The 57,671-nt window shown below is 54.0% G+C and carries 53 protein-coding genes and 1 pseudogene (2 of these 54 running past the window's edge); 22 read left to right on the top strand and 32 right to left on the bottom strand.

Annotated elements, in window-relative coordinates; genetic code table 11:
• The 15 genes from F1E05_RS01310 to F1E05_RS01240 all read right to left on the bottom strand — a co-directional run.
• Positions 1-380 carry the 5' portion of a glutathione S-transferase N-terminal domain-containing protein gene (locus F1E05_RS01310; protein WP_197737401.1) on the bottom strand. The gene continues 223 nt to the left of window position 1, outside the view, so 380 of the gene's 603 nt are visible here — the first part of the coding sequence; it begins with the start codon at positions 378-380; the stop codon falls past the left edge of the window.
• A 169-nt stretch (positions 381-549) separates the two neighbouring features.
• A complete protein-coding gene (locus tag F1E05_RS01305; RefSeq protein WP_150046191.1) occupies positions 550-1,272 on the bottom strand; it encodes a cytochrome c1 in 723 nt (240 codons plus the stop codon).
• A gap of 3 nt (positions 1,273-1,275) precedes the next feature.
• Positions 1,276-2,673 carry a cytochrome b gene (locus F1E05_RS01300; RefSeq protein WP_150046190.1) on the bottom strand — a complete coding sequence of 466 codons (1,398 nt, stop codon included), beginning with the start codon at positions 2,671-2,673 and terminating at the stop codon, positions 1,276-1,278.
• Positions 2,670-3,269 carry a ubiquinol-cytochrome c reductase iron-sulfur subunit gene (petA, locus tag F1E05_RS01295; protein WP_150046189.1) on the bottom strand — a complete coding sequence of 200 codons (600 nt, stop codon included), beginning with the start codon at positions 3,267-3,269 and terminating at the stop codon, positions 2,670-2,672. The genes F1E05_RS01300 and petA overlap by 4 nt, the downstream gene beginning before the upstream one ends.
• A 159-nt stretch (positions 3,270-3,428) precedes the next feature.
• Entirely contained in the window at positions 3,429-4,508 is a 1,080-nt protein-coding gene (gene hisC, locus F1E05_RS01290; RefSeq protein WP_150046188.1) for a histidinol-phosphate transaminase, read from the bottom strand.
• 452 nt (positions 4,509-4,960) lie between these two features.
• Positions 4,961-6,184, bottom strand: coding sequence for a VOC family protein (locus F1E05_RS01285; protein ID WP_150046187.1), 1,224 nt, complete (start codon positions 6,182-6,184; stop codon positions 4,961-4,963).
• 116 nt (positions 6,185-6,300) lie between these two features.
• Positions 6,301-9,585 carry a transglutaminase family protein gene (locus F1E05_RS01280; protein ID WP_150046186.1) on the bottom strand — a complete coding sequence of 1,095 codons (3,285 nt, stop codon included), beginning with the start codon at positions 9,583-9,585 and terminating at the stop codon, positions 6,301-6,303.
• 154 nt (positions 9,586-9,739) lie between these two features.
• Positions 9,740-10,507, bottom strand: a complete 768-nt coding sequence (locus F1E05_RS01275; protein WP_150046185.1) for a proteasome-type protease — start codon at positions 10,505-10,507, stop codon at positions 9,740-9,742.
• A 31-nt stretch (positions 10,508-10,538) separates the two neighbouring features.
• The gene (locus F1E05_RS01270; RefSeq protein ID WP_150046184.1) at positions 10,539-11,528 is read right to left on the bottom strand and encodes an alpha-E domain-containing protein; all 990 of its coding nucleotides are present in this window, start codon (positions 11,526-11,528) and stop codon (positions 10,539-10,541) included.
• A 3-nt stretch (positions 11,529-11,531) separates the two neighbouring features.
• Positions 11,532-12,959, bottom strand: coding sequence for a circularly permuted type 2 ATP-grasp protein (locus tag F1E05_RS01265; protein WP_150046183.1), 1,428 nt, complete (start codon positions 12,957-12,959; stop codon positions 11,532-11,534).
• Between the two features lie 230 nt (positions 12,960-13,189).
• A complete protein-coding gene (locus F1E05_RS01260; RefSeq protein WP_190303218.1) occupies positions 13,190-13,501 on the bottom strand; it encodes a helix-turn-helix domain-containing protein in 312 nt (103 codons plus the stop codon).
• A gap of 796 nt (positions 13,502-14,297) precedes the next feature.
• On the bottom strand, positions 14,298-14,567 hold the full coding sequence (locus F1E05_RS01255; protein ID WP_150046181.1) for a hypothetical protein: 270 nt from the start codon (positions 14,565-14,567) through the stop codon (positions 14,298-14,300).
• A 6-nt stretch (positions 14,568-14,573) separates the two neighbouring features.
• Positions 14,574-14,909 carry a hypothetical protein gene (locus tag F1E05_RS01250; RefSeq protein ID WP_150046180.1) on the bottom strand — a complete coding sequence of 112 codons (336 nt, stop codon included), beginning with the start codon at positions 14,907-14,909 and terminating at the stop codon, positions 14,574-14,576.
• 220 nt (positions 14,910-15,129) lie between these two features.
• Entirely contained in the window at positions 15,130-15,885 is a 756-nt protein-coding gene (locus F1E05_RS01245; protein WP_150046179.1) for a peptidase, read from the bottom strand.
• A gap of 103 nt (positions 15,886-15,988) precedes the next feature.
• Positions 15,989-16,990: a hypothetical protein gene (locus F1E05_RS01240; RefSeq protein ID WP_150046178.1), complete on the bottom strand. Its 1,002-nt coding sequence runs from the start codon at positions 16,988-16,990 to the stop codon at positions 15,989-15,991.
• A gap of 292 nt (positions 16,991-17,282) precedes the next feature.
• On the opposite strand from F1E05_RS01240, the gene zwf reads away from it, so the two are divergent.
• Positions 17,283-18,779, top strand: coding sequence for a glucose-6-phosphate dehydrogenase (zwf, locus tag F1E05_RS01235; RefSeq protein WP_150046177.1), 1,497 nt, complete (start codon positions 17,283-17,285; stop codon positions 18,777-18,779).
• 63 nt (positions 18,780-18,842) lie between these two features.
• Here the strand turns inward: zwf and F1E05_RS01230 are convergent, their stop codons facing one another.
• A complete protein-coding gene (locus tag F1E05_RS01230) occupies positions 18,843-19,376 on the bottom strand; it encodes a hypothetical protein (RefSeq protein ID WP_150046176.1) in 534 nt (177 codons plus the stop codon).
• 68 nt (positions 19,377-19,444) lie between these two features.
• A complete protein-coding gene (gene yihA, locus F1E05_RS01225) occupies positions 19,445-20,053 on the bottom strand; it encodes a ribosome biogenesis GTP-binding protein YihA/YsxC (RefSeq protein WP_150046175.1) in 609 nt (202 codons plus the stop codon).
• 319 nt (positions 20,054-20,372) lie between these two features.
• Between yihA and F1E05_RS01220 the strand changes: the two genes are divergently transcribed.
• Positions 20,373-20,567, top strand: a complete 195-nt coding sequence (locus F1E05_RS01220) for a hypothetical protein (RefSeq protein WP_150046174.1) — start codon at positions 20,373-20,375, stop codon at positions 20,565-20,567.
• A 210-nt stretch (positions 20,568-20,777) separates the two neighbouring features.
• Here the strand turns inward: F1E05_RS01220 and F1E05_RS01215 are convergent, their stop codons facing one another.
• The gene (locus F1E05_RS01215; RefSeq protein WP_150046173.1) at positions 20,778-21,851 is read right to left on the bottom strand and encodes a class I SAM-dependent methyltransferase; all 1,074 of its coding nucleotides are present in this window, start codon (positions 21,849-21,851) and stop codon (positions 20,778-20,780) included.
• Between the two features lie 137 nt (positions 21,852-21,988).
• Between F1E05_RS01215 and F1E05_RS01210 the strand changes: the two genes are divergently transcribed.
• The 3 genes from F1E05_RS01210 (at position 21,989) to nirJ (ending at position 24,930) form a co-directional block, all read left to right on the top strand.
• Complete coding sequence (locus F1E05_RS01210; RefSeq protein ID WP_197737400.1) at positions 21,989-23,005, top strand: GlxA family transcriptional regulator; 1,017 nt, start codon at positions 21,989-21,991, stop codon at positions 23,003-23,005.
• Between the two features lie 290 nt (positions 23,006-23,295).
• On the top strand, positions 23,296-23,775 hold the full coding sequence (ahbB, locus tag F1E05_RS01205) for a siroheme decarboxylase subunit beta (RefSeq protein WP_150046171.1): 480 nt from the start codon (positions 23,296-23,298) through the stop codon (positions 23,773-23,775).
• Between the two features lie 3 nt (positions 23,776-23,778).
• Positions 23,779-24,930: a heme d1 biosynthesis radical SAM protein NirJ gene (gene nirJ / locus F1E05_RS01200; RefSeq protein ID WP_150046170.1), complete on the top strand. Its 1,152-nt coding sequence runs from the start codon at positions 23,779-23,781 to the stop codon at positions 24,928-24,930.
• Between the two features lie 9 nt (positions 24,931-24,939).
• On the opposite strand, the gene F1E05_RS01195 is transcribed toward nirJ, so the two are convergent.
• Positions 24,940-25,596 carry a class I SAM-dependent methyltransferase gene (locus tag F1E05_RS01195; protein ID WP_150046169.1) on the bottom strand — a complete coding sequence of 219 codons (657 nt, stop codon included), beginning with the start codon at positions 25,594-25,596 and terminating at the stop codon, positions 24,940-24,942.
• Complete coding sequence (locus tag F1E05_RS01190; RefSeq protein WP_150046168.1) at positions 25,560-26,504, bottom strand: Tim44 domain-containing protein; 945 nt, start codon at positions 26,502-26,504, stop codon at positions 25,560-25,562. Before F1E05_RS01190 ends, F1E05_RS01195 begins: the two co-directional genes overlap by 37 nt.
• Before the next feature lie 371 nt (positions 26,505-26,875).
• Between F1E05_RS01190 and F1E05_RS01185 the strand changes: the two genes are divergently transcribed.
• The 7 genes from F1E05_RS01185 to F1E05_RS01155 all read left to right on the top strand — a co-directional run bounded on the left by F1E05_RS01185 (position 26,876) and on the right by F1E05_RS01155 (position 34,503).
• Complete coding sequence (locus F1E05_RS01185) at positions 26,876-27,265, top strand: hypothetical protein (RefSeq protein WP_150046167.1); 390 nt, start codon at positions 26,876-26,878, stop codon at positions 27,263-27,265.
• Positions 27,266-27,365: 100 nt separating this feature from the next.
• Positions 27,366-28,646 (top strand): TolC family protein, encoded by a 1,281-nt coding sequence (locus F1E05_RS01180; RefSeq protein ID WP_150046166.1) that lies wholly within the window; start codon positions 27,366-27,368, stop codon positions 28,644-28,646.
• Positions 28,643-29,737 carry an efflux RND transporter periplasmic adaptor subunit gene (locus F1E05_RS01175; protein WP_150046165.1) on the top strand — a complete coding sequence of 365 codons (1,095 nt, stop codon included), beginning with the start codon at positions 28,643-28,645 and terminating at the stop codon, positions 29,735-29,737. Before F1E05_RS01180 ends, F1E05_RS01175 begins: the two co-directional genes overlap by 4 nt.
• The gene (locus tag F1E05_RS01170; protein WP_150046164.1) at positions 29,737-32,799 is read left to right on the top strand and encodes an efflux RND transporter permease subunit; all 3,063 of its coding nucleotides are present in this window, start codon (positions 29,737-29,739) and stop codon (positions 32,797-32,799) included. The genes F1E05_RS01175 and F1E05_RS01170 overlap by 1 nt, the downstream gene beginning before the upstream one ends.
• Positions 32,796-33,101 carry a DUF3240 family protein gene (locus F1E05_RS01165; RefSeq protein WP_150046163.1) on the top strand — a complete coding sequence of 102 codons (306 nt, stop codon included), beginning with the start codon at positions 32,796-32,798 and terminating at the stop codon, positions 33,099-33,101. Before F1E05_RS01170 ends, F1E05_RS01165 begins: the two co-directional genes overlap by 4 nt.
• A gap of 341 nt (positions 33,102-33,442) precedes the next feature.
• Positions 33,443-34,048 (top strand): DUF3240 family protein, encoded by a 606-nt coding sequence (locus tag F1E05_RS01160; protein ID WP_232056738.1) that lies wholly within the window; start codon positions 33,443-33,445, stop codon positions 34,046-34,048.
• A 53-nt stretch (positions 34,049-34,101) separates the two neighbouring features.
• On the top strand, positions 34,102-34,503 hold the full coding sequence (locus tag F1E05_RS01155) for an RNA-binding protein (RefSeq protein ID WP_150046161.1): 402 nt from the start codon (positions 34,102-34,104) through the stop codon (positions 34,501-34,503).
• An 82-nt stretch (positions 34,504-34,585) separates the two neighbouring features.
• Here F1E05_RS01155 and fdxA read toward each other — a convergent pair whose 3' ends face one another.
• The 6 genes from fdxA to F1E05_RS01125 all read right to left on the bottom strand — a co-directional run bounded on the left by fdxA (position 34,586) and on the right by F1E05_RS01125 (position 40,318).
• A complete protein-coding gene (gene fdxA / locus F1E05_RS01150) occupies positions 34,586-34,909 on the bottom strand; it encodes a ferredoxin FdxA (protein WP_150046160.1) in 324 nt (107 codons plus the stop codon).
• A 151-nt stretch (positions 34,910-35,060) separates the two neighbouring features.
• Entirely contained in the window at positions 35,061-37,166 is a 2,106-nt protein-coding gene (gene fusA / locus F1E05_RS01145; protein WP_150046159.1) for an elongation factor G, read from the bottom strand.
• A gap of 142 nt (positions 37,167-37,308) precedes the next feature.
• On the bottom strand, positions 37,309-38,241 hold the full coding sequence (locus F1E05_RS01140; protein WP_150046158.1) for a ketopantoate reductase family protein: 933 nt from the start codon (positions 38,239-38,241) through the stop codon (positions 37,309-37,311).
• A complete protein-coding gene (hda, locus tag F1E05_RS01135; RefSeq protein ID WP_150046157.1) occupies positions 38,238-38,936 on the bottom strand; it encodes a DnaA regulatory inactivator Hda in 699 nt (232 codons plus the stop codon). Before hda ends, F1E05_RS01140 begins: the two co-directional genes overlap by 4 nt.
• Before the next feature lie 5 nt (positions 38,937-38,941).
• Positions 38,942-39,286, bottom strand: a complete 345-nt coding sequence (locus F1E05_RS01130) for a DUF2069 domain-containing protein (RefSeq protein WP_150046156.1) — start codon at positions 39,284-39,286, stop codon at positions 38,942-38,944.
• 186 nt (positions 39,287-39,472) lie between these two features.
• Positions 39,473-40,318 carry an HDOD domain-containing protein gene (locus F1E05_RS01125; RefSeq protein WP_150046155.1) on the bottom strand — a complete coding sequence of 282 codons (846 nt, stop codon included), beginning with the start codon at positions 40,316-40,318 and terminating at the stop codon, positions 39,473-39,475.
• A gap of 181 nt (positions 40,319-40,499) precedes the next feature.
• Between F1E05_RS01125 and F1E05_RS01120 the strand changes: the two genes are divergently transcribed.
• Both F1E05_RS01120 and F1E05_RS01115 read left to right on the top strand, forming a co-directional pair.
• Positions 40,500-42,368 (top strand): GGDEF and EAL domain-containing protein, encoded by a 1,869-nt coding sequence (locus F1E05_RS01120; protein WP_150046154.1) that lies wholly within the window; start codon positions 40,500-40,502, stop codon positions 42,366-42,368.
• Between the two features lie 139 nt (positions 42,369-42,507).
• Entirely contained in the window at positions 42,508-43,011 is a 504-nt protein-coding gene (locus tag F1E05_RS01115; protein WP_150046153.1) for a hypothetical protein, read from the top strand.
• A 7-nt stretch (positions 43,012-43,018) separates the two neighbouring features.
• Here the strand turns inward: F1E05_RS01115 and F1E05_RS01110 are convergent, their stop codons facing one another.
• Positions 43,019-44,371 (bottom strand): sigma-54-dependent transcriptional regulator, encoded by a 1,353-nt coding sequence (locus F1E05_RS01110; protein ID WP_150046152.1) that lies wholly within the window; start codon positions 44,369-44,371, stop codon positions 43,019-43,021.
• Positions 44,368-45,993: a sensor histidine kinase gene (locus F1E05_RS01105; RefSeq protein ID WP_150046151.1), complete on the bottom strand. Its 1,626-nt coding sequence runs from the start codon at positions 45,991-45,993 to the stop codon at positions 44,368-44,370. The genes F1E05_RS01110 and F1E05_RS01105 overlap by 4 nt, the downstream gene beginning before the upstream one ends.
• Before the next feature lie 413 nt (positions 45,994-46,406).
• Here F1E05_RS01105 and sucC point away from each other — a divergent pair, with 413 nt between their 5' ends.
• Genes sucC through F1E05_RS01085 form a run of 4 tightly spaced genes read left to right on the top strand, consistent with a single transcriptional unit; the run spans position 46,407 to position 51,162 of the window.
• Positions 46,407-47,576 (top strand): ADP-forming succinate--CoA ligase subunit beta, encoded by a 1,170-nt coding sequence (gene sucC, locus F1E05_RS01100; RefSeq protein WP_150046150.1) that lies wholly within the window; start codon positions 46,407-46,409, stop codon positions 47,574-47,576.
• Positions 47,576-48,448 (top strand): succinate--CoA ligase subunit alpha, encoded by an 873-nt coding sequence (sucD, locus tag F1E05_RS01095; protein ID WP_150046149.1) that lies wholly within the window; start codon positions 47,576-47,578, stop codon positions 48,446-48,448. The genes sucC and sucD overlap by 1 nt, the downstream gene beginning before the upstream one ends.
• A 3-nt stretch (positions 48,449-48,451) precedes the next feature.
• A complete protein-coding gene (locus tag F1E05_RS01090) occupies positions 48,452-50,083 on the top strand; it encodes an NAD+ synthase (protein ID WP_150046148.1) in 1,632 nt (543 codons plus the stop codon).
• Entirely contained in the window at positions 50,080-51,162 is a 1,083-nt protein-coding gene (locus F1E05_RS01085) for a hypothetical protein (RefSeq protein ID WP_150046147.1), read from the top strand. Before F1E05_RS01090 ends, F1E05_RS01085 begins: the two co-directional genes overlap by 4 nt.
• A 23-nt stretch (positions 51,163-51,185) precedes the next feature.
• Here the strand turns inward: F1E05_RS01085 and F1E05_RS01080 are convergent, their stop codons facing one another.
• Positions 51,186-52,118, bottom strand: a complete 933-nt coding sequence (locus F1E05_RS01080) for a hypothetical protein (RefSeq protein ID WP_232056737.1) — start codon at positions 52,116-52,118, stop codon at positions 51,186-51,188.
• Positions 52,119-52,287: 169 nt separating this feature from the next.
• Positions 52,288-53,199 (bottom strand): DMT family transporter, encoded by a 912-nt coding sequence (locus F1E05_RS01075; RefSeq protein ID WP_232056736.1) that lies wholly within the window; start codon positions 53,197-53,199, stop codon positions 52,288-52,290.
• 72 nt (positions 53,200-53,271) lie between these two features.
• On the opposite strand from F1E05_RS01075, the gene F1E05_RS01070 reads away from it, so the two are divergent.
• From F1E05_RS01070 to F1E05_RS01060, 3 genes are all read left to right on the top strand, one after another.
• Complete coding sequence (locus F1E05_RS01070) at positions 53,272-54,477, top strand: ABC transporter permease (protein WP_150046146.1); 1,206 nt, start codon at positions 53,272-53,274, stop codon at positions 54,475-54,477.
• Between the two features lie 2 nt (positions 54,478-54,479).
• The gene (locus tag F1E05_RS01065) at positions 54,480-55,679 is read left to right on the top strand and encodes an ABC transporter permease (RefSeq protein ID WP_150051716.1); all 1,200 of its coding nucleotides are present in this window, start codon (positions 54,480-54,482) and stop codon (positions 55,677-55,679) included.
• A 225-nt stretch (positions 55,680-55,904) separates the two neighbouring features.
• Positions 55,905-56,192, top strand: coding sequence for a hypothetical protein (locus F1E05_RS01060; RefSeq protein ID WP_150046145.1), 288 nt, complete (start codon positions 55,905-55,907; stop codon positions 56,190-56,192).
• Between the two features lie 89 nt (positions 56,193-56,281).
• Here the strand turns inward: F1E05_RS01060 and F1E05_RS01055 are convergent, their stop codons facing one another.
• Positions 56,282-57,256, bottom strand: a complete 975-nt coding sequence (locus F1E05_RS01055; RefSeq protein WP_190303217.1) for a tyrosine-type recombinase/integrase — start codon at positions 57,254-57,256, stop codon at positions 56,282-56,284.
• A 150-nt stretch (positions 57,257-57,406) separates the two neighbouring features.
• On the opposite strand from F1E05_RS01055, the pseudogene F1E05_RS20815 reads away from it, so the two are divergent.
• Positions 57,407-57,517: pseudogene (locus F1E05_RS20815) on the top strand (UPF0175 family protein); the annotation flags it as partial.
• Positions 57,518-57,615: 98 nt separating this feature from the next.
• Here F1E05_RS20815 and F1E05_RS20495 read toward each other — a convergent pair.
• On the bottom strand, positions 57,616-57,671 hold the final stretch of the coding sequence (locus tag F1E05_RS20495; RefSeq protein ID WP_190303216.1) for a hypothetical protein. Its footprint extends 88 nt past the window's final position; 56 of the gene's 144 nt are visible here — the last part of the coding sequence; the start codon falls outside the window, past its right edge — the gene reads right to left on this strand; its stop codon occupies positions 57,616-57,618.

Raw genomic sequence — 57,671 nt, 5'->3', positions numbered from 1 at the left:
ATCAAACTTTCCTTCAACATTTTTCTGGCTTTACCGCCTTTTTTATCGCCGTGAACCTGCATCTCTTCCAGTAACGGATACCACTCCTGGTCTATGCGCTTGATCAGCATGCGGGTGTTGGCGCGCGATACCGGGTCCATTTGATGCAAAGCCGGATGCGGAAAGCGTTCGTCCAAATATTCCATGATGATGCGGGCGTCGTACAGCACAAGGTCGCGCTCTACGAAAGTGGGGGAAGTCCCGTTGGGATTGAGCTCCAGGAGGTCTTCGGGCGGTTCGTTGGGATCGAAGTATTCTATATCGGCCGGTACGCCTTTCTCGTGAACCACCAGGCGGGCGCAATGGCTCATGATACAGTTCGACGACGTGAACAAAACCATTGCAGATTTTCGGCTAGAAATGTTTGCCACGAAAAAAACCTCTATGCGGAGCGGGGTTAAAAACGGGGCGGATTGTACCATGGTTGCACATGGATTTGGGGGCTGCCAAGCGGGCCTAACCCCGCTTGGCAGCAGGCGGGACGCCGAATCGGCACCCCGTAGTTGCGGCCTAGTGGACGTCTTTCCAATACTCTTTTTTGAGTAAATAAGCCAAGGCGATAAACATCAACAGAAAGAACAAAACGAATTTACCCATTGCCTGACGCTCCAACTGGACCGGCTCGCCGACGTAAACCAGAAAATTCACCAAATCGTTCACCAACTTATCGAATTCCTGCGGCGACAGCTGCCCCGGTTCTTCCAACTTGAGAGCGGTCACCACATCCTGCCCGTCGACTTTTTCGACAACCGCCGCTTGGGTACCTTGCAGCTGCCAAAACACGTTAGGCATCGCGACGTCTTTGAAAACCGTATTGTTCACGCCGGTGGGCTTGCCGGGTTCGCTGTAAAAGCCCTTCAAATAGCTGTACAGCCAATCGGCTCCGCGCGACCTGGCAATCAACGACAGGTCGGGAGGCGTCGTGCCGAACCACTTTTCTGCATCATGACCGTTCATCGCCGAATGCATTTGATCGTAAATACCGGCGCCTAGCGGGGCGACATTTTTGAGGATTTCGCCCTCGTCCAAATGCAAGTCGAGTGCAATACGTTTGTAACGAATGTGCTTAGCCGAATGGCATCCCAAACAGTAGGTTACATAATATTTTGCACCGCGTTCCAACGAAGCGCTATCGCTCAAATCGATGTCCGCCGATTCCAATTCGACACCGCCGCCGCTGGCATGGACGGCAATCGGCAATAAAAACAATAAAATAAAGAGAATTTTTTTCATGACTCAATCCAGGCTCTTCTTCAAATGGATGGCGAAACGGATCAATACGCTTTTGACACCGACCCAATTCGGTTTTCGCTTGACGATGGTGGCCCCCATCATGCCTGGAGAAGTTTCAACGCTAACGACTTCGTCTACCAATGCTTTTAATGCCGGGATGTGATCCTCTAAGGTCGGCTGTTCCGAAAGACGCTCCGGAACAGGCTTGGTTTTTTCCCAACGCGTATACAACGGCATCAGCAAGAAAAATCCGAAGTAAATGGCCGTAAATACACGTGCTATGGATGTGGCAACCGGCGTCGCGGGTTGGGTGCCTAAATACCCCAAGCCGACGAAAGCGATGACGAACAACAACAAAGCTTTTTTGAAAATGCCGCCGCGGTAGCGGATGGATTTAACCGGGCTTCGATCCAGCCAGGGCAGCATGAACAACACCACGATGGCGCCGCCCATCGCGATGACCCCGGCGAATTTATCCGGCACGGCGCGCAATATCGCGTAGAACGGGGTGAAGTACCAGACCGGGGCAATGTGCTCCGGCGTTTTCAAAGGATCGGCCGGAATGAAGTTGGCATGCTCCAAAAAGTAACCGCCCATTTCCGGCATGTAGAAAATCACTACGGCGAAGAAAAACATGAAGACGCCGACCCCGACGATGTCTTTTACCGTGTAATAAGGATGAAACGGTATACCGTCCACCGGTTTGCCCTGCCAGTTGACGGTTTCCTTAATTTCGACGCCGTCAGGATTATTGGAACCGACTTCGTGCAAGGCGACGATATGCAAAAACACCAAAATCAACAATACCAAAGGCACTGCGATGACGTGGAAGGCGAAAAAGCGGTTCAAGGTTGCATCGGATACCACATAGTCGCCGCGTATCCATAACGACAATTCGTCGCCTATGACCGGAATCGCACTGAACAGCGAGATAATAACCTGGGCGCCCCAGTAGGACATTTGCCCCCACGGCAACAGATAGCCCATAAAGGCTTCGGCCATCAGGCAAACGAAGATCAGCATGCCGAAGATCCAGATCAGCTCGCGCGGCTGCTTGAACGAGCCGTACATCAAGCCGCGGAACATATGCAAATACACGACGATGAAAAACGCCGACGCGCCGGTCGAATGCATATAGCGCACCAACCAACCCCAGTTGACGTCGCGCATGATGTACTCGACCGAATCGAATGCCAGTTTGGCGTCCGGCTTGTAGTTCATGGTCAACAAAATGCCGGTCACAAACTGGTTGACCAAGACGAATAAGGCTAACGAGCCGAAAAAATACCAAATGTTGAAATTCTTGGGCGCATAGTAGTGCGCCATGTGTTCGTTCCACAAATCGGAGATAGGGAAACGCTCCAGCAGCCATGAGCTGCAACGATTTAATCTTTGTTTCATGCCGGTTTCGCCTCGTTATCTTCGCCAATGATGATCAATGTGTCCTTTACATAGCGGTAAGGAGGCACTTCCAAATTACTGGGCGCCGGCACCCCGCGGAACACGCGTCCGGCCAAATCGAACCACGAACCGTGACACGGGCAGAAAAAACCGCCTTTCCAATCGTTACCCAAGTCGCTGGGCGCGATTTCCGGCCTGAAAGTCGGCGAACACCCCAAATGAGTACACAAACCGATGGCAACAAAAATTTCCGGCTTGATGGATCGGAACGCGTTTTTAGCGTAATCCGGCTGATGAGATTCGTTGGACAAGGGATCGGCAAGTTTGCTGTCCAAGGTCCCCAAGGTGGTGAGCACGTCGGGGGTACGGTTTAACACCCATACCGGCTTGCCGCGCCACGCCACCCTAAGCAATTGACCGGGCTCCATTTTGGTCACATCGACTTCTACCGGCGCACCGGCTGCCATCGCTTTGGCGCTAGGCTGCATTTGCGAAAGAAACGGAACAGCCAGATAACCGGCCCCCACGGCCCCAACCACCGATAACGCGGAAGTGAGGAACTGGCGCTTTGAAGTATCTACGCCTTCATGGTTCATAAATAACACTCCTGATTGAGATGATGCGCATATACCACATCAATTATTATAATTTTTGCCGCAAATATACCACTGCTCGGCCGGTTTAAAGCAAAAAAGCGTTCGACAGGAACGTTTCCCGGCTTTGCCCAAGCAGCCAACGAGAGCAAAACCGTCCCATTAAGCCAAAGCCTGCGTTAAGGCCCGAATAAATACTTGATTTTCATCGGGTTTACCCACCGTAACCCTTAGGCAGTTTTGCAACATTCCACCTTGAGGCGACAAATTTTTGATCAACACGCCTTGTTGTTTCAAGGACTCGAACACGCCGTCGGCCGAACCGTGCAACAACCGCAGCATAATGAAGTTTGCCGCACTGGGATACACCTGCAGTTTGGCCAGCCCGCTTAATTCGCCCGCCAAAAATGTCCGTTGTTGGCGAATCGCCTGAGTCTGCTCCAATAAAAATCCCGAATGCTTTAAGGCAAACCGAGCGGTCGCTTGAGTCAAGCAATTGATGTTGTACGGTAACCGTACTTTATTCAGCTCCGCCAACAATTCCGGCGCACCGGCCATAAACCCCAAGCGCAAGCCGGCCAAACCCAATTTCGACAAGGTCCGCATGACCAGGAGATTTTTATACCTCGGCAACAAACCGATAAAGCTGGCGTCAGCGAAAGGCGCATAAGCTTCATCGACCACGACCAATCCCGTGCTCACTCGCAACAACTCTTCCATCGCCTCGGCATCGAACAAATTCCCGGTCGGGTTGTTCGGATATGCCAAAAAGATCACCGCCGGTTGCTCGTTACGGATCGCTTCCAGCATGGCCGGCATATCCAATGCGAAACTTTCCGCCATTAACGGTACGCCGCAATAACGTAATCCCAAACTGCGGGCAATCTGCTTGTACATGACAAAACCCGGTTCCGGCGCCATAACGCTCGCAGTGCTAGGCAGCGCCATCAGCAAAATTTGGATGATTTCGTCGGAACCGTTGCCCAATAAAATGTCCGCACACCCGGGAATTTGATTGCTATCGCGTAACGTCTCGGCCAAGAAGCGAGCTTCAGGGTCCGGATAGCGATTGATAGGGCAAGCCTTTAGCTCGTCCCACCATGCTTGCTGCACCTCTTCCGGCCAAGTATAGGGATTTTCCATGGCGTCCAGTTTAATGTAACGACTGGCGTCCGCTACGTGATAAGCGGACATTGCCAAAACTTCGGGGCGAAATAAGGCTGTCAACGGTTGCTTAGGCATATGGGTAAAACGACGGAATCGGAATGAGCAGCGCAGGTAAAATTCAGTCCCATCGACGCGCTGCGAAGGGAAATACCCGCAGATTTTAACAAAGCGGAGGACGAAAGCATAACCTTGACCAGCTACCCTGCGTCCGCATTGACGCGAATCGCACGCTACGGTGCGCGCGAAACGGTGGGGAATTTTATCATCGGCCCATTCGCACGGTAAAGGTTTAGCAAGCTTGGCATGTAGCCGGAAATAACTTGTCGGATAATGGGACGCGATAGAGCACTTTTAAACGCCGGCCGGCGCATGAATGCGCTTCTGTCATCGAATAAGGCGCTTGTTTGTTACCGGCGCCTTACATGGACCGCTACGGTTGCTGCAACGATTGTTTTGTATCGCTAGCTGACGACGAGTGCATGCCCAACCGGCAACAGTCGCCGCGCCGGTTTAGCTAGCGGTAAACCTTAGGAAATTTTGCCCTTCACACCCTCTTCCTGACCGGCGGCGTAGGTCAATAGCGCGACGTTTTCCCGGGTGAAAAAGCCTTGAAAATCGCCAAAGCGCTGTACGTATTCGATAATCAACGATGAAAAATCGGAAGCCGACGAGAAAATTTGCTTCAAACCTTCCTCGCGCGACCCTACCGTTTCCAATAAAAATCCTTTTCCTTGCGCGGCTATCGCCTCCACAATGAAATCGATGTTTTCCTTGCCTTGCGTCTGACCGTCTTTGACTTCTACCGCAATATGGTGCAATCGCGGTCCGTAATTGCGAACGAAACTTTCGGTGGGACTCGGCAGATTGTCCAAATGACCGACGCAATAGGGAAAATTATTGGCGGTAAAAACTTTGGCCGGACTCATGGATTCGGGCTGTTCCCGGATGTTCTTGGTCACATTGGTAGACGAGTTCTGGTCTTTGATGTCGTAACTTCCCCAGTAGTAATAGCTGGACAAGGCCAGATATTCCAGTATTGCGACCTCGCGATTTTGGCTATACACCCGGGTCGCCAGATGATCGATAGGCAGGATTAAATCGGTTATCCCCAAGCGCTGCTGCATCTCTTTGCCCCTGTCGTTGGCTGCTTGAGCCGCGGACAAGATAACGCATTCTCCATGATGGTAAACCCTGATCCCGTCTATCGGCCTTTCCATATAGCCGACCAGATTCTGGGTATAAGGGGAGGGCTTGGACAAACTGACGTTTAACGGCAAGTCCAGATCGGCCAGTTCGCCTACCGAGAAAAACCGAAATTGACGCTGTTGCTGCTCGGCAACCACCGCGTGCCTGTCGCTCGCCAACAAAATTTCGCCCAGATAACGGCTGTGGGGGCGAATCGCCCCCACCGGATACAAATCGTTCAAGCTGCGAAAAATATCGAAGCGGTCCGGCCCTTTCACTTCTCGCAACAAAATGTCCGGCGAATTCATGTCTATGCGCAGCACGTGTGTCATGTGCTTGTCGCCGTCCAGCGTGACCAAATATTGGTACGGCGTCATCAAGGCCAATTCGGCGATGTATTCCACCGAGTTGCCCGGCTCGACGCTGATCATCAAGGCTTCGATGCCGCCTATCATTTCGGTCAATCCGCTACGGTCGCGCTGCTCCAACAAGCGCTGCAGATACTCTTCGAAAAACGGCGAATTCTGTTTATCGCCAAAGCGCGGCATTTTGGTTGAGCACAACATAGTCGGTACCTACCTCACGACATTAGGGCACCGCATTTACGCGGCAAACAGTGCGGCTAACAAGCAGCGATTTTGCAACCTGACGTTCTCGCGGCTCCAATTTAGGCAAATCGTCTTCAACGCGGTTGCCATCTGAAATCCAAGGTCATCGGAAAACGCGGATTGAGCGGCTCGTCGCGCAAATGCATGGGCCCCGGACTATGTCCGTGTTCCCAAAACCGCGCCCGGCGCCGCGCTTCAGCTTCGTTGGCATTGACCGGAAACACTTCATAATTTCGCCCGCCGGGGTGACCGACATGGTACGTACAACCGCCCAACGAACGATTATTCCAACTATCGACGATGTCGAACACCAACGGCGCGTGCGAGCCGATAGTCGGGTGCAGTGCGGAAACCGGCGACCACGCCTTGAATCGCACGCCGGCTACGTATTCGCCCGGAATCCCGGTCGGATGCAGAGGAACCTTGCGGCCGTTGCAGGCTACTTCGTGGCGGCTGCCTATCATACCTCTGACCTTGACCTGCAAGCGCTCGACCGAGGAATCGACATAGCGCGCGGTACCGGCCCCGGTTACTTCTTCGCCCAGCACGTGCCAGGGCTCTATCGCTTGACGCAACTCCAGCTGTACACCTTCGTAAACCACGCTGCCGTAGTGGGGAAATCTGAATTCGAAAAACGGCGCAAACCAATTGTCGTCGAATTCGTAACCCACGCTGCGCATATCCCGGCAGATGTCGCGCATGTCTTGTTCCACGAAATGCGGCAACATGCAGCGGTCGTGCAAGGACGTATCCCAGTACACCAATTTGCCTGGATACGGCGTTTTCCAAAACCGTGCCACCAACGCGCGCAGCAACAGCGATTGCACCAAGCTCATGCGGTAATGCGGGGGCATTTCGAAGGCGCGTAATTCCAGCAATCCCAGCCGCCCGGTTGCGCTGTCGGGCGAATACAGTTTATCGATGCAAAACTCCGCCCTATGGGTATTACCGGTCAAATCGATCAACAGATTGCGGAATAACCGGTCCACCAGCCACGGCCTGGCATTTTCTTGGCCGACCAGCAGAACCTGCTCCATCTGCTGAAAAGCGATTTCCAGCTCGTACAAATTATCGTCTCTCGCCTCGTCGACCCGCGGCGCTTGACTGGTCGGTCCGATAAACTGCCCGGAGAACAGATACGACAAGGCCGGATGCTGCTGCCAATACACCACCAAACTGCGCAATAAGTCGGGCCGCCTGAGAAAGGGACTATCCGCCGCAGTCGCACCGCCCAGGGTGATGTGGTTGCCGCCGCCGGTGCCGGTATGCCGTCCGTCCAGCATGAACTTTTCCGTCGCCAAGCGGGTTTGCCGGGCATCTTCGTAGAGCGACTCGGTACGGCTTTCCAGCACGTCCCAATTCTCGGCCGGATGAATGTTAACCTCGATAACGCCGGGATCCGGGGTCACCGACAGTGTCAGCAAGCGCGGATCGTGCGGCGGCGGATAGCCTTCCAGGCGGATGGGCTGCTGCAATTTTTCCGAGCAATCTTCGATTGCAGCGACCAATTCCAGCCAGGATTCCAGTGTACTCATCGGCGGCAGAAAAAGGTACAAAAACCCGTCGCGCTCTTCCAACGCCAAAGCCGTATGTATCACGTCCTTGGCAATCGGCTCTATGGACACGGGCCGCGGTCTTTTCAGGATGCGGTCACGCGGGTAGCTGGCTAAATCCCTGCGGGCTACGAACGGGTCGGTAGGGGTTTCCACTTCCTTTTCGCGCTGCGCAACCCACGGCAAGCTGCCCAAAGGCAGGCGCAAGCCCATCGGCGAATCGCCCGGCAACAGATACAAACGCTCGTGCTTGAGCGGCCAGACGCTGGATTGCCAGGAAATGGTATGGCCGTCGCCGACCGCTTTCAAAGGCAGTACAAAACCTTTTACCGCCGCTAAGCCCGCCCGCAATTGCTTGGCCAGCGCACTACGAATTTCGGCTTTTTCCAAATCGGTTTCGTGCGGATCGATATTGGGCGGCAAACGGCTTTCTTCGTCCAAAGCGTGCCAAGGATCCTCGTAGGCCGGAATCAGGTAGCTGGAATTCAACTCCAATCTCAAAGCCAAGGCCTCACCGAACGCTTGCACCGCCGGAGTTTGCAGATCGTCCGGAGTATCGGCGACCAAGGCTTTGTTATGCCATACGGGTTCGCCGTCTTTACGCCAAAACACGTTCAGCGCCCAACGCGGCAAGGGTTCGCCGGGGTACCATTTACCTTGTCCGAAATGAGTTACGCCGCCCGGCGCGAAACGGGCCTGCAAGCGGCTTAGCAAATCGTTGGCCAGCTGCCATTTCTGTTCGCCCAGCGCAGCTACGTTCCATTCGGCGCCGTCCATGTTGTCGGCCGATACGAAAGTCGGCTCGCCGCCTTGGGTCAGCCGGACGTCGCCGGCTTGCAATTCTCTATCGATGCGCTGGCCCAGCGCCCTGATGGCTTGCCATTGTTGCTCGGTATAAGGCTTGGTCACCCGCGGATCTTCATGGATGCGGGCGACCTGCATTTCCACCTTCAGTTCGGCTTCGCAAATGCTGGTCATGCCGGTAACCGGCGCGGCGGAAGCCGGTGCGGCGCTGACCGCCAACGGAATGTGGCCTTCGCCGGCCAAGAGGCCGGAGGTCGCGTCCAATCCTACCCAGCCCGCTCCCGGAATATACGCTTCGCACCATGCGTGCAAATCGGTGAAATCCGCCTCCGGCCCGGCCGGACCGTCCAGAGGCTTTCGATCCGCCACCAACTGAATTAAATAACCGGATACAAAACGCGCGGCAATGCCTTTGCTGCGCAGAATTTGCACCAGCAACCAAGCACTGTCGCGGCAAGAACCGGATTTTTTCACCAAAGTCTCCTCGCCTGTTTGCACGCCGGGTTCGAGACGGATGGTATAGGCGATGTCGTTGTGCAGCCGCTGGTTGATCATCACCAAATAGCTGGTGGTGGTGATTTCTTTCGGCGTGTCAGCATCCAATTGCCGCAGCCACGCTTGTTGCAGCGGGCCCATAGGCGTTACCTCCAAATACGGCGCCAATTCCGTCTGCAACGCCGGCGGGTATTTAAACGGAAAATATTCCGCCCATTCCTCTACGAAAAAATCGAAGGGATTGATCACCGTCATGTCGGCTAGAAGATCGACCGTGACGTCGATTTCCCGCGTCGGCTCGGGAAAGGTTATCCGCGCCACGAAGTTGCCGTAAGCATCCTGCAGCCAGTGTATGAAATGTTTCTCCGGCTTGATTTTCAAAGAATATCCGGTGATAGGCGTACGGCTGTGCGCGGCCGGACGCAAGCGGATTTCGTGCGGAGAAGCGACGACCGCTCGGTCGAAAATGTAATGGGACTTATGATGTAAGGCAACGCGGATGGTCATAATGGTTCCGTGTGTAATGTCATCGAAGCCGTAGCGGCTCGTTAACAGTGGTTCAAATACATACTGCGGTTTAGCGAATGCTATGCACTTCTCCTGCCAACCGCCATTTATCCCGAAACCGCAAAAACCGGCCGTTCGAATGTCAGACGCTCATTCAATCGTTGTTCGATAAATGGCTGTTGAAGTCTATGTCCACCAGCCATTCGGGATTGGGCAACGAGGCGAACACGCCTTTTAATCCGTCGCTCCAACGCCGGCTGATTTGGGAAAAATACGGGTCGTCTTGGGTAATGTGTTGCTCCAAGTCCAAGCGTAAGCTGGCTTTGGTGTAACAGGCCACGTCTATCGGCAGACCCACCGACAAATTGCTGCGCATCGTCGAATCGAAGGACACCAACACGCACTTCACCGCTTCACTGAGCGGAATGTCGGGCGTAATGACGCGGTCGATGATAGGCTTGCCGTATTTGGTCTCGCCGATTTGGAAATAGGGCGTTTCTTGGCCGGCTTCGATGAAATTACCCTCGGCGTAGACCATAAACAGGCGCATGTCTTCGTCCTTCACTTGGCCGCCGACGATGAAATTGGCGCTGGAATCGACATTACTCTGCGCCAGAAAAGCACCGTCGTGCTGGCGAACTTCCCTAAGCGCCTCGCCCAGCAATTGGGCGACGTCGAACATCGATTCTACATTCCAAATGTTACGCCTCTCCGGATGCCGGCCGTGCTGTTCCAACAGATTGGTCGCGTTTTGGGTAATCGACAGATTGCCCGAACTGAGTATTACTATCGTTCTATCGCCCGGCTCGACAAAGCTGCGCATTTTTTTGAAGCAGGCAATTTGATCGATGCCTGCATTGGTACGCGAGTCTGAAGCAAATACCATCCCCGCATTTAGTTTCAAAGCTACACAATAAGTCATGGAAAATTTCTTTGAGTCGATAAGCGCGTGCTTATTGCATTTGCATGCCATTCCAGCGTGACTGTACCGGTTCGAATTGATCGCGCCGAGAGAGATAGGCGGCGCGGATGTCTTGCCCCAACAAGGCGATTTGATCCAGGAATTCGGTCAAATACTCGTGCAGACCTTGGGCAACCACGTCTTCGATCGAACCGAAATGCAAAGCCGCATGCTGTCTGCCGGCACGCCGGCGCGCTTCGCGCCCGGAGTTACCGTTGATATCGATCAAAGCCATTTCGACTTCGTTCATACATGCATGCAAAGAGCGCGGCATGTCGTCGCGCAATATCAACAATTCCGCGACCCGCAGCGGCGAAATCACATCGCGATAAATCTTGCGGTAGGCCTCGAACGCACTCACGGAGCGCAACAACGAACCCCATTGATAATAATCCGCCGAACCGCCGACGTCGTTCACGCTGGGCAACAGGATATGGTATTTCACGTCCAGTATCCTGGCGGTATTATCCGCCCGTTCCAAAAAAGTGCCTAACTTGACGAAACTCAAGGCAATATCTTTGATGATCGTCCCTAGCGTTACCCCGCGGAACATGTGGGACCGGTCTTTTACCCAATCGAAAAAATCCGGAAATTTGTCGATATCCATATTCCAGGTCATGCGGTTCAGTTCCAGCCAGGTGGAATTGATGACCTCCCACATTTCCGAGGTAATCGCGCCGCGCACCGCCCGGGCGTTTTCCCTAGCCAGCTTTAAGCAACTATAGATACTGGAAGGATTATCCGGATCCAACCCCATATAACGGGTGACGTCGTCGCCGCGCGCCAGACCGTATTTAACTTCGTAACTGGCTGCACAGCCGGTAATGTTAAGCGGGGCATACCACAGATACGCCTCCGCACCCTCAATATCCAACGGCAACAGCGCCGAGCGATGGGCCACGTCCAAAATCCTGGCGGTATTTTCGGCACGCTCGATATGGCGCGCCATCCAAAACAAGTTGTCGGCAGTACGTGCCAGCATGAATCACTCCTCCAATACCCAGGTATCCTTGGTACCGCCGCCTTGCGACGAATTGACGATTAACGACCCCTCCCTTAGCGCGACCCGGGTCAAACCACCCGGCACCAAGCGGATTTCTTTGCCGGACAATACAAACGGCCGCAAGTCCACATGACGCGGCGCGACGCCCGACTCCACCATGGTCGGACAGGTGGAAAGCGCCAAAGTCGGCTGGGCGATAAAACTGGCCGGCTCCGCCAAAATCCGTTGTTTGTAGGCTGCGATTTCCTCTTTACTGCTGGTCGGGCCAACCAACATGCCGTAGCCGCCGGAGCCTTGAACTTCTTTAACCACCAGCTCCGGCAAATGCGCCAGCACGTAACGCAAATCGTCCGCCTCGCTTAAGCGCCAGGTCGGCACGTTAGACAACAACGGCGCTTCGCCCAGATAAAAACGGATCATTTCCGGCACGTACAGATAGGTGGCCTTATCGTCCGCCACGCCTGTGCCGACGCCGTTGGCCAAGGTCACGTTGCCGCTACGGTAGGCTTCGAACAAACCGGGCACGCCCAACGCCGAATCCGGCCGGAACGCCATGGGATCGAGAAAGTCGTCGTCGACCCGCCGATAAATCACGTGCACCTGCTGCGGCCCTTCCGTGGTGTACATATACACCTTATTTTGGTGCACGAACATATCCTGACCTTCCACCAGTTCCACGCCCATTTGGCTGGCCAGAAAAGCATGTTCGAAATAAGCGCTATTGTAGGAACCCGGCGTCATGACCACGATGGTCGGGTCGGAAACATTCGCCGGCGCGGATTCCCGCAACGTATCCAACAACATTTGCGGGTAATGCTCGACCGGCTCCACCGTATGACTGGCGAACAATTCCGGAAACAAACGCATCATGGTGTTGCGGTTTTCCAGCATGTACGAGACGCCGGACGGCGTGCGCAGGTTATCCTCCAGCACGTAAAAATCGTTTTCCGCCACCCGCACCAAATCGATGCCGGCAATGTTGGCGTACACCTTATTCGGCAAATCGATGCCCTGCATTTCCTTGCGGAACAGCACGTTACCCAGGATCTGCCGTTCGCTGACCACGCCGGCCTTGATGATTTCCTGATCGTGGTAGATGTCGTGCAGGAAGGCGTTTAGCGCCTGAACCCGTTGCTTGAGGCCTTTTTCCAGCCTGCGCCATTCCTCGGCACCGAAAATGCGCGGCACGATATCGAACGGAATCAGCCGCTCGGAACCGGCCGCTTCGCCGTAAACCGCAAAAGTGATGCCTAAGCGCCTGAACAACAATTCCGCTTCCGCACTCTTTCGCTCCAGGGTGCCGTCCGGAAGTTGCTCAAGCCAACGTTGATAATTGCCGTAAATATCGCGAACGACGTTTTCGCCGTTCCGCATCTCGTCAAAGTAGGTAGGGGTATTTTGTGTGCTCATATCTAGCGTCCAGCAAGAGCTATGCCATTGGGCTCAAACTATAAGTGATGTAGATTGCTTCTGTACAGCATTGTTTGACTGGTACGAGGACATTGGCTGCGCGCCGGTCTTTGCACCAAAATTGAACGCCGAATTGGTGCGCAATCGCCCGCCCGCTCATGCGCCGGCAGGAACACGTGGTAATCCGGCCAAATTTGCGCGCACTGACAAGCGAAACAACCGGACGCGCGTCAATTCAATTGTGTGCCGTCGTCTCTAAAACCACCATACGAAATCAGCCTGGGCAATATTTCATCCCGATTACGCACCCCGAGTTTGGTGTAAATGGCATGCACGTGATCTTTCACGGTACTGGCTTTGATGTGTTGTTTGCAGCCAATTTGCTCAAAGCTAAAGCCCTGTGCCAACCACTGCGCGATTTGCCGCTGAGCTGCCGATAACGGAAACGGTTTTAAAGCCCTCAGGATCAGCAAAGTCAACGGGGCTTGATATTCAATGGTCACACCGATCAACGACGTTTCGTCGCCCGCCGCCGAATTCAACCAATGCGTGCGAAAGCTAAACCTACCGTTTGTCCCCTCGTATAAAAAGCTCGGAAGGGCCGTATCACCCCCCGGCTGATTTCGGCCAAACGTCGGCACAAGTCGGCAAGCTTCAGCATAATCCTGTCTTGTTGGCGCAAATCCACTAAAACCCGCGGATGCCTAGCAAGGCGTAGTAAACGATCCGCTTCCGGGCTTAAAAACCGCAACTTCCCGGATCGGTCCATGATCAACAGGCCCGAGTCGCACCGCCCCGCAAATTCCGACTTTTCTCCACCACCGTTACTACTAAAAAAATCATCGTCGGAGCAACGCCTTCGTCGCGAAGAGCCTTTCGAATCGCGGCGAAGGCGTTGCTTCTACTATCAATACTTTTCATCGGCCGGAGTGATTGCCGGGCCTGCATGATCATTACGATGGGCATGCGCAGGATATGGCAACAACTGCCACAGCATCGTTAAGTGCAATCTTTCAAAAAAGATTATGCACACAGCTCAGAGTTTGATTCATTGTTGATGGGCTGCATTTTTGCATAGCCGTAAAAAATGCAACGTGCCGAAGCCAAATAATCTTGTCAGGTAGATAGTAACGGTATGAGTGATAGAATGAACCTGAATCCGTGACTTCAAATATTGTCAGCCCTTTTATTCGGAAACTATTACAAAAGTGGCTGAATTTAAAATTACATTCCTTGCAATCGACTTTAGACACAGCACTGGCCGCGCCGCGCCAGCTTGACCTAAAGACGAAGGGGCCGCGTAGCGATGGACCCGCGTATTTTCGTGAGACCAACTGGTCAAGGCGACAATCGAGAGGCGCCGCGCTGTTCTGGGACGCTGAATTTTTGCGACTTCGGGTCAAAACCGTCGCAAAAGGCAAGTCCTGTAAATTCAATCCGCAACCCTTGCCCGACTAGACCCGCCGTCAAGGGATGCCCTTCGCGCCAGGGCGCAATTTCACGTGGCGGGAAGGTCTCGTCGACGGCCAAAGCCAACAACTGTGCCAGCGTCCAAGCGGTGGAGCGAATTTGCATCCAGGTTTCCAGCACGGTGGCGACTGTTGCCACAGATTGCTAATGCCCCAGCAGCGTTTCAGATGATGAAACAAGGGATCGATGCCCCAACGGCGAGCAATACAGTTCGAGAATGGCCGAGGCCGATAACGCCGTTTCGGTGGCCAGCAGCAGGCGGGGCTTCGCCCAAGTCTGTTTCCGGTCGTCGTAAAACTCGCACCAGACGGCCCGCACCGGCGCGTCTTTCAGAAAGCGGGCCAAGACCACTGCCGACCGTAGCCGCAGCTTTTGGGGTTTGCCGTGCAGCGTTAACGACCGCTCGCACAACGGCAAGCCGGCAATCGCTTCGGCCGTCAGGCGTTGACCGTATTTGTGCGGCCGCCCGATACGGGGCAAGTCCGGTCGTATCGGGCGGCAAAAACAACGGGTAGGTTTCCGATAAATCAAACGCCAAAAAAGGTACGCAGTGCGTATCTACATGGCTGCCATTTTGCCAAGCCAGGCAATTACGGTTTCCCCAATTGATAATCAAAAAGGAGGTTCAGTTGCTTACGAAGAAATCGTTCGCAATCAAATGACGGCGCCCCGGCAAAAACGAGGCGGAGCTAAGCTGAGGCTAGCTCAGCGAGGGGAAGTTTTTAGGCGATAGCGAGGTCTCCAGCGAAGGCATCGCCGCCAAGCCTTCGCTGAGTTTCTCTTGCCAGATCCGGCGCATTTGGATGATGTATTCATCATCCTCTTGAAAATTATAATATTTGTCGAAGGCTAACCCGTCTTTACGGTAAATCATTAAATCGACCGGCGGGCCGACACTGGCGTTGCTGCGCATGGTGGAATCCATCGAAATCAGGCAGCATCTGGCCGCATCTTCCAGCGAGGTCTCGACGTTCAGAAAGCGGTCTAAGACCGGCTTGCCGTATTTGATTTCGCCGATCTGCAAATAGGGGGTTTGCAGGGAAGTGGTGATGTAATTTCCCTCCGGGTACACCAAATAGGCACCGTGCGGGTCCTGGCCGATTTGGCCGGCCAATAAAAAGGTTGCGGCCGGAAAGAAACTGTTTTGCCCCGCGTTGCCTAACCGGTTTTGTTTTTCCAGGCTGACCTGGCCTAGATACTCCGCCGCTTCCGAAAGATAGTGCACCGTGTTCATATTGACGGCGCAACATTCTTTGATGTCGCGCCGCAGCTGATCCAACACCGCTTGGGTCGTCGCAAGATTGCCGGCACTCAGCAAGACAATCTTGCGATCCTCGAAAGTCGGCACCACGTGCATTTTGCAATGCACGCTGACGTTGTCGATACCTGCATTAGTCCTGGAATCCGATGTGACAACCAAGCCATCCCTGACCGACACAGCAATACAGTAGGTCATGCTTTTTTGAATCGTGAAAAAATCGATTGGGCAGTTTACTAAACTTGGCCGGCGAACACTATGCCCGCGCGAACAGCGAAATCCGATCCGAGCCAGCGATTGATCATGCCGATAAACGCTTGCTAAGCTCTGCGTTCAGTAAAGCTTCATGGTGCCGGCGCAACACCGAATCGCTGGGAATAGGCGGCAATTCCGCTTCGATTTGATATTTAAGCTGCGAGATGAAATGCCTTCTGAGCACCGAATCCTGCGGTATCCTTACTGTTTTGATTTCTTCTGCGCCCGGTTGTTGAGCTGCGACTGCTGCCGGAGCGACAACCTCCGCCGCATCGTTAACTACGGCGCTGCTTGCCGGTTCCGACGCTAATTTATGCGCCGCATCGAAATGCCGGCGCAGCACCGAATCGGTCGGATAAGGGTTGATTTGCACTTCGCGTTTTGCGGCCTGCTCGGCTTCGTAATGACGATGCAAAATCGAATCTTCCGGCACCGCGGCAGGCGTTTCAGCCGCTGGAGCCACTTCGGATGAGTCACTACTCGGTGCCGGCTCGGCAAAGGCTTGCGCTACCGCTTTCTCGATCAACGTTGCCGGGGGTTCGACTGCCGGCTCGGTTACTACAGCTTCAACAACAGGGGCAGGGGCAGGGGCAGGATCCGGCACCAATTTGTGCGCGCTATCGTAATGCCGGCGCAATACCGAATCGGTCGGATAGGGGTTGGTTTGCGCGTCGTGTTTTGCCGTTTGTTCGGCCTCGTAATGCCGATGCAACACCGAGTCTTCCGGCTCTGTCGCAACGGTCTCGGCCCGGGCTGGCGAGGTAGTCAGCTCGGCTTGCGGTTCGGCCTCCACTGTGCTTGCCAACGAAATTTCCGGCACGGATGCAGGCTCGACAGCCGGCGTGCTGACTGCCGGCACGGGCGCAATTTCAGGTTGTGCAGTCGGTTCCGGCGCAGCTCTTAGCTCAGTCCGGCCGGCGTCTTTTTTCTTTAAGGCGTATACGACCGCCGCGATCAGCACCGCCAGCGCCACTGCGACCATCAGCATAATTTCGTTCGTTCCCCAAGCCGCTGCAGATTCGGCCATATTGTCTTGTGCAGGTTCCATGATGCCCTCCTAATCGTAATTTTGTTGTAGTTATCTGCGGATCATAGATGCGCCTTAGCGAATTCTTAAAACCGAACCCGGCTAAGCCGCTTGTATTTACTACAAATACGGCCGTAATGAAACTTTTTTTGCAAAAACCTTGGTCAGCTAACTCGTCCGATTTAAAAATCGTGCACTCAGCCGCCGGTATTTTGCGGGGAATGGAGCGGCGGTTTCGTAGTAAAGTTAAACCGTAGCGCCGGCAGTAGTCGCGGCGCTTCACCGCCCCCACTCGACCTTAGGAGTTCCGCCTATGTCTTACGAAGCCTGCACTTATGTAATTTTCGGCGCCACCGGCAATTTGGCCCGCATCAAACTCATGCCCGGTTTTTATCATTTGGAAATGGAAAATAAATTGCCCGAGGGTACGCGTATTCTCGCCGTAGGCCGCAGGCCCTGGGATAGAGACAAATGGCTGCAGGAAACCCGGCAGATGCTGGAGGAAAAAGAGGGCACCAAACTCAACCAAGCGGTATTCGAACGTTTCAGCTCTCGTCTGTTTTACCACCGCGGCAATTTGGACGATGAGGCCTGTTACGCCGAATTAGCGGCTGCACTGAACGACGACGCCGAACAGTTTCCGAAAAACGTCGCGTTTTACTTGGCGATCGGGCCGGACGATTTCGGCCACGTGATCGAATCCTTAAGCAAAGTGGAGATGCTGAGCGAAGAATACGGCTGGCGCCGCGTGGTGATCGAAAAACCCTTCGGCTACGATCTGGAAAGCGCACAAGCCTTGCAAAAACGCCTGCAACGCTATCTGACCGAAGAACAAATCTACCGTATCGACCACTATCTGGGCAAAGGCATGGTGCAAAACGTGCTGGTATTCCGCTTCGCAAACGTCATGCTGGAACCCTTGTGGAACCGCAATTACATCGACCACGTACAAATCACCCACGCCGAAGACATCGGCATCAGCACCCGCGGCGAATATTACGACAGCGCCGGGGCTCTGCGCGACATGCTGCAAAGCCATTTGCTGCAATTATTGACCTTGGTCGCGATGGAACCGCCGGTCGCAATGGACGCCGAAGCGTTACGCGACGAAAAAGTCAAAGTGTTGAAATCGATCCGCCCTATCCCTAAAACAGCCGTGCACGCTCACGCCTTTCGCGGCCAATACAGTAAAGGCAGCATAGCCGGGCAAAAAGTCCCCGGCTATTTGGAAGAAGCCGGCATTCCGGCCGACAGCACCACCGAAACCTACGCGGCCATGAAATTGCTGATCGACAACTGGCGTTGGCGCGGCGTGCCGTTTTATCTGCGCACCGGCAAACGCATGGTCGCCAGCCAATCCAGCATTTCGATTTGCTTCCGCCACCCGCCGCTGCATTTCTTCCACGGCACCCACGTCAGTTGCATGAATCCCAACTGGGTGCTGATGGGCATACAACCGGAAGAATGCATACGCATCGAAATGACCGTCAAGCAGCCGGGCTTGGAGATGCGCACCCACACCACCAGCCTGGACGCCAGTTTTCGCCAGCCCGACCAACGCCACATCGACGCTTACGAAGACTTGCTGCTGGACGTCATCCACGGCGACCGCTCGTTGTTTTTGCGCTTCGACGAAGTCGAGTACGCCTGGCGCATCGTCGACCCGATCCTGCAAACCTGGGTGACCGAACGCGACTACATCCCCACTTATCCGGCCGGCAGCTGGGGCCCGCCCGAAAGCCGCCGCCTGTTTACCAAAGAAGGCCATTACTGGCGCAGTTCGCTGGAGCCGGAGTGCGGCGAGACTTGATTTAATTTAACCCGGCGCGGGCAACTCCGGTTTAGACCGGCAATCGCTAGGGCTCTGCCGAGATCAATGCCAACCGCCGTACTGGGTGGTCGGATCGCCGCGGAAGCCGGCGGTGGTTTTATTGGCCGCAGGTACGGTGCCGGATTCTTCCGCCGCCCGCACCAGATTTTTGTGGGTATAGCCGCCCAAGGCTTTGGCTTGTTTGGCGATGCGGGTACTCAAGGTATTGATGTCGAACTTGCTCGCCGCCGCGTGCACCACCACGGAAATCATGCCTTGTTTTTCGCCCGCCTCGGCGCTCGGATAATAGGCCAGCACGATAGGCAACTCAGTGCCGGCCGGAATATCGATCGCGTAGTGCGGACCGTCTTCCAGCCGGGTTTCCGCCAAAACCTTGCCTTGTTCGCTCAAGGCCTTGACGATGCCGGTTTTCGCCGGCCCCTCGTCCAAGGTCACCAAGCCTTGCAAGGTTTTGACGGTTTGATAGTTCTCCGCCCGCGGCTTTTCGGTCACGGCCGCACTCGGCTTGGAATCGCAACCGGAGAGCATAGCCCCGGCTACCAGCGCGCCACCCAGCCAGAACAAGGTTGTTTTCATAGCTTCCCCCTCGAATATATGATTGTTTTACCGGCTTTACCTTACCCGAGCCGGTTGCACCGCGCAATTTACGACGGCGCATCCAGCTTGAACCATTCGTCCAGAATTTGATGGGCGTCGTCGACTCCGGTTTTGGCCAGCGCGGAAAACAGCTGCAAACTGATCTCCACCTGCGCCTGCCCCAAGTCATTTTGTACCGCGAGCAAGGCATTTTTAGCCGCCCCGTAATTCAACTTATCCGCCTTGGTCAACAAGATGTGCAAAGGCAAGCGACTGTGCTCGCACCAGCGCACCATCTGCCAATCGAACTCGGTCAGAGGATGGCGAATGTCCATGACTAACACGATGCCGCACAAGGCTTGCCGTTGCTGCAGATAACGCTCCATCATTTTCAACCAATCGCGTTTAACCGCTTCCGGCACTTTGGCATACCCGTAGCCCGGTAAATCCACCAGCCGGCGCTGCTCGTCCACCTCGAAAAAATTCAGCAACTGGGTACGGCCCGGGGTTTTGCTGACCCGCGCCAAGGCGTTTTGCCTGACGATGGTATTGATGGCGCTGGACTTGCCGGCGTTGGAGCGTCCGGCAAACGCGATTTCCATGCCCTGGTCGGCGGGAGCCGACTCCAGCTTGGGCGCACTGCAGACAAAACGAGCCTGATAATAAAGGGGATTCATCGTCTATAGGTAAAAGCTCTTGGCTAATTCGATAAAAGCCTCGATTGTACCCTGTCCGCGCGCGGGCGACGTTTCGGGTTTTCCCCACTCCGCCAAACCGTTCTCCGACAAGCCGGTGCCGGGGTTTTGCGGATTCATCGGCCAGGCGGGCTTTTGCCTGAGCCACCGGGCTGGTGGTTTACCGTCAAAAACACCTAATACAAGGGCGCGTAGCACTCCGACAAGCCTATGCCCTATGGTCGGGCAGGCTTTACGGATAAACCGGCAAGCATGATTGAGCGGTCTTTCTGACGACCGATAGGACCTGTCACCGGCTTAAATGCTGGAACTGTATTCGATGCGCCGGGCCATTGAAGTGTATTTGAAAAAAAACCGCTATGCCGCCTATATTGCGTCCATCCATTTGGCGGCTATCCGGTTTTGCCTGTTGGGGACGGCCAAACAGACGCAAGGTTTCGGCAACAGCACGGACATCAGCTTTGCCGGCAAACTGTGGCACGTTTTTGCGCCGTGATCACCGGGGCTTTGGACAGCCTGAAAGCCGTATCCTGTATTACGATCAAAGGTTAGTGGGGGGTACCTTTATCGTCCGATCGACAAATTCGGCAACAATCCGGATTTCAAGGCGTCCCGGTATCGAGACAAACCGACGAAATGCCTAAAGCGGCGGTAAACCGGACCACAAGGTGCTGCCGGTTAGCCGGGGCGTCAGGTGCGCGAATTTTTATATTCCGGCTTCCAGAATCAAATTGAACGGCGTTTCCGCCGCCCGGCGCAGGTTGTTGAAACCGGCTTCTCGGAATATCTCGGCCCAGCGCGCTTCGCCGGCTTGTGCGCCCAGGGCCAGGCCGACGTGCTCGGACAACGAATGCGCGCAGCAAATCGTCGTGGAGGCGGCATAAAACAGCCGGCCGACGGTGTTCAGATTGTCCTCGACCCGGTCGTTGGCGTAGGGCTCCACTAGCATCACCGTACCGCCCGGAGTCAAGGCTTCGGCGGCATATTTTGCCGCGCCCAGCGGATCGCCCATATCGTGCAAGCAATCAAAGAAGCAAATCAGATCGAAACCGGCTTTTGGGTATTCCTGGGCATGCCCAAGGTCGAAACGGACCTGCTTCGCCAGCCCTTGTTGCTCGGCATGCCGCCGCGCGGCCTCGATTGAACCAGGATGGATATCGAAGCCCCAAAACCGCGAGTTGGGATAAGCGGCGGCCATTTGCAGCGTGGAGTGGCCGTGGCCGCAACCCACGTCGGCCACGCGGGCGCCGGCCCGCAGGCGCTGTTCGACGCCGTCCAGGGCCGGCAGCCACTGCGATACCAGGTGCGCTTTGTAATAGTTGCGGTAAAAAGCCGAGACCCCGCAGTACAGCCTATCGTGGTGCTCGCCCCAGCCGACGCCATCGCCCGACTTGAAGGCGTGCAGGGTTTTTTCCTCGTCCAGCCACATCGATGCGGCGACGTCCCAGGCGGCGGCCATGAAAAACGGGCTGTCCTCATCGGCTAATACCATGGCCTGTTCCGGCGTCAGTTCGTAGCACTGGCCGGCCGGGTGGTATTGCACATAGCCGGCGGCGGCTTGGCTGTTGAGCCATTCGCGGACGTAGCGCTCGGCACAGCCGACTCGCCGGGCGAGTTGTTGCGGGCTCAAAGGTCCGGCTTGGGCCATGGCTTGATACAGACCCAGCCTGCGGCCGAGGCTGACCATCACGCCACCGTAGGAGGCTGCCAGATCCCCTACTACTCGGTCCAGGAAGTGTTGCAATTGTTGCTGATCGGCGGGTTGTGCGGTAGCGGTCATCTGTTCCTCCGGTTTTTTTGGGTTAAATCAGGTCGTAGTCATAGTTTGCGGCTTTAAACTTCAGCGGGCGAGTGTCAGAATGGCCAGGTTCGGTTCATTTATGCCAGGGAATGAGCCACAGACCCGAGGTCTTAACCATGGCCAAGATTCATGTCAGTATCGTTGCAATTCCCGATGCGATGTTTTCGACCCTTAGCGGGATTTACGACGTGTTAAACGCCTTTACGCTGTTGAGCGGTTACGACAATGTGATCCCGGAAAGCTCGCCGTTTCAGGTCGACATCGTCGGCCCTTCCCGCGAGTCCTTTCGAACTGCCAGCGGTTTGGCCTTGCAACCGCAGCGTACGTTCGACGATCTTCAAACCAGCGATGTGGTGATTGTTCCGTCGGTTGCGGTGCAGAATGCGATTTGGGAGACGGGGCGCTATCCGGTCATTGTGCAGTGGCTGCAAACCGTGCATGCCGGGGGGGCGATCTTGTGTTCGGCCTGCTCCGGCGTATTATTGTTGGCTGAAACCGGTTTGTTGGACGGCAAAGCGGCGACGGTGCATTGGGCTTTTGCAGGGACTTTCCGGCAAAACTTTCCGCAAGTGTTGCTACGCCTGGAGAAAATGCTGGTCATCGCCGGAGAGCGCGAGCAGTTCGTCATGTCGGGCGCTTCCGCGTCCTGGCACGATTTGGTGCTTTATCTGGTTGCGCGCTTCGTCGGGCCGGCTGCCGCGCAAGCTTTCTGCAAATTTTTTGCGCTGGAATGGCACCGAGACGGTCAAACCCCGTACTTGGTGTTCGAGCAACCGGTCGATCATCAGGACGCCGTGGTGAAAGACGCGCAAACTTGGTTGGCATGCCATTTTGCGGCGGCCGCTCCGGTCGCAGAACTGGTCAAGCGATCAGGAATTCCGGAACGCAGTTTCAAGCGCCGCTTCAGCCAGGCCACCGGTTATTCGCCGATCCAATATGTGCAGCATTTGCGCATCGAAGCTGCCAAACGCCGTCTGGAACGGAGCGGAGCGTCGGTCGAGCAGATTAGCTGGCAGGTTGGTTACCAAGATTCGGCTTCGTTCCGCCGTTTGTTTAAACGTATCGTCGGCGTTTCGCCTGGAGATTACCGCAGAAAATTTAGCTTGCCCCGCTTCGGACAGGACGACGAATAATCGGCACCGGCTCGGGTTGGCTCTACCTTAGAACAAGGTAGTTAGTGAGTTTGGTCATCAACATCCAGTCATGCATATCGGCCGAGTGCATTTCCGGGCGTGGTTTAGCCAACCGGCAAAGCAACCCAGCCGGTATTCTCTGTTGGATCAGGCATTGCGCAATGCCAACGGGACGTAAGCGCGCTCGTCTGCCTGTGTTTTGTGGTTTTATTCTGTGAGGCAACTCTGGTCGGTTTCTGCCATCATATGCGCCATAACATAAAATTTCGAATCGATATTATAATGACGCCATGCTTATAGACGCCGTAGATCGCCGAATCATCCTTGCCACTCAGGCCGGCCTGCCTTTGGTGTCAGAGCCTTACCGTGCCGTAGCCGAGCAACTGCAACTTTCCGAGCAGGAGCTGATGCAACGCCTGACGATAATGCAAGAAACCGGCATCATCCGCCGGATTGCCGCGGTGCCGAATCACTTCAAGTTAGGCTATCGGTATAACGGCATGACGGTGTGGGACGTGGAGGACGATTGTGTCGACCGATTAGGTGCTGATGTGGCGGCTTTGCCCTTTGTCAGCCATTGTTACCGGCGGCCGCGGCATTTGCCGGAATGGCCGTACAATCTGTTCGCGATGATACACGGCAAAACCGAAGCCGAGGCGCAAGCCTTGGTCGTCCAAGTGGCCGAGGTTCTGGGTAGCCACGCCCGTGCGCACGACGTGCTGTACAGCAGTAAAATCCTGAAAAAAACCGGCCTGAGAATCGCGGAGTAAGCCATGTTCAGACTCAGTCAATACGTCCGAGAACTTCTGCACCCCAGCCCGTTAACGCCGCCGCGCAAGCCTTCCGGCCCGGTGGTGATCTGGAATTTGATTCGCCGCTGCAACTTGACTTGCAAGCATTGCTATACCACCTCCGCCGACATCGATTTTCCGGGCGAACTGAGCACGCCGGAGATTTATGCGGTCATGGACGACTTGAAACGATTCAAAGTACCGGTATTGATATTGTCCGGCGGCGAGCCCTTGCTGCATCCGGATATTTTTGCCATTTCGCAACGGGCGCGAGATTTGGGTTTTTATGTGGCCTTGTCCAGCAACGGCACCTGTATAAGCCCAGCGAATATCGAGCAAATCGCCGCCATCGATTATCAATACATCGGCGTCAGTTTGGACGGCATGCGGGACGCTCACGACCAATTCAGGCAGAAACCGGGTTCATTCGACGCTTCATTGGCCGGCATCCGCTTATGCCGCCAACACGGCATCAAAGCCGGCGTGCGTTTTACCCTGACCCGGGACAACGCCCACGACTTCGACGCCTTGCTGCGCTTGATGGACGACGAGGATATAGACAAATTTTACCTGTCGCACTTGAATTACGGCGGCCGCGGCAATAAAAACCGCAAAGACGATGCCGAGTTTCAATTAACCCGTAAGGTGATGGACCGCTTGTTCGAACAAGCCTTGGCGTGGGAAATTGCCGGCACGCATAGGGAAGTGGTTACCGGCAACAACGACGCCGACGCAGTGTATTTTCTGCATTGGGTCCGGCGGCGTTTTCCCGAGCGGGCGGAACACATTCAAGCCAAATTGCAGCAATGGGGCGGCAACGCGTCCGGGGTCAACGTCGCCAACATCGATAATTTGGGCAACGTGCACCCGGATACGTTCTGGTGGCATTACGGCTTGGGCAACGTCAGGCAGCGGCCGTTTTCGGAAATTTGGCAAGACGTGTCCGATCCGTTGATGGCGGGCTTAAAAGCTTCGCCGCGGCCGTTGCAAGGGCGTTGCGAACGCTGCGATTTTCAAAACATTTGCAACGGCAACACTCGGGTGCGGGCCCAGCAACTCACCGGTAATTTTTGGGCCGAAGATCCGGGTTGTTATTTGCTGGACGAAGAAATTCTGGACAGTTGTTACGCCTAACGAAACGACTTATTTGGTGGCCCGGATCAGTTTGATCATGTCGGTACTGGCCGGATCGACATAAATTTGCCGAAAAGGGCAGGCTTGCAGGTTTTTTACGGTTTGCCGGTTGATATTGGCACCGAATAGGCGCACGACCATGGGATTGATCGCGTTCATCAGCCATGCCAAGGCCCGGTTGGAGCTCAACACGTGTTCCAACAGCAATAATTGCCCGCCGGGTTTTAGTACCCGGTGCAGTTCCTTGAGACCTTTGCGCGGCTTGGGTACCGAGCAAAATACGAAACTGGCTATCACGGTATCGAAGCAATTGTCGGCATAGGCCAAGCTTTGCACGTCCATTAAATCCAAATGCACGTCCAGATTGTTACGCATTTTTTTGCGTTGCGCCTGTGCCAGCATTTTCGGGCTGAAATCTATGGCAGTCATCCGGGCGTCGGCCGGGTAAAACGCGAAATTTTTACCCGTGCCCACCCCGACTTCCAGCACATGCTCGCCGCGCACTTGGTCCCACAGTCTTTTACGAAAGCGGCGGAAGATCAAGCCTTCCACCAAACCTTCCAGGCTGTCGAACCAAGGCGCCAAGCGGTCGTAGCGCTGGCGAATCTCCTCGCCCCGCTGGCCGACATTTAAATTTCCAGCTGCTGAATGCCGTCTAAAAACCATTTGGTTTGTTTGCTGCTCACCGGCTTGACGAAATGCCACACCTCGCGCACTTGCTCGGTGTCGCCGTCGTCTTCGCGCATGATGCTGTCGAACAATACGCTGGCTTCCAGATAGGCGTCTATTTCCCTGACTTCCAACAATTCAGCGCTGACTTTCAACACTTCGGTTTTATTTTGTGCGTCGGAAGCGCGTAATTGCGCTTGAATCTCGGCAAATACCTTGTCGGTGCTTAAGCCGCGTATCGCCGCCAAGTCGCGGTTATCCCACGCCGATTGCAGATAACGAAACGCGCTTTCCGCACCGGCCAGAAAGGCTTTTTGGTCGAAATCCGCCGGAACGTTGGGCGCTTGCGAATGGTTTTCCCGCTGACCATCTTTGCCGAACATCACGTCGGTGTCGAAACCCGACGAACTGCCGCCGTACTGGCCTTGATTGCCGTACTGATTGCCGACGGCATCGTGGTTGTCGTTGCGGCCGTACACGCTGCTGGGCGTGGGTTGGCGGGCGCCGGACCTGGCCGCGAACAGGCGGAACAGTAAATAAGCGATGCCGGCAAATATCAGCATATCCATCAAATTAAGATGCTCGAACGCACCGCCGAAAAACAGGGAACCCAACAAACCTCCTAAAGCCAATCCGCCCAAAAGGCCCATCAGACCGCCGCGATTCGCCCAACTTTGCCGAGCCGCCTGATTTTGGCTTGCAGCTTGTTGCTGGTTTGGCGTGCGGCTGGCTTGAGCGGCCGGAGACGACGGGCTGGTCGAACGTTGGTAAGGCGCGCTGTAACTGGGGCGGCTACCGAAAGAACTACCTCCGCCCAAGCGTTTGGCTTGGGCTTCCTGTATGCCGGTTGCCAACAAAGTTAAAGATAAAAATACCGTGGCCAACAGGCCGATTTTTTTGTTCATGGCTGGATTACCTGTGATGGTTATCTTGGGATTCCGAATGCGGCCGGTACCGGCCGGCTATGGGGCGATTCGATACAACATTTAAATAAATACATAATTTTCAATATCTTAGCTGATCTGTTCACCGATGTTAACGGCTCGCAAAACGCTGCTGCTTTCTGCTTCGGCCCGGCAATAAATTAGGGCTGTTTGTATAATTTCAAGTAGAATATCGGCTTATGCAGCGCGCTACAATCTTTAGTCATCGCACTTCATACTTCGGTTTTTTGATCCACCCCGGTCTCTCTGAGAGGCGAGGTAACAGATGCGCCGGGGGTGTGTAAGGTATAGCATAGCGCAGCAAACCCACTGAATGACTATTAAATCGTCGAATGGTTGCATTATTGCGTCAATTTTTGGTGCTTGCTCTGGTGTCGCTGCAATTCGCCGCGCCGCTGGTGCACGCCCATGTCGACGAAACCAATCTGAATTTCGGCATTCATTTGCATGAATTCGAACATCTGTCCGTCAAATCTTCCGAATCCAAACTGCAAATCCTTCCGGATTACGTAGCCGGAGTACAAAGCGCCATCGTACAACTCGGATCGGCCATCAAGCCGCAACATCCGGACAACAACGATCATGTTGCTTGTTGTGTCGCGGCCGAACCTGGCCCGCAGCGAATTTTTTGCGCCGATACGCTGAATTTTTCACCGCACGTAGCGGCTTACCTCCAAACGCTGTTTAGCCAACAACCTCCTTCCCGCGCCCCTCCCGCCTAAACTTTTGCCGTAGCCGTTCTGTTTTTGCGTCTCGGCTATGTTTTGCCATACCCGGCTTTTAACGACCAAGCCCGGTTCTCTTCATTCCTTGGAGTTCGATATGACACGTTTACGTCATATGACTTACTGTTTGCCGTTACTGTGTTTGACCGTCTTACCCGGCCGTGCCGAACCGCTTAGTCCTACCGCCGAAGCTCCGCTATTGGTGGAACATCTTGACCCTTTGGAAATCGATCCCGGCTTGAGCTTAAGCCAACTAGTGGACCAGACTTTGGACAAATTTCCGGACAGACTCATCAGCCAGGCCTTGGCGGACGAAGCATCCGCGTTGAAAATCCGCGGCGACGCCTGGTTTGCCGGCTCTACCGCACTGGCCTTGGAATATGCCGACGACAGGATCGGCAGTGATAAAGGCGCCCGCGATGCCTCCGCCAGCCTGGAATGGACGCCTTGGTTTTGGGGGCAACGTAGCGCCGCGCAAAATATCGCCGAACAAGCCGGCGCTTCCGCCGCCAAACAATCGGCCGTGGTTAAACTGGAAGTGGCCCGTTTAACCCGCGAAGCCTTGTGGGCCATTGCATTGGCCGATAACCGTTTGCAACAAGCCCGAAACAATCTGGAAATTTCCAAACAATTGTTAGCCAAAGTCGAGCGGCGAGTGGAGTTGGGCGATTTGCCCCGCGCGGATTTGTTGTTGGCCGAAACCGATCATCTACAAAATCAAAGCGTATTGGCACAAGCGGAAGCCGAACTGATGCACAGCCGTAAAGCCTATTCCAGCTTGACCCAGACCACCCACGTTCCCGCCAATTTCACGGAAACCCTAAGCACGATTCAGGAGGTCCGCCCGGACCATCCGCTGTTGGAAGCTATTAATGCTTTAATTTCCCGCAGGCAAGCCGAAGTCGAATGGGCGAAAACCACCGATACCGTCAACCAGCCGAAAGTACACATCGGCGCCAATAGCAGCCGCGACGCCGGAGGCGGTAACGACCTGCAGAGCGCCAATATAGGCGTGGTCATTCCGTTCGGTCACAGTACTTACGACGCCCCGGAGATCGCCGCAGCCTATTTGGAACTCAACCGTATGTTGGCCCAGCGCGAACATTTGCAACGTCAGTTGGAAAAGGGCTTGCACGAGGCCGAACACACATTGGAAGTCAATCGCACTGAATTGGCGATAGCCAAAAGAATGCGGGAAATCGCCCAGCAACATTTGCAAATGATGACGCTCAGTTTCGAAGCCGGCGAAATCAATCTGTTGGATTTACTGAAAATTCAAGCGCGCAGCTTCGAGGCGACCCGCTATGCCAAAGAACAAGAGGTGAACTTGCGGCGCAATACCGCGTTCTACAATCAAGCGGTGGGAGTACTACCATGAAGCGCATCGTTATTTTCATCGGTTTATTGAGTTGCGCGCCGGCCGCGGGCGCGGACGAGATGCAGATCAGCATGACCGCGGAACAAATCGACAATCTGGCCATTAAAGTGGCCTCATTGCAAGCCAGCCGGCAAGTTCCGGCGCTATCCGCGCCGGCCACCGTCGCCGTCCCCACCGACCGCGAGCTGTTGCTGACCGCGCCGCAACCCGGTTTGTTAACCCGCTTGCATGTCAATATCGGCGACAAAGTCGAGTCAGGCCAAACCCTTGCGCAGATACACAGCCCGGAATTGGTCGGCTTGCAGCAACAATTCCTGACTGCCCGTAGCGCCTTGCATTTGGCGGAATTGGAACGCAACCGGGACCAAAAACTGTTCGACGCCGGCGTGGTTGCCGAGCGGCGCTGGCAGGAAACCCAAGCGCTATACGCCAGCAAGGCCGCGGTAGCCGACGAATCGCGGCAATTGTTAAGCATGGCCGGCATGTCTACTCGAGAGATAGACGCGCTGGCGAAAACTCATCGCTTAAGTAGCACGCTGACCATCAAGGCGCCGATAGCCGGCACAGTCTTGGACCGCTTCGCCACCTTAGGTTCGCGTTTGGATATTCAAGCGCCGTTGTACCGGTTGGCTGATCTGTCGCAGCTTTGGCTGGAGATCTATCTACCGCAAGAACGCGGCGGCGGGATTCAGGTCGGCGACAGAGTGCAAATCACCGGCACTCAACAATTCGGCAGCATCAGTTTTGTCGGCCGTAGTGTCGATCCCGACAGCCAGACCCTGCTGGCCCGCGCAGTGGTCGAGGGCGACGCCGGACAATTGAAGGTTAGTCAACGTTTGAATGTGGAAGTCTTGCAGCAAGCGCTAAGTCCCGGTTTTAACGTGCCCAACACCGCACTCGCTCAAAATGCCGGACGCAGCTATGTCTTCGTTCGTAACGCAGACGGTTTTGCGGTTACGCCGGTCGAGATTGTCGGTAAACGGGAAAACGCGTCGCTGATCAAGGGCCCGTTGACCGAGCAGCAATCGATTGCGGTTCAGGGGGCCGTAGCCTTGAAGGCGACATGGTTGGGCTTGGGCGGTGACGACTGATGGAAAGCATGATTCGCTTCGCGTTATCGCAGCGGCTGATGGTTTGCCTGCTAATGCTGTTGCTCGGCGGCGGCGGTTATTACGCCTTTAAAAACATACCGATAGACGCTTTTCCGGAAGTTTCGCCCACTCAAGTCAAGATCATCGTCAAGGCCAGCGGCATGACTCCGGAAGAGGTGGAAAACCGCATCACCATGCCGATAGAAATCGAAATGCTGGGCATACCCCATCAAACCATGTTGCGTTCGTTGGCTAAATACGCGATTACCGACATTACCCTGGATTTCGAGGAAGGCACCGATATCTATTGGGCCAGACAACAAGTCGCCGAACGTTTGAACGGCGTCTGGAGTAATCTGCCGCCCGGCGTGCAAGGCGGCATCGCGCCGATGACTACGCCGTTGGGCGAAATGTTCATGTTTGCGATCGAGGGCGGCGACTTGAGCTTGATGGACCGCCGCAGCTTGTTGGACTGGGTGATACGCCCGCTACTGCGCACGGTGCCGGGCGTCGCCGACGTCAACGCGCTGGGTGGTTTGGTGCGCAGCTTCGAGGTCATACCCGACAATATGAAGATGGCGGCCCGCAACATCAGTATGGAGCAATTGAGCGCCGCTCTGGAAACCAACAACCGTAACGACGGCGCCGGGCGTTTGACCGAAGGAGAGGAAGCCTTGGTGGTGCGGGCCGAAGGCCGGATTACCGGCGAAAACGACATCCGCGCCATTGTCATCGCTCAACAGCATGGGGTGCCGATACGGGTTCAAGATGTCGCGCAGGTCAAAATCGGTGCGCTGACCCGCTACGGCGCGGTCAGCAAGGACGCCAACGGCGAAGCGGTAACCGGCGTCATTTTGAGCCTGCGCGGCGCAAACGCTCGCCGTACCGTGGATTTGATCGAAGCTAAGTTGGCTGAACTGCAACCCACTCTGCCGGCCGGCGTGCGGATTAACGTGTTTTACAACCGCGGCGATCTGGTCGGCAAAGCGGTGCATACGGTCAGCAGCGCCTTGTTCGAAGCCATTGCCTTGGTGATCGTATTGTTAATTTTGTTTTTAGGCGAACTGCGCGCGGCCCTAACCGTAGCGCTAGCCTTGCCCATGGCTGCCATGATCACTTTTATGTTGATGCAGGCCTTCGGCATGTCGGCCAATTTGATGAGTTTGGGCGGATTGGCGATTGCGATAGGCATGCTGGTCGACGGTGCGGTAGTGGTGGTGGAAAACATCATCACCCAGCTGGCCGACCACCAAAAAGCTGAACGCTTGCCGCGGTTGCACATGATTTATCGGGCGACCCGCGAAGTCGCGGTGCCGGTCACTTCCGGCATTCTGATCATCGTCATCGTATTCTTGCCGCTTTTGACCTTACAGGGGCTGGAAGGCAAGTTGTTCGGACCGGTAGCTGCGACCATCGTGTTTGCTTTGTCCGGTTCGCTGCTGTTGTCGCTTACCGTGATACCGGTGCTGGCGTCTTTTTTATTAAGGGACGTTTCGCACGAAGAACCTTGGTTGCCGCGCCAATTGCTACGCCTTTATCAGCCGGTTTTGGTTTGGTGCTTGGCGCATACAACCAAAATATTCGTTGCCGCCGGTGCGCTGTTCGCGGCCACCATCCTAGTCTTCGGCCAAATCGGCAGTACGTTTATGCCGACCATGGACGAAGGGGAGATCGTGGTTCAGCTGGAAAAGCTGCCGTCCATCAGCCTGCAAGACTCGGTCAAGTTGGACGGGTTGGTACAAAAAAACATTCTGGCACACGTACCGGAAGTCAAAACCGTAGTGTCCAGGGTCGGTGCCGACGAATTGGGACTAGATCCCATGAGTTTGAACGAAACCGATATGTTTTTGATATTGAAACCAAAAGAACAATGGCGTAGCGAAGACAAAAGCCAGTTGATCGAGAATATTCGCAGCATCATGCCGCACACCCCGGGTATCGCCTACGGCTTCACCCAGCCTATCGAAATGCGGGTGTCGGAAATGTTGACCGGTACCCGCGGCGATCTGGCAGTCAAAGTGTTCGGCACCGATCTCAGCACTTTAAACAGCCTAGGCGAACAAATCGAAACGCTGCTGCGCGGCATCCCAGGTTCCAGCGACGTATTTATGCGCAAAAACGAAGGCATGCAGTTTCTGCAATTGAACATCAAGCGGGATGCAGCCGGACGCTTCGGTTTGGACAGCGACCGGATAGAAAACATGTTGCGCGCCCAAATCGAAGGCACGCAGCTGGGCATCGTACAAGAAGGTGTCAAACGCACCCCCTTGCTACTGCGCGGTAGCGCCGATACCGCCGGCTTTGCCAATCTGCAACTGACTTTGCCGGACGGCGGCCATATACCGATTACCGCCGCGGCGGATATCCGCGAAGTCGAAGGCGTGGTATCGATAGGCCGGGAAAAAGGTCAGCGCTTTGTAGTGGTGCGCAGCAATGTGGAAGGCCGCGATTTGGTGGGATTTGTCGACGAAGTGCGCAAGCGGGTTGCCGAGTCCATTCAATTACCGCCGGGTTACCGAGTGGAATTCGGCGGTCAGTTCGAAAATCAGCAACGGGCTGCGGCCCGTTTGGCTCTGGTGATACCGGTATCGTTAGGTTTAATTTTCCTGCTGTTGTTTTCCACCTTCGGCTCGGTACGGCAAGCGGTATTGGTGTTGTCCAACATTCCGTTAGCTATGATAGGCGGAGTGTTCGCTTTATGGCTTTCCGGCGAATATTTGTCGGTACCTGCATCGGTGGGATTTATTGCGCTGCTCGGCATTGCAGTACTAAACGGCGTAGTCATGCTCAGTTACTTTAATCAACTGCATGCCGCCGGCATGCCGATTGCGCGGGTCGTCATGGTTGGCTCCGCCCGGCGCTTACGCCCGGTGCTGATGACCGCCAGTATCGCCGCTTTCGGCTTGATCCCCTTGTTGTTTGCCTCCGGGCCGGGGTCGGAAATTCAAAAGCCGCTGGCTATCGTCGTAACCGGCGGGCTTGTTTCGTCTACCTTGTTGACGCTGATTTTGTTGCCTATTTTGTATTCGCTATTCGGCCACGGCCGGGAGTCCGCCGCATGATGCACGACGCTTTTTTAGTGACCATCCACGTTGCCCCGACCTTGGAAGAAGCCATGGTCGATTGCTTGCTGACTTTCGAAACCGCGCAAGGTTTCTCCAGTTTTCCGGTTTATGCCCACGACCATCGAAACGAGGGCCTATCGGTAGCCGAACAAGTGACCGGCCGGCAACGCAAAGTGGGCTTCCAGATGTATATCGACAAGCAGCTACTAGCGCCTGTATTAAGCAAAATCAAAACGGAATTTTCCGGCACCGGATTTCATTACTGGATAGTTCCGGTCTTGGAGCACGGCACGCTTTAGCATCATTGGGCCGGTCAAACCGCCTGCAGCAGAATTTTGGCGTTTCCGTCTTGGCGGCAATGGCTATTGATTTCGCCTTAGACTATAAAAGCGGCTAGGTTTTGGGGTAGCATGGCTGCAGCTTGTTCTGTTATTGCGGGCATCAGGCATGAGCGGCGAGCAAAACTCCGCGTAAGCTGCTACTCTAATAACCGAATTTTTATTAAAAGCGTCGCAATATGAATCTTTTTTTACGCCGTATACCCGCTAATACGAGACACGTTGAGATTTCCGAATTTGTTAGACCTGCACTATATAACGGTTTCTTTAAAAAACCCAGCCGCATACTGAATATAGAAATATTGGCATTGCGAGATATTCGTTACGATTCTATCGAATATCACGGTTTGGTGACTTTAGATTCGGAATGGGCGGTCGGCAAGGCGATAAACATGTTGCGCAACAAACGCTTAAACGGCAGATATGTGCTGGTTCGCCCGTATTTTCACCGCAGTTGGGATAACGATCCGCGGCAACAACTCGCTCAAACTAACAGCGATTTTATCGAAAAACGCCACGGCGATCGGCGGCGCGGTAAGAATTTGCAAGTCATCAAAAACGTCTCCGATAGATTCAATACCGAAGACGATTTCTATAACGCTTTACATCACCAACAATATCAAGTTACTTTTGTCGTACCGTCGTTAATAGAATTGGCTGTTGCCGAATGTTTAGTTAATTTCGAATTGGAATACAAGCAAGAAGCCAGCGTAGAACCGGTTGGGCAAGAGTATAATATTATCCGGTTTATGACCGAATTAGACGGTCCGGAACACCAGTCCAAGCGTTATCAGCTTTATGCAACCCGACAGGTGATTTCGGCGTTAATTGAAAAATTGAAAAGCCAATTTACCGGGCATGATATTCATTATTGGGTATCTCCCGTCGTGGAATTTGGGGTTATTTAGTGCTTGTTTAAACTACCGACATACTAATGGTCATTTTCTTGCGGAAAATTCCCATGGATAGCCATCCGCGGGAGCTTGTGGATTTCATCGAACCGGCTTTAAAAGGCGGGCTGTTTAAAAAAGCCGGCAGAATTATCGGCGCCAGAGTACTGGTATTACACGATCCGAAAACCGGCAATTTAGAATGCCACGGCTTGATCAACGTTCTGCCGGACAGCGCGGCCGCCAGGGCAATTAAGAAATTAAGGGGCAATCGCTTCAAGGGCAAGTTCACCGTCATTCGGCCGTATTATTACCGCAGTTGGCATAACGATGTGCGGCAAAACCGGCCGACATTCAAAAACGTTTTCGGCCAAGACAGGCGGGTTGCGGATAGGCGCAGGGGGACGACGGTTGAAATCGTCAGAGAATTCCCGCCCCGATTGGGTGAAGCCGACAGCCCGATACGTTGGTAAACGACCGTCGCCGGCCACCCTTATGGCGGTGCAAAATTATAATATTTGTGTTATCCGCTAAGCGCTTAGCGGCTTTCCAAGCTTATTTTTCCAATAATGCGAATTTGCCCGGTTTTCCGTTCCATTCTTCGGCATCGGGTAAGGCGTCTTTCACCTCGGTAATCGACGGCCAAGTTTTGGACAATTCGGCGTTCAGGCCGGCAAAATGTGCTTGATCGTCAGCTAAGTCGTCTTCTGAATGGATTGCATTCGCAGGGCATTCTGGCTCGCACAAGGTGCAGTCGATACATTCATCAGGGTCGATAACCAAAAAATTCGGCCCTTCGTGAAAACAATCGACCGGACACACGTCGACGCAATCGGTGAATTTGCATTTGATACAGTTTTCGGTAACTACAAAAGCCATAATATCCTTCCAAGGTTAGATAATGAACGGACTTCCGCTATGCGCGGAAACGGGGTTGATAACAAGACTGCCGGCTGGCAGTCCGATGCTGGCCTGATAAGACCTGAATACGGCAACCGATAGCGACTGCTATCGACTGCCGTGCAGGCCGCTATTTATTCTTTTCGCGTTCCTTCACTTCCTTGATCACTTCATCCGCCACGTTTTTCGGGCAAGGCGTGTAGTGCGAAAACTCCATCGAGAACTGGCCGCGTCCGGAGGTCATCGTGCGCAAATCGCCGATGTAACCGAACATATCGCTCAGAGGCACGTCCGCTTTGATGCGTACGCCGGTCACGCCCGGATCCTGAGATTTAATCATGCCGCGCCGGCGGTTCAAGTCGCCGATCACGTCACCCACGTGAGCTTCCGGGGTGAACACGTCCACTTTCATAATCGGCTCCAACAACTGTGGAGACGCTTTAGGAACCGTTTGACGGTAAGCGGCGCGGGCAGCGATTTCGAAGGCGATAGCCGACGAGTCGACCGCGTGGAATGCACCGTCGGTCAAATTGACTTTGAAATCCACGCAAGGGAAGCCGGCTAACACGCCTTTATCAATGCTGGCTTTAAATCCTTTCTCGACAGCAGGCCAAAACTCGCGCGGGACGTTACCGCCGACCACGGATGACTCAAACTGGAAGCCGCTACCCGGCTCGCTCGGTTCGATAATGTAGTTGATTTTCGCGTACTGGCCGGAACCGCCGGATTGTTTTTTATGGACGTATTCGTCTTCGATGCGCTGGGTAATGGTTTCGCGGTAGGCGACTTGCGGTTTGCCGACGTTAACCTCAACGCCGTGGGTCCGTTTCAGGATGTCCACTTTAATGTCCAGGTGCAACTCGCCCATGCCTTTGATGATGGTCTCACCGGATTCTTGGTCGGTTTCGACGCGGAAAGACGGGTCTTCCGCCACCATTTTGCCGATTGCGATGCCCATTTTCTCGTTGCTTCCCTTATCTTTCGGCGAAATCGCGATCGAGATGACGGGATCCGGGAATACCATAGGCTCCAATGTGGCGGGCTTGTCCGGGTCGCACAGAGTGTGGCCGGTTTGTACGTTTTTCAAACCGATCAACGCGATGATGTCGCCGGCTTGCGCGGTTTCTATTTCGTTACGGTCGTCGGCGTGCATTTCCACCATTCGGCCTATCCGTTCGGTTTTGCCGGTATAGGTATTCAATACGGTATCGCCTTTTTTCAATTTACCGGAGTAAACCCGGACGAAGTTCAGCGCGCCAAAGCGGTCGTCCATGATTTTGAACACCAGGCCGCGGAATGGGCGGTTAGGGTCGACAATGGCGTGTTCGCCGGTTGGTACGCCTTCAATGTCAGTTTCCGGTTGCGGATTGACCTCGGTAGGATTCGGCAAGTATTCGATAACGCCGTCCAATACCAATTGCACGCCTTTGTTTTTGAAGGAAGAGCCGCAGAAGGTCGGGAAGAAGTCCATCGCGATGGTCCCCTTGCGGATACATTTTTTAATTTCTTCGATGGTCGGCTCTTCGCCTTCCAGATATTTTTCCATAATATCGTCGTCTTGATCGGCGACTTGGTCGATCAGTTTAGCGCGCCATTCCTCGACTTGCTCTGCCATGTCGGCCGGCACGTCTTGAATTTCGTATTTCAACGGGTCGCCGGAGTTGTCCCAGATCCAGGCTTTGCGAGTCAGCAAATCGATGACGCCGACAAAGTTTTCTTCGGTGCCGATAGGCAGGGTCATTACGACCGGCTTCGCACCCAATACGTCTTCGACCTGTTTGACGACGCGGTAGAAGTCGGCACCCAGCCGGTCCAGTTTGTTGACGTAGATGACGCGGGAGACTTTAGAATCGTTGGCATAGCGCCAGTTGGTTTCCGATTGCGGCTCAACGCCGCCGGAACCGCAGAATACGCCGATACCGCCGTCCAGTACTTTCAATGAACGATATACTTCGATGGTAAAGTCTACGTGTCCCGGAGTATCGATGATGTTGAAGCGGTGCGGTTGAAATTGATTGGTACTGCCCGCCCACATGCAGGTTGTCGCCGCCGATTGAATGGTGATGCCGCGTTCTTGTTCTTGCACCATGAAATCTGTCGTCGCCGCACCATCGTGTACTTCGCCGATTTTATGGATTTTTCCGGTCAGCTTCAAAATCCGTTCGGTAGTGGTGGTCTTACCGGCATCGACGTGCGCGAAGATGCCGATGTTTCTATATAGCGATAGATCAGTCATGGTTATACTCTTGATGGAGATGAAAACGTTTTTACTCTTGGCACTATTGCCGAAGTTTTCTGCACGAACAGTGTCAATGAGAAATCCGCCCATTCTACTAGAAAATCAAAAAAAACAGAATGTCAATTCTATTGCAAGAATTTTATGTTTTGATTTTATGTTGCCCCTGCTCGCGCAAACACATTAATTCATATAGGGTTTGCAAACTTGGGCAAGCGATATTGCGGCGTTTGGCCGCACGCACCGCATTGCCCAATATGGCTTCCGTTTCCATCGGCTGTCCGCGCTCGAAGTCCAATAACATGCTGGTTTTGTACGGCGGCATGCGGCGGGTCTTCTCGATGTTGTATTCGACGCAGTGTTCCGGCATCGGATAGCCTAACGCCTCTGCCAAGCCACAAACTTCTTGCATGATGCGCCTGACTAAAGCCTCTTGCATTGCCAGGATCTCGGCAGTCGATAAACCGCCGGACAAAACCGATAGCGGATTAAAAGGCGCATTCCATACGCACTTTTGCCAGCGGTCGGCCACGATATTGTTGCTGCTGACGCATTCCATGCCAGCTAGGTTAAACATATTTTTCAGGCGTTCGGTAGCCGGGCTGAGGCCGGCGGGAAAACTTCCCAAGGCCAAGCGGCCGTAAGCCAAATGCTCGATTTTGCCGGGCGCTGTGCGATTGCAACAAACGAACGCCAAGCCGCTGATCAATTCGTTGTCGGGGAAGGCTTGCTGCAGCTCCCACTCGATTTCCACGCCGTTTTGCAACAACACGAGCGCGGTTTTATTGGCAACCGCACCTTGTAGTAATGCCGCCCGGTCTACGCTAGGCACGACTTTGCAGCATAAGATCAGAAAATCCGGGTCTCCTTTGTATTCCCGACTATGTTGTAGCACTTGGCTGGGACGGAAAGTCCAACGCCCGAGCGAGAAACTGTCGATTTCGATACCTTGCGTCGAGACTATTCGGTAATCCGAGCGGCAGACTACCGATACTTTACACCCCGCTTTTGCCAATAATGCGCCGTAAAATCCGCCTATCGCCCCGGCACCGACTATCAAAATATTCGCACTCAAAGCTTGTCCGCCAGGATTTGTTTCAAAAACGGAATGGTTAGTTTGCGGTGTGCCGATAGGGTCGCTTTGTCAATATGCGCCAATACTTGCCACAACGCCGTTAAATCGTGTACATAACGCGCGATTAAAAACCGCGCTACTTTAGTCGGCATATCAAACCCTAAGTACCTCGCTTTGAAACGCAACGCTTCGCTCAATTGGACGTCGTCCATGTCTTGGATTTTCAGCGTCAATCCCCAAGCCATGCGCGTTTTTAAATCGGGTAATTGCAGAGCCAGGTATTTAGGTGGGCTTTCGGCCGATAGAATGAGACGGTTATCGTTTTGTCTGTGCGCGTTGTAAAACCGAAAAAGGGCCAGTTCCCAATCAGGCTGGCCGGCAATTTTATGGATGTCGTCCAGACATACCAACTCGGCGTGCTCCAAACCGTCCAAGATGTTAGGATTTGGCAGACTTTGGACGGAAAGATCCAGATAAAACGTATCCTTGCCTTGCGCCTTGGCGAATTGGCAGCATGCTTGCAACAAATGGCTTTTCCCGCCGCCGCGGCTACCCCACAAAAAAATTTGTTGTTCGCCTTCGCCTATGGCCGTGCGTTGCAAATGCCTTAGCACTTCGGCGTTTGCCCCCGGGTAATAGCCGGCAAACGTTCGGTCGCTCCGATATTCGAATTGCACTATCAGTTGTTCGGGCATGAAATTTAACGCTTTTCCGCCGTATAAACGTAGCACCCTGCGCCGAAACAAAGCAGCAAGCTGAATATCGCTTCGGTTAATGCAAACGGCCTTTGAATGGGATCGGCATAAGCCTCGGTAATGCCGTGTAGCAGATATGGAAGGCTCAGATAGCTCATCCAGGTGCAACTTTTCAAGCGCCCCTTTAAAAAGCCTTTGAACGGTAACAACAATGGCCCGACACTGACGATCAACAGCAACGCCTTGGGTAAACCGGTGTTCGGCGCTAACAAGGTCGGCCAGGCCATCAGCAAAAAAAACAAACCGAAAAAACCGGCTAACGCCGCATAGTGATAATAAATTCTCTGCATCGATATTCAAGGGATGATATCGGCTCATAGCCGACGGCGGGTCATTATCACAAACTCGGTGGTTAAAAGCAGTTTCGTTGCTGTATGTTCTTCCGAGCGGCGTCATGTGCATTGCCTTCTCGCGGAATCGTGTTTATCGGGAACTCGTCGCTCCAAAAGTATTATCGAGCCGGTTATTTCTCGACGTTACGTCGGCGGATAAAACAAATCGAATAAGGTTGCAAACTCCTCGTGAACGCGGTCGAGCACGGCGCTAATCTGTTCCACGCCTAAATCCACCCCGTCGATCGCCGCGGAAAGTGCCGGCATATCCACTTTGCTCAGTTGATTGGCTAATCTCACCAATGCCGCTATCTGCGCATGCTCGCCGGTAAAATCGGGAAACCGATGCAAACGTATCGAATCAGTCACTATCGGCGGTAACTTCCACATGGTCGATAAGGCGGCGCCGACTTGGTACCTATCGAAACCGATGATCTGTGTCTCTATCGTTGCTTCGTCGATGTCGGGCGAAGTTTGTGCGCGCAATAGCAGGTCTACTTCTCTGGCCAGCACCGGTATGCGCCTGTACATAACCAACTGACCGATGTTATGCACCAAGCCGCATAAAAAAGCGGTATCCGCATATTTTTTGCCCGACAAAACATCCAAATGCCGTGCGGCGAGCGCGCAACGCAAATTTCTGGCCCAAAAGTCGTGTATGGAAAACTGCTGGCCGGGTAACTCGGAAAATCGCTCGATCACCAAAGTCGCCAGCACCAAATTTTGCAGTTCTCTAACCCCGATCAGAGAAACCGCGAGCGGTAGCGAGCTGACTTTGGCAGGAAAGCCGAAATAAGCACTATTGACGATTTTAAGCAAACGCATTGCCAAGCCGGCATCGCTTTCTATGACTGCGGCAGCATCGCGATTGGATTTGTTTGGGTCTTCGATAACTTTGGTTAATGCCAGATAAACGGTAGGCGGCGACGCTAACTTTAGATCGCCTCGTAATAAATCTTCTGCCTTCAGCGTTTGAGTAAAAATTGTCATTAACAAATTACAAATGCGAAAATTGCGCCTATACTGGCCTTAGCCTTGAGTTATGGGGGGCGGACACACTTTTAGCTTATCTTTTATCCGCAGAAATACAAGTCTAGCGTAAGCAATTAATTACATTACGCTTTTGATTTAGCGCCGCCTCCTTTTATAACCCAACATACCTGGATGGTATATGACTGTTTGCGACTCTTTGAAAGAAAAACTCGTCATCGTTGCCGAGCACGACAAAACCGCCGCGCAGCAGATCATCGTTTCTTTGCAGCAAAACGGATTTAGCGACGTCCGCCAAGCCGCGAACGGCGGTTCTATCTACGACATTCTCAGGCCATTTCACGATCAGCCGGACAGAATCGGTTTGATTATTCTGAACGAGCTGTTGCCCGGCTGCGTTTGGCAGGAAGTGCATCAAAGCTTATCCGGGATAGGCGACGGTTGTTTCATTCCGTTCGTTATTATGGGGCAGAACTCCGGCAATTTTACGACGCGGCCTGCTAGTCATTCCGCCGGAGACCAATGTCTGACCTACCAGCTCAAGCTGCCTCTGGATACCAACACGCTGATATTGGCGGTCAATTTTTTGCTGCGGTTAAAGCAGGAACGTTTATTACGCCATCAACAAGAAGAACAGTTGATTAACGAACTGGCATCCAAAAGTGTGATCGAGGCCAAATTAAAGTTTCTGGTCGCTCACGACGAATTGACCGGCTTATTCAATCGTAGCAGTTTCGAGCGCCAGCTGAAGCTGATTATGAACCTCAGCAACAAGATGAAAAAAGAGGGGTCATTGCTGTTTATCGACATCGATCGCTTCAGTTTAATCAACGAGCTGGAGGGTTTCGATGTCGGTGACCGCTTACTTGTGGAACTGACCATACTGATTCGTAAATTGATTCCGGCGAACAGCTTGTTCGCCAGGATAGGCGCGGACGAGTTTTGCCTGTTCCTGGAAAACAAAGCGCAAAAACAAGCCTATGTGCTGGCGGAAACCATACGCGCGACGGTGGAGAATTTTCGATTTTTTACCGGCGAAATCTGCTACAGCGTCAGCGTCTCCATAGGTGTTGCCTCGCTCGATACCGCCAATCCCGCCCAACATCCCGGCGAAATGATCTTGCACGCGCGCCAGGCCTGCAAATTCGCAAAAATCAGCGGCCGGGACAAAATTAGAATTTATAACCACGAAGATCAGTCGGTCAAAGAACGCCGCCGCGACATCTACTGGGTGCCCATCATTCGCAAAGCCATGCGGGATAACGACTTGTTTTTGGTGTTCCAACCGGTCGTGCAGCTGAATAACGGCGATATTTCCCACTACGAAGTGCTGTTGAGAATGCGCGGCGAAGACGGCCAAATTATCACGCCCGATCAGTTCATTCCGGTTGCGGAGCGTATGGGTTTAATCCACGCCCTCGATTTATGGGTGGTCGAACACGCCATCGATTTTCTAGCCTCGCTGCCGCCCTATCTTTCCCGCGTGTCGCTAGCGATCAATTTGTCGGGTACGGCGTTCGAATACCCGGATTTGTTGCAAGTGATACGCGATAAGCTGGAATTAACCTGGGTGGACGCCGGCCGCCTGACCTTCGAAATCACCGAAACCGCAGCGGTCGACAATTTCGAACGCACGCGCGATATGATCAACAAAATAAGGGAGTTAGGTTGTAAATTTGCGCTGGACGATTTCGGTGCCGGGTTTTGCTCGTTTAATTATTTGAAGTTTTTCCCGGTCGATTTCGTGAAAATTGACGGCCAGTTTGTCAGAAATTTGGACCATAACGAAACAGACCAAATCTTGGTCAAATCCATGGTCGAAATTGCCGGAAAACTCGGCAAAAGAACTATCGCCGAATTTGTCGAAACTCCGAATATTGCCCTCAAGTTAAAAGAGTTTGGCGTCAACCTCGGGCAAGGCTACGCCTTCGGCCGCCCGGAACGCAACTTACTCGACGGGCAACAAGTGGCCTTGTCCATCTTATTGAATTCGCAAAAAAATCAGGTGCCGAAAAGTCAATCCGAAAACGCGGACACGACCGACGAATAATCGGGCTACAAACTCGAGATAAACCGGTTAATTTAGGGTTTGCGGTTTACCGCGTTTATAGGGTCTGGTATATTCGAATTTGATATACCTTATTGCTATCTCATTATTCTTAAAACTAAAACAACCAAGGGGAGAGGTTATGGCAGAACTGCTTTTTGTTGCGACTACCATTTTTGTGGCTTATGTACTATTCGAAGTCGTTGCGGATAATAAGGGCAAACCGGAATCCGGCGATGCCTTGGATACGCCGCCCCCACCCCCAAAGGACGCGGAAATCGAGCAAACGCAAACGGCTGTAAGCGTCTCTGCGCCGCCTTCCACCCCGGTTCCGGTTGCCCCTCCCGTAAAAACATCGAGTAAACCGGCGGCCAAAAAACCCGCCGCTAAATCTAAAGCCACTACCACACCCAAGCCCGTAGCTGCCGGCCCCGCGCTTGCGCGTGATCAAATCAAAAATCCAAAGACCGGGGAAATTGTCAAAATCACCGGCAATTATGCTTTCGTTAAACGCTGGATCAAAGAAGCGTTAGTAGAGGAAGGGCTGCTGGATAAAATATATAAAAACAACGAATTGGATGACGAAACGCATACCAAGATTCAATCCGCTCTCGACCAATTGAAAAGCATGGAAAAATACCGGTAACGGTCGCTCAATCCAAGCCGAATTTTTTCAGTCTGAAACACAAGGAACGAAACGTCATTCCAAGTTGTTGTGCAGTTGCCGTTTTGTTCCAGCTGTTTTGTTGCAGCGCCGCTGTCAGCGCCCGTTTTTCGACGTTTTGCAAATAGCTTTCCAACGTCATGTTTTTCCGTGCGCTTTCTTGCTGTTCCCGGTTAAAGCTCGCATTGCCGTGCTGCGCCGGTATGTTTAAATCGCCGGCGTCTATGCAATCGCCTTCGTGCAAGGCCAACGCGCGCTCCAAAATATTTTCGAGCTCTCGGACGTTGCCGGGAAATTCGTATTGCTGCAGTGCGGCGAGGGCGGATGCACTCAGTTGCGGGGTAAGCACGCCGTTAGCCTTGGCCAATCGTTGCAGCACGTGCAATGCCAGTTGGGGGATGTCTTCGGCGCGGGCCCGTAACGGTGGCAAGCTGAGTTCGATGACGTTGATCCTGTAATATAAATCCTGACGAAAACTGCCTTCCTGTACCATTTTCGCCAAATCCTTGTGGGTGGCGCTGAGTAAGCGTATGTCCACCGCTACTTCCTGTTGTTCGCCTATCGGCCGTACTTTCTTTTCCTGAATGGCTCTGAGTAGTTTAACCTGCAAGGCCAACGGCAGATCGGCGACTTCGTCCAAGAACAAGGTTCCGCCGTGCGCCGCTTGAAAAAAGCCTTGTTTGTCGGCTATCGCACCGCTAAAACTGCCGCGCTTATGTCCGAAAAATTCGCTTTCCATCAATTCAGGCGGGATCGCCCCGCAGTTGATCGCAACGAAGGCTTTGTCCGCCCGCGGACTTTGTTGATGGATCAACTTGGCCACCAATTCCTTGCCCGACCCCGATTCACCGCTGATATAAATCGGCGCCTGGTTTCTGGCGACTTTTTGAATCTTGGAGCGAATTTCCCGCATCGCCGCCGATTCGCCGAGCAAAGTATCGCGGGTGCGGCGTTCCTTGCTGGCGCCTTGCAGCTCGGATATCTGTAAAGCGTTGCCGATCAACTGCCTTAACGCCTGTAAATCCACCGGTTTAGTCAAAAAATCGAAAGCGCCTTTTTTCATGGCTTTGATTGCGACGTCGACGCTGGCATGCGCGGTGATTACGGCAACCGGCAGCGACAAGCCGGTACTTTGAATCAAATCGACCAACTCCAAGCCGTCTCCGTCCGGCAAGCGCATGTCGGTCAAGCATAAATCGAACGATTGATTGGCCAGCAACTGTTTGGCTTGCGCCAAAGTTTGTGCGCCGCAGGTTTGAATGTCCATGCGATTCAGGGTAATTTCCAGTAGCTCCAAAATGTCGGGCTCGTCGTCTACCAGTAATGCAACGGGTTTGGTCATATTTCTATTACTACGTGGTCGGCATTCGCCAAATACAAGGTAAAGCAAGTTCTATCATGCTGCCTGGCGTAAATTAATTCGGCTTGATTCAATTCGGCCAACTCTTTGGAGATATACAAGCCCAAGCCGGTTCCCTGATGCGAAGTGGTGAAGAACGGTTCGAACAGGTGGGCGAGGTGTTCGCCGGCTAGTCCGTGTCCGTTATCGATCACCCGGATACATGGCCGTTGTGCGAAAAAGTCCGCCTCTATCATAATCGGGCCGAGTTCCGGTTGACCATATTTCAAAGCATTGGCGCATAGATTGTCCAGAATCTGTTTTAAATGCCCGGAGTCTACGTAAACGTTCAGCCCTTTGGTTTTACTCTGCAGTTCGAATGCCGGCTTCTTGCTGCCGTACAATTGATTTTGTTCCTGCACGAAGGCCGGCAGCCATTGGTCGAGTGCAATGCGTTGTCTCTGCGAAGGCTCGCGCCGCGATAAGGTCAATATGTCTTCGATGATTTTATTGACCCTCCGGCAATGATTGCGAATGATACTGGTCAAGCGCAGGTCTTCGCCCGTTAAATCCGCCGACTCGGACAATAGCTGACTGGCATGGTTAATCGCGCTGAGCGGGTTGCGAATTTCATGGGCGATACTCGCGGTCAAACGGCCCAACGACGCCAGCTTTGTTTGCTGCAAGCGCTGATTGTATAAGGCAATGTCTTCGACGATCAGCAAGTGCAAACCCTCGCCCTCCACCGGCAGCGGAGAGAAGCGCACGTGGACCTCCGAGCTTTGCCCGATGTCGATAATTGCGAAATCGCTATCGGGATGCTCAAGCCACAGCAAAAACGCCTGTTGAATATCCGGGGAAAAGTCCGCCAAGCGGACCGGCGGCTTGCTAAGGTTAAGCAAACGCAACAAGGATTGGTTGCATTGCACGATGAACTGCCGGCTGTCCACTATCATGATGCCGGATTGCAGGTGTTGAATGATGTAATGGTTCAATTCCTCCAGGCGAGTAATGGTTTGTGCATGCCGCTTGACCAAACTCACCGATTGTTCGACGCGTTGCGCCAATACCACCGAAATGAGCGCGATCGCAAAAAAGGCGATGCCTAATACTCCGGAATAATTCAAGGTCTTAAGACTAAAAAAACCGCTATACATCGCGAAAAGTTCTTCGGTCAACACGGCCAAGGTTGCCAAAGCTGCGACCAATAAGGCGCATTTGCCACCCAACAACAGACCGGCCGCGGCAATCGATATCGCCAGCAGACCGCCAACGCCGCTGGCGACCCCACCGCTGGCGTGCATCATTAGCGTCAAGCAGACGATGTCGGTCAAAATCAGTAGTTGCGCCACTTGGTTGTAACTCAGCCAGCGCTTGAATATCACCGGAGCGGCGCCAAAGGAAATGCCTAAATAACTCAGGCTGACGACTTGATACAGTCTTTCATCATGCGATCCCAGCAGCGACATGCCGTAACCTAAAAAAAACAGCATGGAAAACAAGCTGGCGCTGATGAAGCGATAAATCAAAAAAATCTTCAACAACAACCAAGCTTGCCGGCTCGGTATGCCGTAAGCCTTGGAAAATGGGCAGGGGTAAATGGTATCGGCCAGATTGTCGGACATCGCTACAAGGTTGGTTACGGGGGTAAGGCGAATATGCTTATCGAAATGCTTCCCCCCTGTTTCAGCTCTTTTCTGCGGGAATTAACATAAGCATAATGCCTATCGGCGATCGTTGCCGCTGAATTCGCTCGGCGGCTCGGCTTCTCGAACATTGCGGCCCGGCCTAGGCCGCAGCGTTTAGATTGGCTGGAAAGCTATGCCTGATTGCGACAAGCAACCGTCAATTGAGGCGATGACCAACAAACGGTCCGGAATGACGCCGAGTTTTATTCGGCGACACAGCTGGAAATCGCCCAGGTCCCCGCCGCAGCAATCGCATCGCGCATTTTCGCTGCCGCCTTAAGCGGGCGATGTGCGATGATAGCGGCATATCGATTATTCCTTCTTACGGTAAAGCTGCGGAGTCTTTATTAATGAATATTCACGAATATCAAGCCAAACAACTGTTCCGCGATTTTTCGATCCCGGTTCCACGAGGAGGGGTGGCGGAAAGTGCGCAACAAGCGCTGCAGGTCGCCCAAAGCTTGGACGCCGCCGCGGTCGTGGTCAAAGCGCAAATACACGCCGGTGCCCGGGGTAAAGCCGGCGGGGTAAAAGTGGCCCGCAGTCCGGAAGACGCCGAAAAACTGGCTGCCGCGCTGATCGCAACCCGCTTGGTGACGCATCAAACCGATGCTGCCGGCTTGCCGGTCAACAGTGTTTGGGTAGAGGAGGCTTCGGCTATCAAAAACGAGTATTACCTGAGTCTGTTATTGGATAGGGAAACGGAACGGCTGATATTCGTCGCCTCCGCCGCGGGCGGCATGGACATCGAAGCGGTCGCTGCGCAAACGCCGGAAAAAATCGTTAAAGTCTGCGTGCATCCGGCCGCCGGCCTGCAAGCTTACCAAGGCCGGCAAATCGCCGCGGCTTTCGGTTTGCCCAAAGCGTTGCATGCGCAGCTGCAAACTATTTTGCACGGCATGTATCAGTTGTTCTTGGCTAAAGATTGCAGCCAAATCGAGATCAACCCATTGATAGAAACCGAGGACGGCCGCCTGCTGGCACTGGACGCAAAAATCAATTTCGACGATAACGCGCTGGCTTTGCATCCGGATATTGCGGCCCTGCGCGACGTAAGCCAGGAAGACGCCAAAGAGGCCGAAGCCAAGCAATTCGACTTGAATTACATCACCTTGGGCGGCAACATCGGCTGCATGGTGAACGGAGCCGGCTTGGCCATGGCCACCATGGACATGGTTAAATTAAAGGGCGGGGCACCGGCCAACTTCCTGGACGTTGGCGGCGGCACCAACAAAGACAAAGTCAAAGAAGCGTTTAAGCTGATACTGTCGGACGGTACGGTCAAAGCAGTGCTGGTCAACATTTTCGGCGGCATCGTCAAATGCGACGTGATCGCCTCGGGTATTTTGGCTGCGGTAGAGGAAATGCACCTGACCATCCCCGTAGTAGTCCGATTGGAGGGAACCAACGTCGAATTGGGGCGGAATATGCTCAACGAATCGGGCTTGGGACTGGTAGCTGCCGCGGATTTGAATCAAGCGGCCGAACTGGCGGTTAAATTGGCGGAGGGCGTAGCGTAATGGCTATCTTGATCGATAAAAACACCAACGTCATTTGCCAAGGCTTCACCGGCAAACAAGGAACATTCCACTCCGAGCAAGCCTTGGCTTACGGCACGCAATTGGTCGGCGGCGTCACGCCCGGCCGCGGCGGCTCCACTCATTTGGGTCTGCCTGTATTCGATACCGTGCAACAAGCGGTAAAGGCAACCGGCGCCAATGCGACCATGATCTATGTACCGCCCTTTTTCGCCGCTGATGCGATATTGGAAGCGGTGGACGCGGGTATCGAATTGATCGTATGCATCACCGAAGGCATACCGGTGCTGCAAATGTTGAACGTCAAAGCGGCCATGCAAGGCAGCCGTTCTTTGCTGGTGGGTCCGAATTGCCCCGGCGTCATTACTCCGGGTCAATGCAAGATAGGCATCATGCCCGGGCATATCCACGTGCCGGGTAAAATCGGCATTGTGTCGAGATCCGGCACCTTGACATACGAAGCCGTGCATCAAACCAGCCGCGAAGGCCTGGGACAAAGCACTTGCGTCGGCATCGGCGGCGACCCGGTACACGGCATGAACTTTATCGACGTGATCCGCCGTTTCCAAGACGATCCGGACACACACGGCATTGTCATGGTCGGGGAAATCGGCGGCAGCGATGAAGAACAAGCGGCGGAATTCATCAAGGCGCACGTGACCAAACCGGTGGTCGGCTACATTGCCGGCCAAACCGCGCCGCCCGGTAAACGCATGGGCCATGCCGGCGCCATTGTCACCGGCGGCAGCGGCACGGCGGCGGGTAAGATCGCGGCGATGCAAGCGGCCGGCGTTAGCATGGTCAGCTCGCCTTCGGACATCGGCGCGGCGATGCGCGCGTGTTTTCCCCAATAATCCATGAGCTTAAAAATCGCTCTCGCCCAATTGAATTTCAGCGTCGCCGATATCGCCGGTAACGTCAAAAAAATAGCGCGCGCCGTCGATCAAGCCAAGCAGCAACAAGCCGACGTCGTGGTGTTTCCGGAGTTGTGCGTTACCGGTTATCCGCCAGAGGACTTGCTGCTGCGCGCCGACTTCGTTCAGGATGCGCAACGCGCGCTAGCCGAACTAGCCGCGCAAATCGACGGAATTGTTGCGGTCATCGGCTATCCGCAACTGCACGGCCGACAAGTGTTCAATGCTGCGGTGGTTGTGCGTGACGGTGCCATCGTCGCCGAATACCACAAGCAAGCTCTGCCCAATTACGGGGTATTCGACGAACGGCGTTATTTCCATGCCGGCCACCGGATCAGAGTGTTCGAGGTCAACCAGGTTAAGCTGGCGCTGGCGATTTGCGAGGACATCTGGCAGCCCGGGATCATCGCCGAAAACCGTGCGGCCGGGGCGGACATCGTGCTGGCGTTGAACGCTTCTCCGTTCAACGCCGGCAAGATGCAAGAGCGCGAGACCATCATTTGCCGCCAAGTGCGAGAAGCGCAAATCCCCTTGGTATACGTGAATCAGATCGGCGGTCAGGACGAGTTGGTATTCGACGGCGCCTCCTTTGTTGCCGACCGAAACGGCGACATCGTGTTCCGCGCCGCCGAATTCGTTGAACAGCTCAGCGTGGTCGAATTCGGCCCTCAAGGTCCGCAGCCGGCCGAGGTGGCCCCGCTGTACCAACCGGTGGTCAGCGAATATCAAGCCTTGGTGTTGGGTATACGCGATTATGTGCGCAAAAACGGCTTTCAAGGTGCGATTTTGGGTTTGTCGGGCGGCATAGATTCCGCTTTGGTGTTGGCGCTGGCGGTCGACGCCTTGGGTGCCGACCGGGTGGAAGCGGTGTCGATGCCTTCGCGTTACACCCTGGGCATGAGCAACGAAGACGCCGCCTTGGAAGCGGCGGCGTTGGGGGTCAAGCTGCATACGATTCCGATAGAACCGGCAGTGAACGCGTTTACCGACATGCTGGCGCCGTTGTTTGTCGGTACCCAAAAAGATACCACCGAAGAAAACATCCAAGCCCGCTGCCGCGGCGTTTTGCTGATGGCGCTGTCCAACAAACAAGGCAAACTGCTGTTGACTACCGGCAACAAAAGCGAAATGAGCGTCGGTTACGCCACGCTGTACGGCGATATGGCCGGCGGCTTTGCGCCGCTGAAAGACGTGTCCAAACTGCTGGTCTATAAACTGGCCGAATACCGCAACGGCATTTCCCCTGTCATTCCGCAGCGCGTGCTGGAACGTCCGCCGTCGGCGGAACTGGCCCCCGATCAAAAAGACGAAGACTCCTTGCCGCCCTATGCGATTTTGGACCCGATTCTGGCCTTGTATATAGAGCAGGATAAATCGGCGGCTGAAATCGTCGCCCTGGGTTACCCGCGCGCAGCCGTGGAGCGGGCAATCGGCTTGGTGGACAGAAACGAGTACAAACGCCGCCAATCGCCGCCGGGTATCCGCATTACCGCCCGCGCTTTCGGCCGCGACCGGCGCTATCCGATATCCTCGGCGTATCGCGGCGCCATGCAACTGAGCGGAGATAAATCATGACCATCAAACGCTGTTTCATATTGATTTGCTCGCTCGGTTTTAGCTTGGCGAGCTTCGGTGCCGAAACGACGTTGTCCGTGCCGATGGATTACCGCTTGATTCGCCAAGTGTTGGTCAGTCAACTGTTCACCGGCAACGGACAAAGCGCCCGGGTATGGAAAGACGCCAAACAATGCAATTATGTCGACTTGGCCAACCCGCAGCTTGCCGGCGCGGATGGCCAGGTGAAAATCAGCAACCACGTGCATGCCAGGTTCGGCGCACAGCTCGGCAATAATTGCATGAAGTTGGTGGAATGGAATGGCATATTGGAAACGCTGCAGGCGCCGACGCTAGACGCCTCCGGCAATGTGTTGAGCTTTCCGGTGACGCACATCGATGCCTTCGACAATCAGGGCCGCAAATTGGACATTGCCCAGTTGCAAGACTTGCTGCAGCAAGCCGTTGCGCCGCGTTTGGCTGCCTTGAAAATCGACTTGGCCAGCGCTCGCGGCGATATCGTCAAAGGCTTGCTGCCTTTCGTGCCGGACGAAAACAGCGAGCAATTGTACGATACCGTCAACAGCTTGCGGTTCCGCAAGGTGCAAGCCAATGCCGGCAACATCGTGCTGGACGTCGCATTCAGCGCCAACCGACCACCGGCCGGCAACTTGGTCAGCGCGCCGTTCAACCCAGAAGAGATGCAGCAATGGCGGCGAGTTTGGCAAAAATGGCAGGGCTCGTTGGGTCAAGCCATCACCAACGCCAAGTTAAGCGGCGGAGAGGCTCAGCGCGCCGGCTTGCAAACCATGTTGCAGAAAGCCGGAGTAACCTTAGAACAAGCACTGCTGGCAACACCTGAAGCCGCCGATCCGCTACGCCGTTTTTTAAACGATTCTTGGAGCGATCTGACCCCGTTGCTGCGCACTGTCGCCAACCATATTCCGGGCGCTGAGGGGCTACGCTTTTTAACCCTGTTAGCACCGACCGACGTCATGCACGAGCTGGAAACCGTTACGACCCCGCTGGGGTTGGACTTGTCCGCCAACGGATTGCGTAAAATCGCCCGCAGCTATCTGCAACAAATAGAGCAAGGCTAGCCCGATAGTCTCCGGACTCTTGTCTAGCGTTTTGCCCGGACCAACTTATCGTGTATTTGCTTGCCGATGTTAAGCGTAAAATGCCGTAACCCGTCGTGGCTACGGCTGTCGTTGACCGACGCCCAAAAGGCCTGCAAAGCCGGCGAAGCCAGATCTTTCGCCCAGCTTACGCCTAAGCAAACGGAGGCGGTCAATTGACATACGCTGGCTTTAGCGCCTGAGTAGATTTGCCGCCAGTTCAGTTCCGGTTGCCACATTTGGTACAGACTCAAGCCGATTTGAAAATTCAACGACAAACCCATCAGCCCGCCGCTGACAATCAACAAATAGGCGAACCCCGGATTCTCCCTGGTTAGATACCAAGCAAAAATATCGGTCAGCATACTCATAAAAGGAATACCGATCGTCAGGCGTTTCAACCAAACCGGAATCTCGCACAGGATGAATAATCTGCCGACAAAGAACAGAATGAACGCGATACCGAACACGTGGATATGCGACACCCTCACCAGCGAAGGCACCGATGCGCCGCGATCCGATTCCGTTAATTTGACGACGTGTTCGTAACTGGTCAAAGGCGGCACATTCATCCCACTAGCCGGGGCATGACAGCCGAGACAGTCGCGCTGCAATATTGGGGCGATTTGCGATTGATACCAAGCCTGCGGTGCGCCGGCGTCTATCCAATCCAGAATGGCCGACTTATCGGCGGGCGATTTCAAATTTCCGGCCATGGGGCCATTGATGGCTGCGGCCAAACGGGTTTGATCAGGGCTGCCGTGATAAGCAATCGCGATATCCGCCACCGAAATCCCCGGTGCGCCGTCGCGACCTTGATGGGTGAAAAATACTTGCCCCAGCGAAAACAAATAACCCACGGCAATACTGAGTAAAAACAAGCTGTTCAGAATCCGTTCCGATACGGAGATATCGCTAAAACGTTGACAGGTTGCCATAAGCTCACCTCGTGTTTACGAAAACACTTCTAGTAAAGCAAGTAGTGCGCCATGATTTAAGCAATACATTTCAATGTCTTGGCGAATAACCTCGCAATCCAGCGTGAATCAGATGGTGCAACGCGCACCGTTGTGGCAACAATGTAACATTCGTTGTCCTAAGGCAACATCAACGCAAGAACGGCAATAGGACGCCGAACAGTAGGATCAGTGCGGAGCCCAATAACGTCGTACCGTCCGGCACGCGCGCGAACCACAAAACAGCCCAGATCGAACTCAATACCGGCGCCAAATAGCCGACGGCACTCACCATGGCGGCCGGCGCTTGTTGATAGGCGCGCGTCATCGCCATTTGTGCCGCACTACCTAATAAGCCGGCGGCCAGCAGCAACGTCCAGATACGCCAACCCTGCGGCAAGCGATAGCCGTAAACGGCAAAGTAAGCCAGATGCACCATCAATGCCACCAGGCAAAAATAAAAAATCACCGATTGCGGCGAGTTGCTGCGCCCGGCTCGCGCCACCATCAAATAGGCTAACGCCGATAGAAAACCCGCCGCCAGGGCCATGGCTCGGCCCAAATAATCGGCAGGAGTGGCGCTTGGTTGAAACATCAAGCCGACACCGGCAAACGAACCCAAAATTGCCAGCCATCCCAAAAAGCTATTGCTCTGGCCCAAAACCCACGGCCCTAGCAAGGCAACAAATACTCCGCTGCTGGCGGCTAAAAACGCACTTTCGCCCGGCCCGATTCGGGTAATCGCCGTGAACGACAACATCAGTGCGATAGTGCCGAACAAGCCGCGTAACCACAACGACGGTCGCTTGTCGCCGATCAGCTCGCCGGCCCGACGGCTTAAACTGGCCGGAATCCACACTACCAACAAGTTACAGACAATGCGGACGAAACTGATTACCGTAGCCGGCAAACTGCCGTCCAATTGGCGAATACCGTACACGCAAGCGTTCATCAACGAAAAGAATATGCAAGCCAGCACCATCTGCAACAGACCTCGACGGGCAATGCTGCATATCCAAGCCGACCGATGCAAGAGTAATAATTTCGAAATCACGGAACTCATCTGAGCAAACAATGGTTTAGTGTACTCGGAATAAGGCTGGGTCTTTATTTACAATAGCGATACACTGCCGTCATGCAATTGCGTGACACTCTGGTACAAGCCGCTAAAGCCGTCAAAACCCAGCCGTTACGCTCAGGCCTGATCGTATTGGCGATGAGCATCGGAGTAGCCGCTGTTTGCGTGCTGACCGCGCTGGGCGACAGTGCCCGGCAGTATGTGGTCAACGAATTCGAGGCTTTAGGCACACATCTGCTAATCGTACTGCCGGGTAGAAACGAAACCACCGGTGGCCATCCGCCGGTTTTCGGCGAGACCCCGCGCGACTTGACCTTGGACGATGCCGGTGCCTTGCTCAAAATTCGCCACATCGCCGCGATGGCGCCGGTTGCCGTCGGTTCGGCACCGATTTCCGCCGGCCGGTTGGAGCGGGAAACCAATATCATGGGTTCTACCCATGCCTTGCTACGGGTGCGGCATTTGAGCGTGGAGCAAGGCCGATTTTTGCCGGAATCGGCAATCGATAGTGAGATGCCGGTTTGCGTCATCGGCAGAACCATCCGCGAAGAGTTGTTCGCCCGCCGTCCGGCAATCGGGCAATGGCTGCGGATTAATGATAGGCGTTTTCGGGTGATCGGCGTGTTGGCAGCCGAGGGTCAGTCGATAGGCGTAGGTTTCGACGAGCTGGTCATCGTGCCGGTTGCTGCGGCGATGGCATTATTTGATAGTCATTCCTTATTTCGAATTTTGATCGAAACGCCATCCGATTCGGCGATGCGCAAAGCACAAGCCGAAGTGCGGCAATTGATCCAAATGCGCCACGAAGGCGAAGACGACATCACCATCATTACCCAAGACAGCGTAGTCGGCACCTTCGACAAAATTCTCGGCGCGCTGACGCTTACCGTAACCGGCATCGCGGCAGTCAGTCTGACCGTGGCCGGCGTGCTGGTGATGAACGTCATGCTGGTCAGCGTGAGCCAGCGCACTGCGGAAATTGGTCTGCTGAAAGCGTTGGGGGCGACACGAAACCAAGTGCTGGGCTTATTTCTATCTGAAGCCGCATTGTTATCTTGCGCCGGCGCGTTGTTAGGCGCAATTATCGGGCAACTCGGACTCGTGATATTGGCATGGGCTTATCCGGAATTTCCGGTGAGTTTGCCGGTGTGGGCCTGGTTAGCTGCTGTATGGGTCGCATTGGCTACAGGCTTGATCTTTGGCGTACTGCCGGCTCGAAAAGCCGCTAAGTTAGACCCGGTTAATGCCTTGAGCCGAAGGTGAGCATGTTTTGGCAAGACTCGGCAAAATTCGCGCTACGCAGCATTGTCAGTCATAAACAGCGCTCATTGTTAACCGCGTTGGGGTTGATCATCGGCATTGCCGCAGTAGTGATCTTGACCTCTATCGGCCGCGGCGTGCATCACTTCGTGCTGGGCGAATTTACTCAGTTCGGCACCCGGTTGATAGCCGTATATCCCGGCAAAACCACTACATTCGGCTTGTCCGGCGCTACCATCAGCACGGTGCGTCCGTTATCTCAGGACGATGCCGCGAGCCTTGCCGGCATTGAGCAAATCGAAGCGGTAGTTCCCGTCGTGCAGGGAAATGCGCTGGTAGAGGCGGGCCAACGCCAACGCCGTACCACGATTTTGGGCGTGGGGCCGGCCGTTCCGCAGGTTTGGAAAATCGATTTGGAAATAGGCCGATTTTTACCTGACGATAGCTTCAATAGTCCGCGAGCTTTTGCGGTGTTGGGCAGTAAAATGCGCAAGGAATTGTTCGGCTCGACCAATCCGCTCGGCCAACGCATTCGTATTGGCAACGATCGCTTTCGCGTGGCCGGTGTGATGCAAACCAAGGGACAGATACTCGGATTCGATCTGGATGACACCGTTTACATTCCTGCGGGTAAAGCATTGGAGCTGTTCGATCGGCAAGGCGTCATGGAAATCGACGTGCTGTATAGCGACCAAGCCCGCGCCGAAGATGTGGAACGTGCCATCAAACGGCGTTTGATTATGCGGCACGGCAGCGAAGATTTCACGCTTATCAGCCAAAATCAAATGCTGGAAAAGATGGATTCGGTGTTGAACGTATTGACCATGGCCGTGGCTGCCTTGGGCAGCATTTCGCTACTGGTCGGGTCGGTGGGAATATTGACCGTAATGAGCATAGCGGTTTCCGAGCGAGTCACCGAAATCGGGTTATTGAGGGCGATAGGCGCGGACAAATCCACAATATTCCGATTGTTTTTAGGAGAAGCGGTCCTCCTAAGCGCCGCAGGCGGCGTCGGCGGGTTGGTACTGGGCATTGCCCTAGTCGTTTTGGCAGGCCTGTTCGTCCCCGCGTTACCTGTTCAGTTAGCCGGAAGCTATTTGCTTGGTGCTTTTTTTGTCTCGGTTTTTATCGGCATCGCTACCGGAGTAGTCCCCGCCATCAAAGCAGCCAATTTAAATCCTTTGCAAGCATTGAGAGCGGAATAGTTAAGGCCTGAGTCCATAAGCCATGGCTATAAACCTCCAGTATTCGTTGTGTCATTCTAAGTAGCAGCCACACGGAAATCAATTAATTTATTATAAATCAATTAGTTACAATTAATCCGCCGCACGAAGATGTGTTGTCCGGACACCGGTTTTGCCTTATTTCGGGCGAATATCGGCCTGCAAACTGTCAACCGGCGTTGAAAAGTTTCCACCCCAGGTTGTTCAATGCCCGGCTTTTTGCCGGAGAATCCTGGAGTGATAGACGTGGAAGAAGTAGCCGAAATTCGGCGGTTGCATTTTGTGGAGAAAGCGACCGTCAGCGAGTTGGCCAAACAATTCAAATTATCCTGCCCCACCATCCGTAAACATCTCCATACGCTGGATGAACCGGTGTATCCGGTGCGTAAATCCCAGCCCCATCCCAAGCTAGGCCCATTTCGCAATCAGCTTGAGCAATGGTTGGAAGCCGATAGTCGATTAGGATCGAGTGACGTAGATCGGTGCTCATATTGACTAAACGTAAAGCTCCAATCAGCTCGATTATTTGTGTCATGAATTGAAGGGTAGGCCAATTCATCCAAGAACTAGGCGGCGGCAAGCCTTTACAGATTAAACGCCTGCGCTAGCTCGTTGACGATTTGCCGTTTCTGGTCACGGCCTTGATGGATGTAGCGCATCGTGGTTTGAATGCTCTTGTGGCCGGCTAGTTTGGCGATCTGATTGATTTCTTTACCGGCGTCGGACAAGGCTGAGCAGAAGCCGTGCCGAAGGCAATGGAAGGTAAAGCGCTCAATCTTAACGCTGCCGTCCGCATTCAAAACGTCCTTGTCGGAGATATTGGCGGCTTTCAAGGCGTTGCGCCAAGCTGCGCGGAAATCCATCGGTTGCTCGGGAAGTTCGATTGACGGAAAGATCAAGCCGGTACCGATTTCCTGATGGCGCTTCAGTTCGGTAATAACAACGGGCGCCAGATACAGCTCCCGACTGGTACCGTTTTTGGTATCGCCAAGAAAGGCGGTGCCCTCTTTGAAATTGATGTCGTTCCAGCGCAAATTCATCAATTCGCCTTTGCGGGCGCCGGTGGTCATGGCCATGACCACCAGCAGATACAATTTGTCCCAATGGGACTCTTGGCAGGCTTTAATCAAGCGCTGGCGCTCCTGATCCGATAACACCCGATCCCTACGCTTGGTGTCGTCATCGACTACCACGCTACGGACGATGTTTTCATCGACATAGCCACGACTGAGGCCGAATTTGTAGATGCTCGACAGCACTGCCTTTTTACGGTTTATCGTGGTAGTCCGTTCGCCTGCATCGAGCATGTCGTCAACGTGTTCGCGCAAGTCGAAGATGTCGATGTCGGTCATGATGCGGTCCCCGAACACCCTGCACCAGTAATCAACCCGCTGCATCTGGCCTTTGTAGTCTTTCTTTCCCCACCGAGATAGGTATTCATCGCAGACTACGCGAAAAGTCTTGTAACGGATACGTTTACCGGCCTTGATAAACAGCTCGGCGCCGCCCATGGCTTCGATGTCGGCTTCGGTCAGCGCCGACAGCTGAGCCGGCGACATCAATGGAATAGCTTTGATGCAGTGCTCAATGTCATCTGCCCAAACTTGCGCAAGTTTCTCAGTGGGGAAGGTCTTGTTTTTTACGATACCTTCCATCACCGCCTTGAGCCACGAAATAGGTACCGCTGGTTACGCCAATGATTGTGCTGATTGCTTCCATTTGCAGACTATTTGAAAAAACAGGCTGCCATCCACCTTTTTAAAGAGGGTAAGTTGTCTTCAGGTACGGCTGCCGCATGGCTGGGTATTGAGCGATTGGCATTTCTAAGATTGGCTTTTGTGGCAGGCGCGCTACCCTATTGGAAGATACCGCCGACGATTTTACGCGTGAAACCGCATTACTATGATTGTGCGCCTAATCACGCGCCATTTATGTCCAACAACCTCAGTTCTCCTACAAAACCGGCACTCTCTT

It is taken from the genome of Methylomonas rhizoryzae (assembly GCF_008632455.1).
Classification (GTDB): Bacteria; Pseudomonadota; Gammaproteobacteria; order Methylococcales; family Methylomonadaceae; genus Methylomonas; species Methylomonas rhizoryzae.
The sequence above is the reverse complement of the archived record's forward strand: the minus strand, read 5'-3'. Positions and strand labels throughout refer to the sequence as shown.

What these genes read in the sequence shown, in the direction of transcription:
- F1E05_RS01305 (WP_150046191.1), bottom strand. Translation starts at nt 1,272, where the DNA reads ATGAAAAAAATTCTCTTTATTTTATTGTTTTTATTGCCGATTGCCGTC.
- F1E05_RS01300 (WP_150046190.1), bottom strand. Translation starts at nt 2,673, where the DNA reads ATGAAACAAAGATTAAATCGTTGCAGCTCATGGCTGCTGGAGCGTTTC.
- petA (WP_150046189.1), bottom strand. Translation starts at nt 3,269, where the DNA reads ATGAACCATGAAGGCGTAGATACTTCAAAGCGCCAGTTCCTCACTTCC.
- hisC (WP_150046188.1), bottom strand. Translation starts at nt 4,508, where the DNA reads ATGCCTAAGCAACCGTTGACAGCCTTATTTCGCCCCGAAGTTTTGGCA.
- F1E05_RS01285 (WP_150046187.1), bottom strand. Translation starts at nt 6,184, where the DNA reads ATGTTGTGCTCAACCAAAATGCCGCGCTTTGGCGATAAACAGAATTCG.
- F1E05_RS01280 (WP_150046186.1), bottom strand. Translation starts at nt 9,585, where the DNA reads ATGACCATCCGCGTTGCCTTACATCATAAGTCCCATTACATTTTCGAC.
- F1E05_RS01275 (WP_150046185.1), bottom strand. Translation starts at nt 10,507, where the DNA reads ATGACTTATTGTGTAGCTTTGAAACTAAATGCGGGGATGGTATTTGCT.
- F1E05_RS01270 (WP_150046184.1), bottom strand. Translation starts at nt 11,528, where the DNA reads ATGCTGGCACGTACTGCCGACAACTTGTTTTGGATGGCGCGCCATATC.
- F1E05_RS01265 (WP_150046183.1), bottom strand. Translation starts at nt 12,959, where the DNA reads ATGAGCACACAAAATACCCCTACCTACTTTGACGAGATGCGGAACGGC.
- F1E05_RS01245 (WP_150046179.1), bottom strand. Translation starts at nt 15,885, where the DNA reads ATGACCTACTGTATTGCTGTGTCGGTCAGGGATGGCTTGGTTGTCACA.
- F1E05_RS01240 (WP_150046178.1), bottom strand. Translation starts at nt 16,990, where the DNA reads ATGGAACCTGCACAAGACAATATGGCCGAATCTGCAGCGGCTTGGGGA.
- zwf (WP_150046177.1), top strand. Translation starts at nt 17,283, where the DNA reads ATGTCTTACGAAGCCTGCACTTATGTAATTTTCGGCGCCACCGGCAAT.
- F1E05_RS01230 (WP_150046176.1), bottom strand. Translation starts at nt 19,376, where the DNA reads ATGAAAACAACCTTGTTCTGGCTGGGTGGCGCGCTGGTAGCCGGGGCT.
- yihA (WP_150046175.1), bottom strand. Translation starts at nt 20,053, where the DNA reads ATGAATCCCCTTTATTATCAGGCTCGTTTTGTCTGCAGTGCGCCCAAG.
- F1E05_RS01220 (WP_150046174.1), top strand. Translation starts at nt 20,373, where the DNA reads ATGCTGGAACTGTATTCGATGCGCCGGGCCATTGAAGTGTATTTGAAA.
- F1E05_RS01215 (WP_150046173.1), bottom strand. Translation starts at nt 21,851, where the DNA reads ATGACCGCTACCGCACAACCCGCCGATCAGCAACAATTGCAACACTTC.
- F1E05_RS01210 (WP_197737400.1), top strand. Translation starts at nt 21,989, where the DNA reads ATGGCCAAGATTCATGTCAGTATCGTTGCAATTCCCGATGCGATGTTT.
- ahbB (WP_150046171.1), top strand. Translation starts at nt 23,296, where the DNA reads ATGCTTATAGACGCCGTAGATCGCCGAATCATCCTTGCCACTCAGGCC.
- nirJ (WP_150046170.1), top strand. Translation starts at nt 23,779, where the DNA reads ATGTTCAGACTCAGTCAATACGTCCGAGAACTTCTGCACCCCAGCCCG.
- F1E05_RS01195 (WP_150046169.1), bottom strand. Translation starts at nt 25,596, where the DNA reads ATGGTTTTTAGACGGCATTCAGCAGCTGGAAATTTAAATGTCGGCCAG.
- F1E05_RS01190 (WP_150046168.1), bottom strand. Translation starts at nt 26,504, where the DNA reads ATGAACAAAAAAATCGGCCTGTTGGCCACGGTATTTTTATCTTTAACT.
- F1E05_RS01185 (WP_150046167.1), top strand. Translation starts at nt 26,876, where the DNA reads ATGGTTGCATTATTGCGTCAATTTTTGGTGCTTGCTCTGGTGTCGCTG.
- F1E05_RS01180 (WP_150046166.1), top strand. Translation starts at nt 27,366, where the DNA reads ATGACACGTTTACGTCATATGACTTACTGTTTGCCGTTACTGTGTTTG.
- F1E05_RS01175 (WP_150046165.1), top strand. Translation starts at nt 28,643, where the DNA reads ATGAAGCGCATCGTTATTTTCATCGGTTTATTGAGTTGCGCGCCGGCC.
- F1E05_RS01170 (WP_150046164.1), top strand. Translation starts at nt 29,737, where the DNA reads ATGGAAAGCATGATTCGCTTCGCGTTATCGCAGCGGCTGATGGTTTGC.
- F1E05_RS01165 (WP_150046163.1), top strand. Translation starts at nt 32,796, where the DNA reads ATGATGCACGACGCTTTTTTAGTGACCATCCACGTTGCCCCGACCTTG.
- F1E05_RS01155 (WP_150046161.1), top strand. Translation starts at nt 34,102, where the DNA reads ATGGATAGCCATCCGCGGGAGCTTGTGGATTTCATCGAACCGGCTTTA.
- fdxA (WP_150046160.1), bottom strand. Translation starts at nt 34,909, where the DNA reads ATGGCTTTTGTAGTTACCGAAAACTGTATCAAATGCAAATTCACCGAT.
- fusA (WP_150046159.1), bottom strand. Translation starts at nt 37,166, where the DNA reads ATGACTGATCTATCGCTATATAGAAACATCGGCATCTTCGCGCACGTC.
- hda (WP_150046157.1), bottom strand. Translation starts at nt 38,936, where the DNA reads ATGCCCGAACAACTGATAGTGCAATTCGAATATCGGAGCGACCGAACG.
- F1E05_RS01130 (WP_150046156.1), bottom strand. Translation starts at nt 39,286, where the DNA reads ATGCAGAGAATTTATTATCACTATGCGGCGTTAGCCGGTTTTTTCGGT.
- F1E05_RS01125 (WP_150046155.1), bottom strand. Translation starts at nt 40,318, where the DNA reads ATGACAATTTTTACTCAAACGCTGAAGGCAGAAGATTTATTACGAGGC.
- F1E05_RS01120 (WP_150046154.1), top strand. Translation starts at nt 40,500, where the DNA reads ATGACTGTTTGCGACTCTTTGAAAGAAAAACTCGTCATCGTTGCCGAG.
- F1E05_RS01115 (WP_150046153.1), top strand. Translation starts at nt 42,508, where the DNA reads ATGGCAGAACTGCTTTTTGTTGCGACTACCATTTTTGTGGCTTATGTA.
- F1E05_RS01110 (WP_150046152.1), bottom strand. Translation starts at nt 44,371, where the DNA reads ATGACCAAACCCGTTGCATTACTGGTAGACGACGAGCCCGACATTTTG.
- F1E05_RS01105 (WP_150046151.1), bottom strand. Translation starts at nt 45,993, where the DNA reads ATGTCCGACAATCTGGCCGATACCATTTACCCCTGCCCATTTTCCAAG.
- sucC (WP_150046150.1), top strand. Translation starts at nt 46,407, where the DNA reads ATGAATATTCACGAATATCAAGCCAAACAACTGTTCCGCGATTTTTCG.
- sucD (WP_150046149.1), top strand. Translation starts at nt 47,576, where the DNA reads ATGGCTATCTTGATCGATAAAAACACCAACGTCATTTGCCAAGGCTTC.
- F1E05_RS01090 (WP_150046148.1), top strand. Translation starts at nt 48,452, where the DNA reads ATGAGCTTAAAAATCGCTCTCGCCCAATTGAATTTCAGCGTCGCCGAT.
- F1E05_RS01085 (WP_150046147.1), top strand. Translation starts at nt 50,080, where the DNA reads ATGACCATCAAACGCTGTTTCATATTGATTTGCTCGCTCGGTTTTAGC.
- F1E05_RS01080 (WP_232056737.1), bottom strand. Translation starts at nt 52,118, where the DNA reads ATGGCAACCTGTCAACGTTTTAGCGATATCTCCGTATCGGAACGGATT.
- F1E05_RS01075 (WP_232056736.1), bottom strand. Translation starts at nt 53,199, where the DNA reads ATGAGTTCCGTGATTTCGAAATTATTACTCTTGCATCGGTCGGCTTGG.
- F1E05_RS01070 (WP_150046146.1), top strand. Translation starts at nt 53,272, where the DNA reads ATGCAATTGCGTGACACTCTGGTACAAGCCGCTAAAGCCGTCAAAACC.
- F1E05_RS01065 (WP_150051716.1), top strand. Translation starts at nt 54,480, where the DNA reads ATGTTTTGGCAAGACTCGGCAAAATTCGCGCTACGCAGCATTGTCAGT.
- F1E05_RS01060 (WP_150046145.1), top strand. Translation starts at nt 55,905, where the DNA reads ATGCCCGGCTTTTTGCCGGAGAATCCTGGAGTGATAGACGTGGAAGAA.
- F1E05_RS01055 (WP_190303217.1), bottom strand. Translation starts at nt 57,256, where the DNA reads ATGTCGCCGGCTCAGCTGTCGGCGCTGACCGAAGCCGACATCGAAGCC.